At 57.7% G+C, this 57,671-nt stretch carries 50 protein-coding genes and 2 pseudogenes (2 of these 52 cut by a window edge); 20 read left to right on the forward strand and 32 right to left on the reverse strand.

Going from position 1 to position 57,671, the window contains the following annotated elements; genetic code table 11:
- The 3 genes from gabT to AC1Z32_RS41645 all read right to left on the reverse strand — a co-directional run.
- Nucleotides 1–679 carry the 5' portion of a 4-aminobutyrate--2-oxoglutarate transaminase gene (gene gabT / locus AC1Z32_RS41635; protein ID WP_483484704.1) on the reverse strand. The gene continues 620 nt to the left of window position 1, outside the view, so only the first 679 of its 1,299 coding nucleotides appear in the window; its start codon is at nucleotides 677–679; its stop codon lies off the left edge, out of view.
- A gap of 806 nt (nucleotides 680–1,485) precedes the next feature.
- A complete protein-coding gene (locus tag AC1Z32_RS41640) occupies nucleotides 1,486–1,869 on the reverse strand; it encodes a hypothetical protein (RefSeq protein ID WP_483484705.1) in 384 nt (127 codons plus the stop codon).
- A 69-nt stretch (nucleotides 1,870–1,938) separates the two neighbouring features.
- A complete protein-coding gene (locus AC1Z32_RS41645) occupies nucleotides 1,939–2,208 on the reverse strand; it encodes a hypothetical protein (protein ID WP_483484706.1) in 270 nt (89 codons plus the stop codon).
- Between the two features lie 989 nt (nucleotides 2,209–3,197).
- On the opposite strand from AC1Z32_RS41645, the gene AC1Z32_RS41650 reads away from it, so the two are divergent.
- Entirely contained in the window at nucleotides 3,198–3,677 is a 480-nt protein-coding gene (locus AC1Z32_RS41650; protein WP_483484707.1) for a GNAT family N-acetyltransferase, read from the forward strand.
- Between the two features lie 363 nt (nucleotides 3,678–4,040).
- On the opposite strand, the gene AC1Z32_RS41655 is transcribed toward AC1Z32_RS41650, so the two are convergent.
- A complete protein-coding gene (locus AC1Z32_RS41655; RefSeq protein WP_483484708.1) occupies nucleotides 4,041–4,838 on the reverse strand; it encodes a hypothetical protein in 798 nt (265 codons plus the stop codon).
- 356 nt (nucleotides 4,839–5,194) lie between these two features.
- Nucleotides 5,195–5,674: a hypothetical protein gene (locus AC1Z32_RS41660; RefSeq protein ID WP_483484709.1), complete on the reverse strand. Its 480-nt coding sequence runs from the start codon at nucleotides 5,672–5,674 to the stop codon at nucleotides 5,195–5,197.
- Between the two features lie 267 nt (nucleotides 5,675–5,941).
- Between AC1Z32_RS41660 and AC1Z32_RS41665 the strand changes: the two genes are divergently transcribed.
- The gene (locus AC1Z32_RS41665) at nucleotides 5,942–6,187 is read left to right on the forward strand and encodes a hypothetical protein (RefSeq protein ID WP_483484710.1); all 246 of its coding nucleotides are present in this window, start codon (nucleotides 5,942–5,944) and stop codon (nucleotides 6,185–6,187) included.
- A 723-nt stretch (nucleotides 6,188–6,910) separates the two neighbouring features.
- Nucleotides 6,911–7,810 carry an eCIS core domain-containing protein gene (locus AC1Z32_RS41670; protein WP_483484711.1) on the forward strand — a complete coding sequence of 300 codons (900 nt, stop codon included), beginning with the start codon at nucleotides 6,911–6,913 and terminating at the stop codon, nucleotides 7,808–7,810.
- A 1,129-nt stretch (nucleotides 7,811–8,939) separates the two neighbouring features.
- Here the strand turns inward: AC1Z32_RS41670 and AC1Z32_RS41675 are convergent.
- A pseudogene (locus AC1Z32_RS41675) lies at nucleotides 8,940–9,164 on the reverse strand (DUF444 family protein); the annotation flags it as partial.
- A 1,189-nt stretch (nucleotides 9,165–10,353) separates the two neighbouring features.
- Here AC1Z32_RS41675 and AC1Z32_RS41680 point away from each other — a divergent pair.
- The gene (locus AC1Z32_RS41680; protein WP_483484712.1) at nucleotides 10,354–10,686 is read left to right on the forward strand and encodes a hypothetical protein; all 333 of its coding nucleotides are present in this window, start codon (nucleotides 10,354–10,356) and stop codon (nucleotides 10,684–10,686) included.
- Nucleotides 10,687–10,775: 89 nt separating this feature from the next.
- Here the strand turns inward: AC1Z32_RS41680 and AC1Z32_RS41685 are convergent, their stop codons facing one another.
- Complete coding sequence (locus tag AC1Z32_RS41685) at nucleotides 10,776–11,225, reverse strand: hypothetical protein (RefSeq protein WP_483484714.1); 450 nt, start codon at nucleotides 11,223–11,225, stop codon at nucleotides 10,776–10,778.
- Between the two features lie 641 nt (nucleotides 11,226–11,866).
- On the opposite strand from AC1Z32_RS41685, the gene AC1Z32_RS41690 reads away from it, so the two are divergent.
- A complete protein-coding gene (locus AC1Z32_RS41690; RefSeq protein WP_483484715.1) occupies nucleotides 11,867–12,466 on the forward strand; it encodes a hypothetical protein in 600 nt (199 codons plus the stop codon).
- 194 nt (nucleotides 12,467–12,660) lie between these two features.
- Here AC1Z32_RS41690 and AC1Z32_RS41695 read toward each other — a convergent pair whose 3' ends face one another.
- Nucleotides 12,661–12,843, reverse strand: a complete 183-nt coding sequence (locus AC1Z32_RS41695; protein ID WP_483484716.1) for a hypothetical protein — start codon at nucleotides 12,841–12,843, stop codon at nucleotides 12,661–12,663.
- Here AC1Z32_RS41695 and AC1Z32_RS41700 point away from each other — a divergent pair.
- On the forward strand, nucleotides 12,842–13,558 hold the full coding sequence (locus AC1Z32_RS41700; RefSeq protein ID WP_483484717.1) for a DUF6088 family protein: 717 nt from the start codon (nucleotides 12,842–12,844) through the stop codon (nucleotides 13,556–13,558). The two genes, AC1Z32_RS41695 and AC1Z32_RS41700, sit on opposite strands and share 2 nt — an antisense overlap.
- On the forward strand, nucleotides 13,555–14,589 hold the full coding sequence (locus AC1Z32_RS41705) for a nucleotidyl transferase AbiEii/AbiGii toxin family protein (protein WP_483484719.1): 1,035 nt from the start codon (nucleotides 13,555–13,557) through the stop codon (nucleotides 14,587–14,589). Before AC1Z32_RS41700 ends, AC1Z32_RS41705 begins: the two co-directional genes overlap by 4 nt.
- Before the next feature lie 535 nt (nucleotides 14,590–15,124).
- Here the strand turns inward: AC1Z32_RS41705 and AC1Z32_RS41710 are convergent.
- The 16 genes from AC1Z32_RS41710 to AC1Z32_RS41785 all read right to left on the reverse strand — a co-directional run bounded on the left by AC1Z32_RS41710 (nucleotide 15,125) and on the right by AC1Z32_RS41785 (nucleotide 32,482).
- Nucleotides 15,125–16,426, reverse strand: coding sequence for a hypothetical protein (locus AC1Z32_RS41710; RefSeq protein ID WP_483484720.1), 1,302 nt, complete (start codon nucleotides 16,424–16,426; stop codon nucleotides 15,125–15,127).
- A gap of 268 nt (nucleotides 16,427–16,694) precedes the next feature.
- The gene (locus AC1Z32_RS41715; RefSeq protein WP_483484721.1) at nucleotides 16,695–17,987 is read right to left on the reverse strand and encodes a hypothetical protein; all 1,293 of its coding nucleotides are present in this window, start codon (nucleotides 17,985–17,987) and stop codon (nucleotides 16,695–16,697) included.
- 110 nt (nucleotides 17,988–18,097) lie between these two features.
- Nucleotides 18,098–18,238, reverse strand: coding sequence for a hypothetical protein (locus AC1Z32_RS41720; RefSeq protein WP_483484722.1), 141 nt, complete (start codon nucleotides 18,236–18,238; stop codon nucleotides 18,098–18,100).
- Nucleotides 18,239–18,980: 742 nt separating this feature from the next.
- Nucleotides 18,981–19,262, reverse strand: a complete 282-nt coding sequence (locus AC1Z32_RS41725; protein ID WP_483484723.1) for an XRE family transcriptional regulator — start codon at nucleotides 19,260–19,262, stop codon at nucleotides 18,981–18,983.
- 38 nt (nucleotides 19,263–19,300) lie between these two features.
- On the reverse strand, nucleotides 19,301–19,639 hold the full coding sequence (locus tag AC1Z32_RS41730) for a type II toxin-antitoxin system RelE/ParE family toxin (protein WP_483484724.1): 339 nt from the start codon (nucleotides 19,637–19,639) through the stop codon (nucleotides 19,301–19,303).
- Between the two features lie 408 nt (nucleotides 19,640–20,047).
- Entirely contained in the window at nucleotides 20,048–20,995 is a 948-nt protein-coding gene (locus AC1Z32_RS41735) for an HNH endonuclease (RefSeq protein WP_483484725.1), read from the reverse strand.
- A 417-nt stretch (nucleotides 20,996–21,412) separates the two neighbouring features.
- Entirely contained in the window at nucleotides 21,413–21,562 is a 150-nt protein-coding gene (locus tag AC1Z32_RS41740; protein ID WP_483484726.1) for a hypothetical protein, read from the reverse strand.
- Between the two features lie 349 nt (nucleotides 21,563–21,911).
- Nucleotides 21,912–22,556, reverse strand: a complete 645-nt coding sequence (locus AC1Z32_RS41745) for a hypothetical protein (RefSeq protein WP_483484727.1) — start codon at nucleotides 22,554–22,556, stop codon at nucleotides 21,912–21,914.
- 277 nt (nucleotides 22,557–22,833) lie between these two features.
- Nucleotides 22,834–23,316 (reverse strand): hypothetical protein, encoded by a 483-nt coding sequence (locus AC1Z32_RS41750; RefSeq protein ID WP_483484728.1) that lies wholly within the window; start codon nucleotides 23,314–23,316, stop codon nucleotides 22,834–22,836.
- Between the two features lie 338 nt (nucleotides 23,317–23,654).
- Nucleotides 23,655–25,718, reverse strand: coding sequence for a phage integrase family protein (locus AC1Z32_RS41755; RefSeq protein ID WP_483484729.1), 2,064 nt, complete (start codon nucleotides 25,716–25,718; stop codon nucleotides 23,655–23,657).
- Nucleotides 25,719–25,818: 100 nt separating this feature from the next.
- Nucleotides 25,819–26,295 (reverse strand): RES family NAD+ phosphorylase, encoded by a 477-nt coding sequence (locus AC1Z32_RS41760; RefSeq protein ID WP_483484730.1) that lies wholly within the window; start codon nucleotides 26,293–26,295, stop codon nucleotides 25,819–25,821.
- A gap of 70 nt (nucleotides 26,296–26,365) precedes the next feature.
- Nucleotides 26,366–26,794 carry an antitoxin Xre/MbcA/ParS toxin-binding domain-containing protein gene (locus AC1Z32_RS41765; RefSeq protein ID WP_483484731.1) on the reverse strand — a complete coding sequence of 143 codons (429 nt, stop codon included), beginning with the start codon at nucleotides 26,792–26,794 and terminating at the stop codon, nucleotides 26,366–26,368.
- Between the two features lie 273 nt (nucleotides 26,795–27,067).
- Nucleotides 27,068–27,271: a cold-shock protein gene (locus tag AC1Z32_RS41770; RefSeq protein WP_483484762.1), complete on the reverse strand. Its 204-nt coding sequence runs from the start codon at nucleotides 27,269–27,271 to the stop codon at nucleotides 27,068–27,070.
- Nucleotides 27,272–29,766: 2,495 nt separating this feature from the next.
- On the reverse strand, nucleotides 29,767–30,810 hold the full coding sequence (locus tag AC1Z32_RS41775; RefSeq protein ID WP_483484732.1) for a ParB/RepB/Spo0J family partition protein: 1,044 nt from the start codon (nucleotides 30,808–30,810) through the stop codon (nucleotides 29,767–29,769).
- Nucleotides 30,811–32,004: a ParA family protein gene (locus tag AC1Z32_RS41780; protein ID WP_483484733.1), complete on the reverse strand. Its 1,194-nt coding sequence runs from the start codon at nucleotides 32,002–32,004 to the stop codon at nucleotides 30,811–30,813.
- A gap of 172 nt (nucleotides 32,005–32,176) precedes the next feature.
- Nucleotides 32,177–32,482, reverse strand: a complete 306-nt coding sequence (locus AC1Z32_RS41785; RefSeq protein WP_483484734.1) for a hypothetical protein — start codon at nucleotides 32,480–32,482, stop codon at nucleotides 32,177–32,179.
- Nucleotides 32,483–33,289: 807 nt separating this feature from the next.
- On the opposite strand from AC1Z32_RS41785, the gene AC1Z32_RS41790 reads away from it, so the two are divergent.
- Nucleotides 33,290–34,147 (forward strand): RepB family plasmid replication initiator protein, encoded by an 858-nt coding sequence (locus AC1Z32_RS41790; protein WP_483484736.1) that lies wholly within the window; start codon nucleotides 33,290–33,292, stop codon nucleotides 34,145–34,147.
- Nucleotides 34,148–34,856: 709 nt separating this feature from the next.
- Here AC1Z32_RS41790 and AC1Z32_RS41795 read toward each other — a convergent pair.
- Nucleotides 34,857–35,150: a helix-turn-helix domain-containing protein gene (locus AC1Z32_RS41795; RefSeq protein WP_483484737.1), complete on the reverse strand. Its 294-nt coding sequence runs from the start codon at nucleotides 35,148–35,150 to the stop codon at nucleotides 34,857–34,859.
- A 201-nt stretch (nucleotides 35,151–35,351) separates the two neighbouring features.
- Here AC1Z32_RS41795 and AC1Z32_RS41800 point away from each other — a divergent pair, with 201 nt between their 5' ends.
- Entirely contained in the window at nucleotides 35,352–35,807 is a 456-nt protein-coding gene (locus AC1Z32_RS41800) for a hypothetical protein (protein WP_483484738.1), read from the forward strand.
- 97 nt (nucleotides 35,808–35,904) lie between these two features.
- Complete coding sequence (locus tag AC1Z32_RS41805) at nucleotides 35,905–36,207, forward strand: hypothetical protein (RefSeq protein WP_483484739.1); 303 nt, start codon at nucleotides 35,905–35,907, stop codon at nucleotides 36,205–36,207.
- A gap of 706 nt (nucleotides 36,208–36,913) precedes the next feature.
- On the opposite strand, the gene AC1Z32_RS41810 is transcribed toward AC1Z32_RS41805, so the two are convergent.
- Nucleotides 36,914–37,837, reverse strand: coding sequence for a hypothetical protein (locus tag AC1Z32_RS41810; RefSeq protein ID WP_483484740.1), 924 nt, complete (start codon nucleotides 37,835–37,837; stop codon nucleotides 36,914–36,916).
- Nucleotides 37,838–38,231: 394 nt separating this feature from the next.
- On the opposite strand from AC1Z32_RS41810, the gene AC1Z32_RS41815 reads away from it, so the two are divergent.
- The 6 genes and pseudogenes from AC1Z32_RS41815 to AC1Z32_RS41840 all read left to right on the forward strand — a co-directional run bounded on the left by AC1Z32_RS41815 (nucleotide 38,232) and on the right by AC1Z32_RS41840 (nucleotide 42,997).
- Nucleotides 38,232–38,567, forward strand: coding sequence for a plasmid mobilization protein (locus AC1Z32_RS41815; RefSeq protein WP_483484741.1), 336 nt, complete (start codon nucleotides 38,232–38,234; stop codon nucleotides 38,565–38,567).
- Entirely contained in the window at nucleotides 38,564–40,735 is a 2,172-nt protein-coding gene (gene traI / locus AC1Z32_RS41820; protein ID WP_483484742.1) for a TraI/MobA(P) family conjugative relaxase, read from the forward strand. The genes AC1Z32_RS41815 and traI overlap by 4 nt, the downstream gene beginning before the upstream one ends.
- Before the next feature lie 12 nt (nucleotides 40,736–40,747).
- Nucleotides 40,748–41,257 (forward strand): hypothetical protein, encoded by a 510-nt coding sequence (locus AC1Z32_RS41825; RefSeq protein WP_483484743.1) that lies wholly within the window; start codon nucleotides 40,748–40,750, stop codon nucleotides 41,255–41,257.
- 405 nt (nucleotides 41,258–41,662) lie between these two features.
- Nucleotides 41,663–42,162: pseudogene (locus tag AC1Z32_RS41830) on the forward strand (EAL domain-containing protein); the annotation flags it as partial.
- Nucleotides 42,163–42,318: 156 nt separating this feature from the next.
- Nucleotides 42,319–42,534, forward strand: a complete 216-nt coding sequence (locus tag AC1Z32_RS41835; protein ID WP_483484744.1) for an HVO_A0114 family putative DNA-binding protein — start codon at nucleotides 42,319–42,321, stop codon at nucleotides 42,532–42,534.
- Between the two features lie 88 nt (nucleotides 42,535–42,622).
- A complete protein-coding gene (locus AC1Z32_RS41840; protein WP_483484745.1) occupies nucleotides 42,623–42,997 on the forward strand; it encodes a nucleotidyltransferase domain-containing protein in 375 nt (124 codons plus the stop codon).
- Nucleotides 42,998–43,979: 982 nt separating this feature from the next.
- Here AC1Z32_RS41840 and AC1Z32_RS41845 read toward each other — a convergent pair.
- Together AC1Z32_RS41845 and AC1Z32_RS41850 are read right to left on the reverse strand one after the other, a co-directional pair.
- Nucleotides 43,980–47,789: a TIR domain-containing protein gene (locus AC1Z32_RS41845; RefSeq protein WP_483484746.1), complete on the reverse strand. Its 3,810-nt coding sequence runs from the start codon at nucleotides 47,787–47,789 to the stop codon at nucleotides 43,980–43,982.
- A gap of 16 nt (nucleotides 47,790–47,805) precedes the next feature.
- On the reverse strand, nucleotides 47,806–49,530 hold the full coding sequence (locus tag AC1Z32_RS41850) for a hypothetical protein (RefSeq protein WP_483484747.1): 1,725 nt from the start codon (nucleotides 49,528–49,530) through the stop codon (nucleotides 47,806–47,808).
- A 151-nt stretch (nucleotides 49,531–49,681) separates the two neighbouring features.
- Here AC1Z32_RS41850 and AC1Z32_RS41855 point away from each other — a divergent pair, with 151 nt between their 5' ends.
- Entirely contained in the window at nucleotides 49,682–50,629 is a 948-nt protein-coding gene (locus tag AC1Z32_RS41855; protein WP_483484748.1) for a TIR domain-containing protein, read from the forward strand.
- Complete coding sequence (locus AC1Z32_RS41860; protein ID WP_483484749.1) at nucleotides 50,626–51,582, forward strand: tyrosine-type recombinase/integrase; 957 nt, start codon at nucleotides 50,626–50,628, stop codon at nucleotides 51,580–51,582. The genes AC1Z32_RS41855 and AC1Z32_RS41860 overlap by 4 nt, the downstream gene beginning before the upstream one ends.
- A gap of 90 nt (nucleotides 51,583–51,672) precedes the next feature.
- Here AC1Z32_RS41860 and AC1Z32_RS41865 read toward each other — a convergent pair whose 3' ends face one another.
- The 3 genes from AC1Z32_RS41865 to AC1Z32_RS41875 all read right to left on the reverse strand — a co-directional run bounded on the left by AC1Z32_RS41865 (nucleotide 51,673) and on the right by AC1Z32_RS41875 (nucleotide 52,879).
- A complete protein-coding gene (locus tag AC1Z32_RS41865) occupies nucleotides 51,673–51,966 on the reverse strand; it encodes a hypothetical protein (protein ID WP_483484750.1) in 294 nt (97 codons plus the stop codon).
- A 216-nt stretch (nucleotides 51,967–52,182) separates the two neighbouring features.
- Entirely contained in the window at nucleotides 52,183–52,551 is a 369-nt protein-coding gene (locus tag AC1Z32_RS41870; RefSeq protein ID WP_483484751.1) for an HVO_A0114 family putative DNA-binding protein, read from the reverse strand.
- A 1-nt stretch (nucleotide 52,552) separates the two neighbouring features.
- Nucleotides 52,553–52,879 carry a toxin-antitoxin system TumE family protein gene (locus AC1Z32_RS41875; protein ID WP_483484763.1) on the reverse strand — a complete coding sequence of 109 codons (327 nt, stop codon included), beginning with the start codon at nucleotides 52,877–52,879 and terminating at the stop codon, nucleotides 52,553–52,555.
- Between the two features lie 972 nt (nucleotides 52,880–53,851).
- On the opposite strand from AC1Z32_RS41875, the gene AC1Z32_RS41880 reads away from it, so the two are divergent.
- Nucleotides 53,852–54,538 (forward strand): response regulator, encoded by a 687-nt coding sequence (locus tag AC1Z32_RS41880; protein ID WP_483484752.1) that lies wholly within the window; start codon nucleotides 53,852–53,854, stop codon nucleotides 54,536–54,538.
- Here the strand turns inward: AC1Z32_RS41880 and AC1Z32_RS41885 are convergent.
- Nucleotides 54,510–56,519 carry an ATP-binding protein gene (locus tag AC1Z32_RS41885; RefSeq protein WP_483484753.1) on the reverse strand — a complete coding sequence of 670 codons (2,010 nt, stop codon included), beginning with the start codon at nucleotides 56,517–56,519 and terminating at the stop codon, nucleotides 54,510–54,512. The two genes, AC1Z32_RS41880 and AC1Z32_RS41885, sit on opposite strands and share 29 nt — an antisense overlap.
- A 543-nt stretch (nucleotides 56,520–57,062) precedes the next feature.
- Here AC1Z32_RS41885 and AC1Z32_RS41890 point away from each other — a divergent pair.
- Nucleotides 57,063–57,671, forward strand: the beginning of a protein-coding gene (locus AC1Z32_RS41890; protein WP_483484754.1) for a hypothetical protein. 978 nt of this gene lie beyond the right edge of the window; the window shows 609 of its 1,587 coding nt (coding positions 1–609); it begins with the start codon at nucleotides 57,063–57,065; its stop codon lies beyond the right edge, outside the window.

The raw sequence follows: 57,671 nt of genomic DNA on the forward strand, positions 1-57,671 counted from the left end.
GTACGAACGTCGGCGGCGCTTGGTAAAACCCCCCCTCCCCCTGAACAGGTTCAAAGATGATGGCCGCAACTCTTTTCGGTTCGATATCGCATTTGAATAGCTGCTCGATCGCGCGCAGCGAATCCTCGACGGTTACGCCATGCAGGTCATTCGGAAACGGTGCGTGAAAGATATCGGACGGGAATGGTCCGAAGCCAATCTTGTAGGGCGCAACCTTACCGGTAAGCGCCATTCCCATCAGTGTGCGCCCGTGAAAACCGCCTGAAAAAGCAATCACGCCTGGCCGGCCTGTCGCAGCCCGCGCAACCTTAATCGCGTTCTCTACAGCTTCCGCCCCCGTTGTGAAAAACGCGGTTTTCTTCGGGTGAACGCCCGGCGCCCGCTCGCTGATTTTTTCCGCAAGGGAGACATACGACTCATAGGGCACAATTTGATAGGCCGTATGGGTGAACCTGTCTAATTGCCCCCGGATCGCCTCAACAATCTTCGGATGCAGATGCCCCGTATTGCAGACCGCGATGCCGGCAGCGAAATCAATGAATCGTCTTCCCTCAACATCCCAGAGCTCGGCGTTTTCCGCTCGGGCCGCATAGAAGTCACACATGACGCCGACGCCTCGCGGTGTTGCTGCGTCCTTGCGTGCTTGAAGAGTTGCGTTAGTAACGTCGCTGGAAAACATGTTCACTTCTACTCCTAGGAAGAGGTCGCTTTAGGGCTGCATCCGAAGACTATACGGACCTTTGGCTCCATTCATCAGAGCCATTTCGTCCTTTCCATAGGAGCCAGCTGCCGAAGTTGGCGCTAGATATACCGTTGACTGCCCGATCATCAGCGCATCAATCGTCGGCGATCGCGGCGGTCCTTCTGCGGCGCTGAGCCTGGGTTTGCAACGCACCCGCATTGAGTGTGGATGCGACGGATTGCACGGCAACGCAGTTGTAATACGTCGCGCTACAGCGGACGGTTTGCGACGCGTGCGCGAGAAAGCGCTGCCGTTTCCAGAATGACAACGTTGAGCGAGCGCCACTTGCGCACGCCGCGCGATTGGATACAGCCGCGTGAGTCGCTGCCGGTACGTGCTGGACGAACGCAGCGCCGTAAAGGCACGGTTCATTCAGGACGCGATCGACAGCCGCCACCGGAGACCGAGTTGAGCTAAACGCAGAGACTTCAGCGGACAGACGAACGGCCCGACGTCATTTCAATCCATATAATTCGTCTATCAGGATTAGTTTTAATGATGGGCAACCTCTACGCTCCCGATTAGCGTCTCCATCCGAAGAACAGCGACTCGACGGGACTTGACGTCGTACTCGTCCACCCACGTGCACAACACAACAACAATGTCCTGCTGAGCGCCCCACGACCACATTTGATTGCGCAGCGGCATCCATAAATCAATGAAGAATTGGGTGATTGACTTGTCCATCTCCGCCCCAAGTGGCCGCGTTACTGCAACCTTTTTTGCTCTTGGTATTCCTGACGCTATCGACGCGGGTGCAATTTTGGGATCGTTGCGACGTCAAGAACGTCGACGCCGCCAGAGTCGTCATGAATAGCGATGAACTCGAATAGTTCGTCCGTTATACGCGACGCATCGCCGTCATCGAGATAAGCCAAGAACGCTTGTCCGAATTCAGGCTTAGCAGCGAAGAAACGGCGAATTCGATCGACCACCATGTCATCTGTGACGGAAGAAAGCCCGGTCTCATTGAATCGGTAGTCTTCCTGCGGTGATTCAAGATAGAAGCGCTCCAGGAACGACAAATTCATAGCGCGGTCGAGTACTGAGTCGCGAAACACGCTCTCCTTCGAATAGACCTGCCGAAGATAAGCATTTCGGGCCTCTACCTCGGTCGATGCTTCCACGAGGTACCCGTAAGAACGAGAGATCGACTCGTCGGACGAACAAACCAAAAATTGTTTCACAGAGATTTCCTATGGGTTGCGCACGTCTGGTATGACCCTGAAGCTTCCGTTGCTGGCTTCAAATTCAATGCGCGGAATTTTGCCCTGCGCGATCAGTGGCCGGACCTCGTCCTGAATTTGATGATGCAGTTCGCCTCGTTCAGCGCGACCGTTTGCTGCCGTGCCGATCTCAAATTTGCCGCCGCAGTTGTGGCAGGCATAGCAGTATCCATTCAGCGACTTCAACATATCGCGTGTCGCAGTGCTTCGGCAAAGTGGGCACGTCGTCTCTTCTTGCATGGTCCCTCCTCGCTGGTTGTCGTGCAGGTCGCTCCCGGCGTGCGCTTCGAGTTGTACACCCGTGAGAAAGACGATCGCTGCAAAGATAAAAGGCTTGATGATAGATCCCTTTGCTGCAACGGGATAACAAGCAATCTCACAGGATTATCGACAATAAGGCCGCAAACGAGAGTGGTTTTTGAGTGGCAGATCGCGCTGCCTAACTGAATTTCGGATGCAGCGCGACAATTTGCGATTGAGAGGTGAATGACGACGATGCGGAAAATTCGTGCATGCGGGATGGAGCGGGCGTCTCGAAGGACCGATTTTCACTGGTGAAAACAGGCCACGCGAAGAGTGTCTCGCCTGCGCGACGCACCTGTGCCTCGTTGCGACGCATCAGCGTATCGGGGGTCGCCTTGCCGCGTCTTGCCGTAGCAAAAGTCAACCCCGCAGCCGCATCAGCCAAGCAAATAAAACTTTTTGAGACCGTGCCAGCGCTTGGTATTCTCTCTTCGTCCACGCAAAAAGAAACAACCCCGCAGGGCTTTCGCAGAGCCTTGCGGGGTTGGTATCAACCAGCCTTGGACCGCCTTTAATGGGAGCGAACCATATGGGCGAATTCGCAGCAACACTGCTAGTGAAAGTAGCAGTCGCGGTGATTGAGAGTGACGAATTTGGGGTGCTGGCACACCACTTATTCGACGCGGTCGTATCACTATTTTTACGCTAACTCACGTGGGGACCCGGCGAAAGCCGGGTTTTTTCGTCTTAACCTCTAGCCAGCGAGTCAAGGCCGAAACCACAGGTTGAAGAGTAAGCGGACGGAATAGCGAACGCAAACAAAATCTTATTTTTCTATCGGTGGAGCATCACATGTTCGACCGTAACCCCTTGTTCTTTATCGACAAATTACGGCCAGAGCAGGTAGACGCTCAACAACGGAACCCTTGACAAGCCGCGAAGGCGACGAACGGGCACCTTCATCCCACCCGAATCCTATGGCTAGCATGACTGATCCGAGCGACTCGTTGAAGTCGTTCCAAGAAGAACTGAAACATGGCCGGATTGGCGTACAGGCCGGGGCGCTCGACTCGCAGCTTTACGTCCACTTCGATAAGCCAGACGGTGTAGGCAGGTTCACGTACGTCCGACTGCAGGGCAAGACGGTCACAGCTCTGGCAATGCTCGTCGTGGTCGAACCTATCGACGATCTGCCGTGCTTCCAGCTCGGATACGCCGTTCCGCAGGCGTTCCGCGGCCAAGGACGTGCGAAAGACGTGGTGACTGCCGCGATTGCGGAGCTTCGCTATGGCTTTGGTCATAACGGCGTCCACAAGTTTTGCGTTGAAGCCGTCATCGGGGCAGACAACGTGGCATCGCAGAAGGTCGCCGCGCATGCCTTGCGATGTGATCCTAAACCGATGACGGACGAGTTCTCGGGACTGTCGGCGCTGCAATACGTCCTTCCGATCACCTACACGCCGTAACACGCGTAACGCATTGGAAAACGGACCCGCGCCGTCGCAAAAACCTGTGTATGGCGCCGCCAAGGAAGACGCTTTCGGGGCGCTACGGCGCTAGGAAAATCGAAACGCGTCATGCGAAAAACGTGGGGGAAGATGGATTCACGCCGCGCAAGACAGGCGGCTGACTTCACCAAGGAAAAATATGGAAATCCATCTCTGGGTTGACCCCTCCGTTGTCTCGATGCTGCTCCCGTTCGTGCTGAACTTCATTGCTGACCGCGCGCGGAAGAAGTAAGGCCTCCCTTCTCCGTCGGCTCCGAGCGCTCGCGCGACGCTCGGGAGCATCACTTCTTACGCTTGCCGAGTCCGTGCACCTTCGCGCTACTACTTCGGCAAAATGATCTTCGGCCCGTCGTCCGTCTTTTTGTCCTCCGCCTTCTTTTCTCCGCGCTTCCACCACCATCCGGCGACCGGGACAAGCAAGGTCGTCCACAGCCACTGCCAATTCTCTTTGATGAAATGCTCGACACGTTGCGGACCGGTGATGTTGACCGCTATAGTCGCGTCAAACACTCCGATCTGACGTGGGGTGCGCTCGCCGTCTACTTTCACCTCCGCCTCCAGCGCAACGTGAACCGGATATTGCCCCTCTTTGCGAGGCTTCACTGACCATGCCCACGTGGTCGGCGCCTCTCCACTGACGGCTTGCAAATTCGGCGACAGCGGTGTGATAGACACGCCATCCGAGTCGGAAGATAGCGTAGCCTTCATTCGATTCGAGATCAGTACTTCGTGGACCTGCACGGTGCCCGGTGCGGTAATGGATTTCACGAGTTCAGCAGGGGTTTGCCGTGGGCCGACGCGCAATTCGACCTTGGCAGCCCTGTCGTCGATGTTCATCGGCGGGGGCGTGTTAAACGCCATTGGGGCCTTGGGAAGTGCAGCAAGCGCCTCGTCGGCCGCATCGAAGACCGCGCGAGACGCAACTTCGCACGATGGGCAGCTGCTGGCGATGTTGATATTCTGAGGGCGCGAGGGAACGTTCGCTTCGCTCTTCGGGCGAGACGAGAATGCGGTCAAGATTGCGATCGCAGCAAGCAACGCCACCACAACACAAAAGACAGCGAGCATCCACCATCTTTCCCACGGTTCACGACGTTCCTCCGGCTCTAGCTCGGCCATTGTCGCCCCTCCTACCGTCTCGCAGCGTTATCTCCAAGATAGGCGAGACCGCGCCATTTTCACCAGTGAAAATGCCCCTCTCCGCTCTTCCCAAAAACCGCACCGTTGATAACGAGAGTTATCACGGGTGCTGTTGTTAGCGAGTCAAGTCTGAGCCGGCGGGGATGGCAAGACACGACGGTACTGATGGATGAGGTCCGAAGATTGGCAGATAACTTAGGCACGGACAACGAATTGCCAGTTTCTCACGTGCCTCGACCGATCGATTAGGGGCAGTCGGAATGTAGGGACGGCGCCGACCTCGCGTACAGCGTTTAGACACCGCGAAAGACCGGCACCGGAGCAAGGTAGCGACGTTACACGATCTGCATTACGGCGTTGGATGCAAGACGCGCGAGTTCGTTGACCACCTGTTGCTGCGTAGCCGATCCGTCAAGCGAGTAGTTTTCCTTCATGTAGCGCAAACGGCGGCACACGAGTTCATTTGTGCTTAGGCTGTTCTTTCGGTAGAACTGCCGGCCTGTTAGATAGACGATGTAACCGTCGAGCGCCACCACCTTGGTCGTGCGCGGGTTCACGTAGATCGAAGGGAACAAGTGCGCCCCTCCAAGGCTTTTCAGCCAGATACACAGCTCGCGTGCTTCTCCGGGGGTCGGCAGATTACCGTTGAACGCGAGCATGCCGGCGTTATGCAGATCATCGAGGATGACTCGTGCCACATACGCAGGGAACGAAATCTCCAAATTCTGGGCTCGTTGCGCTGCGATCATCAGCTCCGCCTCGCTCAGGGGAATGCGCGGGCGATTCTGAGCAGTGATCTGCGTGTTTGATGTCATGGTTGGGCTCCTTTCTTTGAGTTTGGTTTATCAAGGCCACTGCATAGAAAGGATTATTCCACATCTGGACCATACATGGAATGAAAGTTGGACCGTTTGTGGTTTTTATTTTGTCCGGATTTGGCATGCACAAGAACAGCCCAATATCCGAGGGCGATCTGGCCTTTGCCTTGGCCGTTTTTTATGTGCGGCAACAAACAAAGATCACTTGGCTTTCCAGCGTCCGGTTGGGACTCTAAGGCCTCCACAAACAACCGGGGAACCGGCATGAAGAAGTTGTCCTACACGGTGAAGCGCGGCAAGGCAGTTGGTACGGTACTCACGCCGCATCGACATGACGACGGTCTTTTCGTCGTCAGCATGACGCGGTTCGAAGAGGATTACATCCGGGTGAAAGACGAAGGTGATCTAATCGACTGGATTAGGAAGGGATTTAGCGTCCGTATGAGCAATCTGGGCTGCGCGCCGAGCCTGATCTGCCCCGCGTCGCTTACCGTTGCCGAATGCCACTAAGCAAGAGCAGGGAACGCACGCACTTACTTCGCGCGCGTTCCCTTATGGCCAGTGCCTAGCTAGATTTGGGGATTTCGAACTCCAGCGCCGACCGCTGACAGTAGACCGTCGCTGCTTCTCACCCCCCGAGCTTTCTTGCGTGATGGCGGATCCTCCAACGCCTTACGATGCGTCGGGTTCTGGCGGATCTGTGCGCATGGCATCGTCGCGAAAAGGCGTCGCGCGCCAAGCCGGCGAGGTGGCTCGGCGGCTAGACGCAGATCGAGTTATGGCTTCACTAAAATCCTCTGCTTTATCACGGGTGATATTTGTCGCCGCTCGGTGATTGTCGCTCGACGAGCTGTATCACGACTGAACCAATCGCCAAGACTTCGAAGCTGAGCAAGACCAGTTGCGGATATCACGCGCCAAACTCATCATGCATTTAAGGGTAACCACTGATTGTATTTCTAAGTATCTGGTGATCCGCATTTCTTACAAAATGTAACTGAAACACGGTTTTTTGGGAATGGTTCCAAGCGGTCCAGACTTGCTGCTATAGGGTTCGTTGCCCTTAGATTTTTGTATTAGATTCTTACAAATGTGCGGATGCAACAATCGACGGGACCATGCGGAATGTAGTTAAAGTACATCCAATCGCTTCGTTGCAGGCCTTCCAACAAGTGAGGATTCCTTAATAATAAGGGGTCGCGATTGAGAGGCCCTTCACACCTGGAGTCCCTCATGAAACGCACGAGTATCCAAACTCAACGCATCACACCGATCATTCCCAAGCGTCGTCTCGCAGTTGCCGCAATCGCAGCAATTATGCTCGTGACACAAAGCGCGCATGCTGGCGGCGGCATTCTTGGTAATGGCGTCCGCGCGATTGGTAGTGTGATCCCCGGCCCCGTCGGCCAGGCCATCAATAACACGGCGAATGCTGGCGACGACGTGTCACGTCAGTTGCAACGTGGCAATATTCCGGGCGCGATGCAAAGCACAGGCAACGCCGCCATCAGCATGGGGCAGATCTCCACCGGCACGATCACCACTCTGGGGAGCATGACCGGAAGTCCGGACATTGCACGAGCAGCTAATGCATACGCTTCTGTAGTATCGCTTAATAGCGACGCGCTTGGCACCGCGGTGATCGTATCGGGCAATGTGCTTGCTGGACAGGATCCACGGCAGGTTTTCTCAGCGCCCCTTGCCACGGCGCTTCGCCAAGCACACAACGCACATATTAACGGCTCGCGCCCGATTCCGACGGAGATTCAACAGGCGTTGCGTGGAACGATTCCCGACATCATTCTTACAACAGCCCGTTACACCGAAGGACAGTTAGAGATCTCAATCTCTAACATCATCAATCGTGGCCATAAAGCATTTGGCAGCGACTACGCAGTGACCACCGACGACCTCATCGTTTTCTCGGATATTCCGTCGTCCGATCCCAACGATCAGGACGCGCTTCATTGGTGGGCGCACGAGCTGACTCACGTTTGGCAATATCGACTTTGGGGAGTAGACCGTTTCGCGCTTAACTACATAAGCAACTATGCTGCAGTGGAAAACAACGCGGACTCGATCGCTGACGCAGCGGTGAACTCGTACCGCTACTCCATGCTAGCTTCAAACTGATAAACGTCCGTTTGGGAAGTTGTGTTAATCGATGCGCCGGACCTCCGAGTGCGGCGCATCGCAAGGCCACGAATCAGCCCCCCACGCAACAACGCTGCCCGACGTAGCCCTTTCACGCGATCGACCCGAGCCTTACGCCAACTGTGCCTCGATTGGTCAAAGCGACCGCTCGCGCGCGTACCTCGATCAGTTCTGGGCGAGGCCTTTATAGACCTTTCCAGATAGCATCAACGCTCAATGTTCTTCAAGGTTCTTGTCTTTCGATCTCCGTTTGGCGGTGAGCCTTTACGCTGAGACCCGAGGTCTTCGCGGGGGCTGCTGCCGAAGAACGTTTGATTCCAGCTTGCACCCGACAGTGCTGATCGTAATCGACGAGTCTCGTTCCCCGTCCACTGATTCAGCGTTTCACCGAGCGAAAAGAGTGGCCGTCGTCGGCAAGCCGACAACGGCTTTCATCGCTGCATGCGAGTCGTCCGAGACGGGTTCAGTTCCGGAACCGTCGGTTCCGGAACCGTTCGGCGTTATGCGCCAACACTCACGTCATGATGCTTATGGCATCGATCCAGGTCGCGTAGCACCGTCACGAGACGACGACTTGAACGTGTTGTGATATCTCGACCAAAAGCAAGATGCAATTACATGCGTAGAGAGTGCACATTTCCCGATGATGTTCTTCGTCTTCCTTGTTGGAACGAATCCTTGTCCGTGGCTTCAACGTGCGCAGGTACGCATAGGCCAAACTTGCTGAGACGCCGAAATGTGCGAGGGTGGAGGAAAGCTCAAAATGTGTTGTCATGATATCCACGCTAACTTTTTTGGTCAGCATCAGGCAGGCGCCCGTTCTTAACGGTGCCGTTTGAACAGGCGAACGCGTTCACATGCGATGCACGTTCGCTAGTGCCTAACTCAGGGATTTTTTGGCGTCAGATAACGCCCAGTCGGCATCCGAGATGCACGACCTCTATTTTCAGAGCCGTAGGGCTTTGAATTGGCGGGCGCAGAGCTTCGAGTGGTGACGCGATCGCGCTCGACGGCGCGTCCGGCGATGCTTCGTCCGGAATAGCTCGTCAGTAATCAGGCGCTCAATTCTGGTGGCAAATGCTGCGAGGAGAAATTGGAGCAGTCTGCTAGGTTCGTGGCGGAACGCGGGCTCAGGGCCTTTCTTGGGTAGGACGAGTGGCGAGGTGCTTCGCTTGCTTCCAATGCCGTTGAGAATGTCCTCGATGTTGCGAGCTTTGACGGCGTCGCGCACGGCGCGGCGAATGTAGCTCTTGACACGCTTCAGGAAGCGTTCGCGGTTGACGGTTCGCCGGTTTTTGCCTTCTAACCTGCGGTCGATGATTTGGTGCAGCACATCCGATCTCCCTCGTGGTTGGCGATCTTTGTACAGCGGTGGCACTACTGGTGAACCCTTAAAGTCCTCCTCTCGAATCTTCGATTTGGTTACGGCAAGGGGGTATATCCATGCTACTTCCTCGCAGCTTTTAGAAAAACTGTAGTGCGAACGTTCATCGCGTTTTCGTTAAAACTACTCCCCTAGTTTCATGGTACCTACTTTTTCATTCTTGATCACGCGTAAAGTGTGGTGTGCGATACAAAAAGGAAGATCTTTCTTTTGCCCGGACCGGATATAAATTCGCATTGCGAATCATTCGTACCGACATGATGACCGGGCGGCCTTGCGCTCGCAGCGCAGCCGCTTCTCATCAGACAAAACAGGATATATCGGCGAGCTGGCTCGCTGTGGGGATTCGAGCTGATGCGCAATCACAGGTAGTCTGTCTTGAGGAACGAGCTGCGTCCGCGCTTTTTTCGTTGGAGACCGGCTAGTTCGCTGGACTACTCGGCATGGCAAATAGGGTCGACGTATTCATGCCCGTTACGCGGGTAGAACATTGAGCGCGTCGAACGACCGACGCTGTGTTGCACGTGAATCACCCCCGTCGCATCCGTGGCTTCGACGGTCACTCTGTACATGCAAGGCGGCTGCGTTCCAACCGTGGAGCCTGGAAACAGCTTTCGAGATGCATCCGGGCGGCAGACGATGACCTGCGCCCGACAACGGGCGCACACATACAGGCGGCCCGTGGGCGGCTGCATTGGCGGCTCCTCCAGAACGCCAAAGATGAGGAGGAGTCGAACCGAGTCGACGGCCGCATGAGCAATGCGATACTGACGGCTCACACGGCTCTCCGGCCGGCCGACAGGCCCGCCATATGGATACCTGTGGAGGCGCAGCGCCGGACTGGACTTGGCGGTTGAGGCCGGCGCTGCGCCTGTTGTTGTTCTTTGGAAAACGCCTTTCTATCATGCGGACGGCCCGCCCCGATTCAGGCCACGTCTCCGGTCGCCCTACGGACTCCCTACGCTCAACGTCCCGTTCAGCGCGGGTTGAATGCTTCCCTCATGCCTGTCTTCATCCTCGCGTGTGGCGCCGCCGCACTAAGACGCCGCCGTTTATTGTCGGGTTTCAACCGCCGTTCACACGTGACGGTCACAGGGAGAATATTAAAGATCCGCTGAAATCTGCCGATAACGCAAAGATGACTACCGAAATCAACGAACACGCCGAGACGATGCACGCAGCATCGTGTTTCTTTGGCCACACCCCCGAAACCGTCGCCGGCAAGGCGGCGCAGATCAACCTGGCGCTCAGCGCGGACGATCCGATCACTGCTGCTGCAGTCGTATTCGATCAGGCGCGCGACTGCGGCATTCCCGTCACGCAGCACGACGGGCAGGCTGATGAGGTGATGCCATACCCGGACCTGGCGCCGTTCGGGAACCAGGGTCTTCAGCAGCTGATGGAGGCGTTGAACCACCTTGGAATGCGCCTAGTGGTGGTGCCGGCCGACGAGACCTCAAAGGCTTCGTAACGGGTTACCCCTCGCCGGCCGCACCATGAGGCGCCTGGATAGCCGCCTCATGTTTGGGTCCGCGGATCTGCTCTTGTGGGAGCAGGATCCTAGCCGGCTACAAATTTACAGCTCTTCGAGCGGATCGCGTCTGCCGTGTCGTGACGATAAACGATGTGTCCGTTGAGCTTTCCGCCGTCGGACCCAACCTTCAATGCGGCTGTTCCAACGCTCACCCGCTCGGCGTCAGCAGCATGAAACTGGAATATCACCGTATCAAAATGCAGAGATCCTCTGACGATATATTCGCGGGTCGGGCGACCCTTTTCCGTCGAGGTCATCACACCTTTGAAGCCTCGCCAGGCTTTCTTTATCCGCAGGTCGAGATGAACCTCTGATTTGTCCGAAAATGTCAGCATCACTGAATATCGTGGACGAAGCTTCATTGGCCTTCCAAGGGCACACACCGGATCAAGAAATCGTTGGACCAAGGCCGTGCCGATTGCACTGACAACACCCGATAACGGACGGCCTACCCAGTCAATCACATGTTCCATCATGGCGCTCACCCTTGCGCAATTGAATGACTATAGAGTCTCGTTGCTTTCACAGAAAATCAGTACGGTCGGTCACATATTTCGTAATGCAAAATAGGTGACATATCGCGCGCTGCGGTAAAGCTACTTGGTGCTTTTCGGTTAAGCAGGCGCTGCGCTCCCTCGGGTCATGGTCGCGCCGCAGGCGGTTTTGGCTCCCCCGCTCCGCGGTCCCCCAAAAATGTTGCCCGCAACATCGCATCTCCTGACCCAATTCCCCGCTCATAGCCACTCCGGCATAGTCCCACCCGGTTGCATCACGCAACCGGTATCTACAAAGGAGAAGGGCAGTGACCCAAAGCAATCCTGCGGACTCCCGCCATCTCGGCGAGATCGTACGGGAAGTCAACGAGGCGCAAGCCCGGATGATGCAGGGCGACCACCCTGTCTCGAACGTGTTTCAGCCCCCGGGGAAGGCCGATATTGTGCGACTGGCCGACAAGGCCAAAGCCTTCACACGGATGCATGGGTGGATGTCCCCCGGAAGCTGCAGCCGAAGAGATCGGCAGATGGAAAGAACTCGTCGCGGCGCAAGGTCGCTCGAATGAATCGTGGCGGGTCAACCGAAACAAGATTGTTCTCTCCCTGTTCGATCTGACCGGCAAATGATCCCAGCCATGGGAGGAAGCCGGATACACAACGTCTATCGCTTCGACATTCAGGACGACATCGAAGTCGGGGACGTCAATAACTTCTCAACCAAATTTTCCGGCGACTGGTTCGGCGACTTCTATGGTCAGGACGTTTATGCGGTCCTCGCCGCGTGCCCCTTACCGACTTTGCCGTGTCGGGTGCGAGACACTTTGCAGCCAAAGACGAGGACGGCCGACAGCGTCAGGCTGGTCCACCAGACTTTGGCCGCCATCGAGTTTTTCAAGCCGTCAGTCTGGGCGATCGAGAACCCGGTCGGGCGCATCGAGGAACTCGGCGGGCTGCCGCCATGGAGGCTCTCGTTCGACCCGAACCCATCTGGGCGACCCGTACACCAAGAAGACCCTTCTCTGGGGGCGTTTCAACGCGAACCTGCCGATCTCACCTATGGTGCCGACGGAAGGATCCAAGATGCATCGCAAATACGGCGGGAAGTCTCAGGCAACCAAGAACGCCCGCATCGCCACCCCGGACGGCTTTTCCTATGGTTTTTATGGCTAACAACGCCATCGACCACCCTGCCATGGCCACTGCCGGGAAATATGATCGTCTGAGCAGCCGGCTTCTCGCTGCAGCTCTCAAAGCCGGAGCCACTTCGGACGAAATCGATGCCGCCGTCGAGGATTTCTACTATCAGGAGCTCGATGATGGGGCAGCAGAAGCTGCTATCCGCCAGCTGGTGCCCACGGGACTGGAGGACGTACCGGCAGACTCTTGTGGCTTTTCTCCCTCTGTGGAGCAATACAACCTATTCTAACCAATGGGCGGAAAAGCAGCCGTTTGAGAAAAACCCACCAATCCCTTGACTGTCAAGGGCTTTCCAAGGTTTGACACCGCTTTTTTGTCCGAAAAACAGATAAGTTTTTCGGACAAAGCCAATTTGCCGGTTGTCCGAAAAAAAGGTATATTTTTCGGACAAGACCGGAATCATGACAGACCTCGCATCCAAAATTCTTTCGCGCATCAAACGCAGCCGGCCGGGCGCTGTCTGGGTGCCGGTCGATTTCGTGCATTGGGCGTCCCGCGACGCGGTCGACAAGACGCTGCAGCGCCTGGTGCTCGCCAGCGAGCTGCGCCGGATCGACCGCGGCCTTTACGACCGACCAACGCTCAACAGCCTCACGAAAAGGCCGTCTCCGCCCGACTATCGCGCTGTGATCGACGCGATCGCCCGGCGCGATCAGCTGCGGGTGCTGGTCGACGGAATGACGGCGGCAAACGCTCTCGGCCTCACCGACGCCGTGCCGGCCCGGGTGACGCTCCACACGGAAGCCGTCCGGCAGCCGATCCGGCTTGAAAACCTGCAGATCGAATTCAAGAAAACTGCTCCAAGCCGCCTGTACTGGGCCGGCCGGCCGGCCATGCGCGTCGTCCAGGCCCTTCACTGGCTGAAAGATACCCTTCCGGGAGATAGCGAGCGGATCCTCACCCGGCTGGAGGCGATCCTCGCCGATCGCGCGCATGGCGAAGAGATCGCGCAGGATCTGATCAAGGGTTATGCTCACCTGCCGGCCTGGATGCAGGAGTTCCTGCGTCCCCTGCCCGGCCTTGACCTCACCAAATCACCGAATCCGAATCCTCGCGGCACTGCCGACCGGACGCAAAAGCGTTCGCGCCAGGACGCAGATGCCGGAGGGAATGGATGAACGAACAATTCAAAGACATTATCAAAGCCCCGGATCGCGATCGTCTCGGTGTGTTTCTCGAGAGCTCGAAGAAGCTCGGCACCGCGGTTGAGAACGTCGAAAAGGATTTCTGGGTCTGCTGGACCCTCGACGCACTCTTTAACGGCCTTGAGACCGGCGGGCCGCGCCTGCTCTTCAAGGGCGGCACTTCCCTGTCCAAGGCGTTCGGGCTGATCACGCGGTTTTCCGAGGACATCGACATCACCGTGTTCCGCGGAGATATCGGCCAACCTCTGGAACCGGACGATCTCAAGGGCCTGAGCCGGAAAAAGCGCGACCGTAAGCTCGACGACATTCTCGCGGCAAGCCAGAAATATATTCAGGGCGACCTGATGGCGCAGCTGCGGGCTATCGCTGGCGAGTATATTCCTCAGGCGTTTTCCCTTGAGCTCGACCCCGACGCCCGTGACGGTCAAACCCTGCTTCTGACTTACCCGGTCGTCACGGAACGCGCCAATGAGTACATCCGCTCTGCGGTCAAGATCGAGGCCGGCGCCAAATCCGCCCTCGATCCGCACACGCCGGCGATCGTCAAACCCTACATCGCGGACGTCTTGCCGGATCTGAACCTCAATGTTGCGAACGTCACGACCGTCCAGCCGGAGCGCACTTTCTGGGACAAGATCGCGATCCTGCACGGCCTGCGGCAATGGTTCGCGCGGCGGAACGAAATCCGGCAGGGCGGGCAGCGGGTCTCCCGGCACTATTACGACGTCCACCTGCTGGCGCGCGACGGTAAATCGGTTGACTGGATCGCCGATCGCGAACTCGCTGCCGATTGCGTCCGGCATGCGCAGCTGTTTTTCGGTAGTCCGGATCTCGGGCTCGATCTGGCCCAACCCGGCACCTTCACGCTGATGCCGCCTGCAAACATGATCGCCGGCTTACGGCAGGACTACGGCGCCATGGCCGGCATGATCTTTCACGACATCCCGCCCTTCGATGAGGTGCTGGAAACCGTCCGCAGGGTCGAAGGCCAGATCAACGCCTAACTCCCGGCCTTAAGCCGTCACCGCCTGCATCTCAATTCTTCGCTCAGCTCCTTCTTCGAGTTTTCTCACGAAGTGCGAGTGCAAGCTTGCACTCGCGGTGATGGTTCCGCGGCCGTCGCGATAAAGGTTGAGCGCGTAGAAACCGATATTAATGGTTAGGCCCTTTTCTGCCCCGATTGCGGAGGCGGATCAAACATGACACCAGCCTCAATCGATCGGCCGTTCCACGATTTTCTTCAATTCGTCGCCAAGATGCGTCATTGATCGCCCTTTCGTTGGCGGCTTCGTAGATCCGTCACTACACGGTGGCGCAAGGTCGAGTAAATCGCTCAATAATGAACGGCAGGCGATGTCGGCTGCCGGTTAGAGTCGATTCAGATTGGTTCGAGTACGAGAGGTAGGCTGCGCGGTAGATTCGTAGAGTGATGGCCTTGTCCGTGTCGTGTTCCATTCAAACCCCTAGAAAAAAGTGGTGGGAGCTGAATCCATCGAACCGGCCGCTGGCACCGGCAACACCCAAGTGCCGCCACCGTCACTAAGCTTCCGTTGCGACAGATTCCTCCTTCTTGTCGGCCTTCCGTTTTTCTTTCGCTGCTTTGACCTTGTCCCTCGCCTGTTGCGTGAATTGGCCGGCGAGTTCGGGTGCAATTCGCAGTGCCTCTTTGACGATGTCGGAAGACAGGAGCTCGTGCCACGGGCTCCCATGGGTTTCCGTTTCGACAAATCGGAGCGGTTGCTCGTCCAGTCGTGTCAAGGCAGTGGAGAACAATCGCTTCTGGAACTCCTCGTCGAGGTGCAGAGCTTCGCGACGATACCCCTCATATGCCTTCGATACGGATGCCTTGTAAGCGTAGTCCTCCGCTAGCTTGAAGCGTTGACCAATCTGCTTGGTTGCCAGCCAGGCGAACCAAATCGGACCGCCAACGGAAAGCAGTGAGATGGCCAGACGCGTCCACACAATTGACGGAGATGTCGATCCCTGGATGGCGTCGGCCAGCTGATGCAACTGCGAACCGCCGAGCCATGCTCCCCCGACAAGTGCTACGACCAAGCCAGCGACCCAAATGTAGATCGAAAAGTTCAACTTCTCTGCTCGGTCATGAAAAGCACCCGCGAGACCAACCGCTGTCGAGGTTCGCATGGCAGTTTCCGACCACTCAACCACCTGCTTGGCGCTGTCAGCGCTGCGCTGCAGTTCATCAGAAAAACGCTGGGAGCTTCCTTTAATTTGAGAGATTGACTCACTGTTCTCTTTGGCCATCGAGCGCAAATCGTTCAGTTCCTGCTGGACTTCACGCAGCGTCTGCAAGTCGGTGGGAAGTCGCTCCGCCGCGCTATGCGCGTCCAGGATTTCTTGTACTGCCACGTCAAGGTTTTCGACTTTTGGTTTGAGGGAGTCGTACCGGGATTGCAACGAACGGAGCGAGCTTTGAAGGTGACGAACCTTTTTCTGAGCTTCAATCAACTCGGCTTCGCGCAGGGAAAACACTGGCAGAAGGGCTCTCTCCAGAGCATCCAAGGTGGTCAGGTAAGCAACCACGGACGCCCCGGCGTTTCCACCGTTCCAGAATTGTGGCGTTGTGTTTGTCTTTATGAGTTGAAGGCGGGTGACATAATCCGCGAGCAGCTGCTGTCTCGTTTCGGGTAAAACGTCGGGACCTTCATTAGCTATGCGGTCTGCCAACGTCTGAGCTCGGTCGGCAAGCTCCTCTCGATTAATCCCGACAGCATTAAATTGCCCAGTGGCGGTGCTCGTTGCGCGAACTTCTGCCATCGAGCGAATTTGCTGCGCTAAGCCCTCAAGCTCGGTCTTCAGCTGAACCAATGTAGTGTGCAAGTTTAAGTACCTTTCTTATCGTATGCAGGTGCGTTCGTTATGATCGGGGTGCAATGTTGCCATCGCGTGGGACCGAAGGCGACCTGAACAGAGCAGAGACGCGTGTTGCCCCTGTCGCCCGTTTGGTTGTCGTCAGAACAAGCGAAGCGAGTGGCGCCTGTCTATAACTTCCTTTTTTACTTCTATTGAGGTCATTGAGCTCGATTGAGGGTATTGAAAAGTATTGAAGGGTACGTCGATCCTTCGAAGCCGGCTTATCCACAGATGCCTAGATTTCCCCAGCCGTTGATGCGACCGGCTCGGCATCGATTTCAGCTGCCTCACGCTCTGACCGCCGAGGCGGCGTTAGACGCTCGAGATGATTCGCCTGCCTGACACGTTGGATGCGCTCAAAAGCGGCGCGATTGTTTTCCCCGATTCTTGCCCACGCATCCTTGACGCCGACATTCTTCGGATTTGCCACTCGAAAGCGTAGTCTGAACACACCAGCAATCATGGCGCCGTAACCGCGCGGAACGATGGCTGCATAGGTTCCGTTAAGTCGTCCATCTTCCATTGCTACCGAGAAACCGCAGTCGCCGGCCGTGCGTGCCGTGGCACCACCGATTCCCTCTTCGCCTTGTGGCTTGTAGCCGTGCAGGCTGCGGCAATCAAGTTCGTAATAAGGCTCCGCCTCCGCGGGAATCGCGCCGTACTCATCTCCTCCGGAGAATTTCTCCTTCTTCGCATCGCGATTAAGGACCATTACCATTTCGTAAATCAAGCCACCTGATTCCAAAGCTTCGAGCGCGCGCCAACAAGGCCCACCCGCTTCTTCATGCTTTTCCCACCAGTTCTCGTGATCCTCACCCCAGGCACGCCCGAAGACACTTTTGCGTCCACCACTTGCGACCGCTCCGGCGGCCTTGGCTCGGATCAGTCGTGCATTGCCGACAAGGGACACGTCGTCCGACACAGGCTCATATCTCCTGCATGGGCCCTTATGAGGATCGATGCCGCCCCACCCCTCCATGTCGTTAGCCTCGTATAGCAACAAGAGCATGCGAGCGGCGATGTCTCCAGCGTTCTTGAGCTCTTTGAGCGGCAAGAATCCCCCTATACCACTAACCAAGCTCGCCCCGAACCACACTCGATCTTCCAGCGGCTCCTCAAAATCAGGCAATACGTAGCGGATTTTCGCGCGCTCGACAGGACCGTCTGCCAGAACCTCGCCGGTTTCATTTGTCCATGCGTCCCTCGACCATACGATTGGCCCGCAGTCGATTATCGAAGGCTGCTTCTTGCCGATTTGTGGTGCCGCTCGTCGGACACGGATAGTTTGAAGTCGTGCGATCGCGCGCTCGATAGTAGCCTTGTTGCCGCCCGTGGCCGTATTGACGGCTTTCACGGAGGCTGGCGAGAGACGACCAGTTGCGTCAGTGAATCGCGCGAACGTCAGATACGCGCAGATCTCATATGCAGTGGCCTTGTTTTCGATCAACGCAGCTAACGCGGCCTTGGGGATACAAAACGAGCTCGTGCCGCGCAATCCCGTGGCGCCCTTCGAAGCGACATCTTCCATTTTCTCGGTCTCAACGGTAAAAGGGACGTCTGAGCGCCCCCCTTTTTGATACCTCGACAACGCCCGCTTTACGTTCGCTTGACCAAATCACGGGCCTGTGTTCGGGCTTGTTACTTCTTCTTTTGCTTGCTAGAAGCTGCCCCCTTGCGCTGCGCGAGATCAGATGCAGCCACCGCTTTTTCTTTCTTCGTGGATTTCGGGTCGCGCAGGATTTTCGCCGCATCGGATGCAGCCTTTTTCCCCGTTGTCATGTGATCACCTCATCTATTTGTTTAACGGCCCGCTTCGAGCGGGTCCGATTCACTGCGATTAGAAGTGAGGCTGAGGCAGTCTTCCTGCCTCAGCTCGCTGAAACAACTCCGCGTTTAGGCGGATGGCCACGACCGGCAATGCTCGCACACCGTCTCAAGACGACCTTGACGGAAGCGCACATACGCTCGGACGTGGACAGGCTTCGGAAAATGGCAAGTTTTAGCCATCATCTGCTCCTATCACAAAAGCTCGGCACGATAGGAGTACGACACAACGTGCCGACCTGAGATGAAGTAGCAGCTTTTAAAAACCCACACGCCAGCTATGGTCTTGGACCAAGTGCTACACTGGCTGCTCGCTAAAGCAGTGCAAGTCGGCGGGAGGCCACTACTACCCCTCGTCGGCCGCGGCCGGGTCCCCACCCGGCCGTTTTTCTCTTTACGCACGAACCACAAGATCTTGTGGATTCGCGTAGATCTGACACCAAGTATAGTGGAAATCACCTACCGACGGAATGTTTTTCCGCAGGTTGATGATTTATTGTGTTGGGCCCATCGTCGAAAAAGTTTGATGCAGTACAGGCGGTTCCAGCTTCAAACTCGGACGACCACCAAGTCCGCGCTGAAACAAAGCTTCTGTGCTTCCATTTCGCAGACGCGCGCTGCGGATCCGCCGTCATTCAGTCGGGCTCGCGCTGCAACGCGATTGTCTCCGAGACGTCGACGAAAGGTGTTGTCGATGTTATTGCAGACTGATAGTCAGACGCTTCCCAAGCGCGTCTGCCGCGCTCACGAGGGTCGTAAGGGTGAGACTGGTATCAGTCTCGTCAAGTAGTCGGTTAAGCGCCGAACGACTGGTTCGCATTCTCGCAGCCATCTCGGTTTTCGAGAGGTGCTGCTCTTTCATCTCATGCCCGATCTGCCAGGCGATCACTTGCTTGATCGCCTTCGCAGTCACTTCCTCGAGAATGCCTTCCTCGCGAAGGAAGTCGTCGAAATCGCTTCCGACGTGTTTTTTAGCCATTTGAACTCCGTTTTAGCTAAATGCACATCTGTCGATAGTTAGCCGTATTTTTTCATTCGCGCCTCTGCAACTGTCAGTTCTTCTTTTGGCAAAGCCTGCGACTTTTTGATGAAACCATGCAGCAGGACCATTTCATCACCTTTTACGGTAAACAGAATCCGGGCGATGCGGTTTGGTAGTTGGATTCTGATTTCCCAAAGGCCCTTCTTTATTTTTTTAACAATTGGCATGCCGGCAACAGCTGGCCAGCCGATTGCGACCGTTTTGATCGCGCTGCCAATGGTTTTCTTGTCATACGCGTTGAACGTCTTCAGCCATTCGCGTACGGGCTCATGCGATGCTACGGTTTGATAAAAGTAGACCTGCAGGTTGAACATAATAATCCTTCAAAAAAGGTACTTCGGTTATGACGGTCCATTTTCAGCTCCTTGTTTTCTTACGATTAATTTACGATTACTTTAAACGCACTACATAAGGGAACAACTACCGTACCGTTTTAGGTACGGCGTTCAATGTATCAATTTTGGTACGGCGTGTCAAGCGGGCAGAGCGTAGCCGGTGCACGCCGCCGTTTCGTGAAATGGCAGGGCTGACCAGATTCGATTAGGCTAGCGTCCCAGCGATCGCCGTCGGACCCTCCCAACTGGCAGGAGGCGCGAGCGAGCGTCAGATAAGCGACATAGCGCAGGCACTTCAAGCAGTCGAGGTTTGCTTGCCGCCCCTTGCCGTCTCGCAGATTGCGAACAAAAAAAAAGCCACCCGAAGGTGGCTTATCTAGGTACTTTTCATGCGGCGCCCGCCACGGTTTTGTCCCGGAGCTTGCGATGAACGAGCCTGTGGCAGTTAGCGCAAAGACACCGAAGATCTTCAAGCTTCGTTTTATGCCCGTCGGTCATATTGGAGACCTGCGTCGCCGCATGATGAACCTCGATGCATGCTTCTCCGAGATCGGTCCCGTACACCTCTACGGGATCCATTTTGCATTCTTCGCATTCGAGCTTTCCATGCAACCTGCGGTACTGTGATTTTTTTGCTTTGGCGAGACCACGCGCCCGCTCGCGCCTGATGTGCGAAGCAAGTTTTGCCATGCCTTCGTTCCATCCTTCAGTGGCATCTACCTCTTCACCCTCTTCGGGGTCCGGCACGGAATCTTTCGGAACGACTTGGTAGCCGGCCATCCTGAGCAATCGAAAGCAGGGCGACGACTCTCCTCCAGAGAAGTGTTTGGGCACAACGGCGGCTCCAGCGAGCGCCAGCGACAAGGCGACACCGAACACTGCTTTGGGCGGCAAACGCTGACCGTCGTCGGCGATCAGATCATAGTCTGTCGATGGCGCGAAGGAATGTGTGGCGCCTTTACCGCCATTAACGTCGAGACTCTGAACCGCCGTCCAGATATGTTCTGGTGTGACTCTGTTAAGAGTCGCCACTGGTAAGCGCTGATTGTTCACGTCGTTGTATTCAACGATGGCGCTCTCACCATCCAGGATAAGCAGCAGATCCGCCAGATTTCCGGCAAAGGGTGTGATGATCTCCCGATCCAGTGCGAGCGAGCTTGCAGCGCGTTTGACCTCAAAGTGGCCGACCTTCGCCGTCGATGTTAATCGAATGACACGCTTCCCCGACTCCACCCAACATGAAAATCCGGTGACTTGTCCTCCCGAAGTTCTGTCGGTCATCCGCAATAGCGGACGCACTTCGTGGAGTTGTTCTCTTAACTCATTCAGTGTCATTGTTCGAGCGTTGTAAAGCGATCATTGGTATTGACTCGGGGCCCGCCCTGCTGCCATCAGACTAGCAGGAAGTCGCCCCGCCCTCGGTTACGGAAGGTGGCGATGTCACGTGTAGTCGGCATAGTAGCGTGCGGCGGCCTCGCGTTTTACACGCAGTGGACGCCTCAGAACGGTGAGGATTTCATCACCTTCGCGGAATTTACGCGTGCGTCGAAGAGAGACGAACGATCACCGATTCTGGTATCCAAAGCACGAAGTGGGCGCTGATCGATCCGTAAGCGACGATCAGTGCTCTTCAGGGCGATCGCCGGGTAAGAGGCCTCGAAAGAAATATCAGGCGTGACCTTCGTCGAAGAGGGATGAGGTCGACGCCCCGGCGAGATCACTCACCAGGGGTCTTCCTTGCTACGACCTGGATCAACGTCGCAGAAGAACCACGACAACGGCCGGCAGCAAAAATGCCACCACCGGGGGCAGTCCAGCATGCATCAGAACGCCAAAAGCGCCGATGATTGCCGTCATTCCCTGACCCAGGATGTCCGGAGCCGTTGATTTCGGTTGAGCCATAAGCCCTCCTATATCAACTTGCCACCTGTCTCTTGATGAGCCGGGAGGTAGCGTCCAGACTTTGCCGTCCTTTTCCCTTCAACGCAGTTGAGATGGCGACGGCAACCCGACTGCCCGGGTGCCGGGCCTCGTCAAGATGACGTGGCCGGGTCATTTGATGAAGCAAATCGTTAGACGGATTCTATGGCGAGGCGCTGCGGATCGCAACGGAACCCGATGCGGCGTCGCACGGCAGCGACACAATGCACAGAAAGCACCTGTAGATGGTGGTCATCCTGACCGACGCGGCCCCGAGATCGGCAGGTGTCCGTTAAGTCGACCATGCGAAAACAGCACCGCCAAGATCCGCTCAAGTTTGACGATTTTCCTCACAATCGGTCCAGTACCGCAGTGGGTCGCGATGGTCTGGATAACGTAAGTCAAGCCACGTTGCGAGCTTCGTCCAATCGAGATGGTGGGTTCCTGTTCGTGCCGACCAGTTAGACGATCGCTCGAGAATTCGACCAGTCGCGCGATCGCGAACCAGCACGCTGCCGAGACCGTTCGAAGTGTTTGCCTGTGCCTCGATAAGGTAACGTGGCAGGAGCCTGAGTTCAGCATCCTTGGCCCATCCGTATAACCCGCGAACTACGCCAGAAGCATCTCGCAATTCGGTGGGGCCGGTTTGCGGGCGAACCGCTGTCCACGCTTCAGGAAACTCCGCGACAACCTCGTCTTTGCCTTCTCTCACCCACTTCACGCGTAAAGCCCGCGTCATCGCTTCGCGCATGCGAGGCACCGATAGGTACCCCGGCGGCAGCTCGATCGACACCGGCAACGTGATCAGGTTGTCTTTCCAGAGGGCGGATTCGTCCTCAACGCGTTTGACGACATCAGACACGTCTGGCCCGAACGGATTCTCGGGGCGGCTCGACACGCTCGCTTTCGCCGGCGGCAGCCCCTCGAAAAGACGCTCCGCTTCCTGACGGGTCAGTTTCGACTTTCCTTTATTCATACTCTCTCAGTGCCAAGTTTGGATCGGCTCGAGCGCGCATGTGCGCTTCACTGCAAAGCGGTCTAGTCGAGCGACGACGCTAGCGCATATGATCTCACGCGCTCAACGTCGCGTTCATCGCCGCAACTAACCTGTTGACCGAGGGCGAAGTCGCGCGTCGCTAAGCAAACGACAGTCACGGTGTGGCGCTGCCCCTCTTGCAGATTTTGTCGCCAACCGGAACGGGCGCGCAACGTTGCCAGCAACGGTGACGATCACGATGCGTCACCGCGACGGATCATTCGCGTAGCTCCTCGGCTGTTACCTTGTGCATCGCTTTAACATCGGGGAAGCGTCCTGCTTTCAATATCTGATCCAACCGTCCCTTAGCGACCTCGATTCGGTGAAGCGGCGTGGAAGCGAGCTGGGTGTCGTGCGCGCATAGGACCGCCTCGATTGCCTCGCACTGGTCATCGGCAATCGCCCACGGGTGATCCGTCTCCGAATCGTGAATGCACGCTCTCAAGACCGTTTCGGCCTTGAGATAGGTTGCGATGGGTGGATCAAGCCGATCCCTCTCGCAGACGAAGTAGGTCAGGTAGAGGGTTTTGACGAGTTCGCTCGCGAGGTCAGCGTTGCCACGTCCGTTCCGCATCGCAACCAGCGCCAGGTGGTATTTCAGAGAGAAAACCCGCGCCGGCGCCGGCGCGATCGGCAACAGCTGCGCCCGGGTCAGCGGTGCGCGGCGCTTCATCTTCGCGTTCTTCGATTTGTTCGACATGTTGGCGATCGTCAGCGACCGTCCCCCACGTCAACGACTTGGGATGCCAGGGCGTCACGTATGGGAGAGTCGATGAAGTGAGCTCAGATCAGCACTTTTGTTGCAGACTACGCCTTTTCGGGAGAGGACTCTGTGCGCCGAGCACAGTAGCAAACGATTTGGATCCAACGCCCCGATATCGATCGGTTCTTCGCCCACACCCTAAACGAAGTGCGGGATCTGCGGATGCCGATTCCTCGTGGCAACAAGCCGGCGCCCTCGCCGAGTTCGCACGCTTTATGAATAAGCGGACCCTCACGCGTCGAACTCCCCTTGCGCACTCGAGCGAGAGTGCTCCCCTATGCCTCATCGTCGGCGTAGTAAAGCGCCGCGGCGTCGAGCATGCGGCGTCGCTCAGCCCGCACGTAGATCGAGGTCGTCTGCAACGACGCGTGTCCCAGGATCGACTGCACGACGTCAGTCGGCATCTCACGCGCGACAGCCCGCGTCCCGAATGTGTGCCTAAAAGCGTGGGACGAGGTGTTGGCCAGCTGCACCAAGTCCTCCGTGCTGAAGTCGGCCAACGCCGCGGTCTGCACACTCAGTCGCTGCATCGCCATGCGAACGATCCGGCCCAAGGCGTCGACTGTATAGGGCATCGCTTGTGCCCTACCCTGTTCGTTGGATCGGTCAGAACGCGCATCGTGCCGTTCGATAGCCGCAGGCGTGCCCGGAATCCAGGTCGGCGCGATCAAGGGCCCCTGCGCGCCAGCGGCGTCGAAGTCGTGACCCCGGTCCCGCCAGTGCGCGCGTAGCGCGGCGACGGTCGCGCGACTGACCGGCACCGTGCGTTGCTTGCGACGCTTACCCACGATGGTCAGGGTCCAAACAGCGCGGGTGACCCGAGCGGCGCCGGAGTTTGAATCCGGTAACGCTTTTTGTGCCGGCGCCGAAGTGTCAGTCGACGCATTGGTCGTCGATGCATCATTGACCGATGCGCTGCTCGTCGGTGCACGGACTGCAGATTTCCTGCGTTCCGCTGTTGGGCGGTCGTCCGGATCTTCGGCTGGACGCAAATCCTCTCGTCGCGCCGCGGCGGCTTCCGCACGGCGCAGACCTGAGTCACCCATCAACAAAATCGCCGCGCGTGCGGCGCGCCATTGACGCACGTCCTCATCGGCGGAAGCGTTGGAGTCGGACAACAGGTGGCGGTCACATCGTTCATCCAGCGCTGCACGCACCTGCGCCCATAGTTTGGCCGGCAGTGCCCGGTGCACCTGCACCGCCAACTCACGCGTAATCGTCGCTGGTTCGTGGACGGCGCTCCATGGATTGCCCGCCAGATAGCGCACCTCGACCAGCCAGGCAAAGGCGGCCCGTAGCACCCGCACCGCATACGCCTGACTGTCCGCGGATAAGCACTCTGGTGAAAACGGCCGCCACCTTCCACTCGTGCGTGGCCGCTTCGGTCCCGTGAACGACGGCAAGGGATTCTTCAAAAAATCCTTATAGGCCTCACAGTCTTCGACCGCGAGCGACGACAACGCCTTGCGTCGCACCACCACGCTCCATAGGATCAGACGTTCGAGCTCGCGCGTGTAGGCGCGCAAGGTCGTCGGTCGATCACGATAACGGTGCAGGTACGCGTGGACCGCCGCGAGATCGTGCTCGGCGCGAATGAACGCAAAGTTGTTTGCTCGATTGAAACCCGTCGTACCCGATAATTCGGCCGGCACGGCCAAGTGCTCGAAGGGCGCAAGGCGCGGTTCGCTGGGATCTCCGCCGACCACGACAACGTGATCGCCGCCCTGCACTTCACCCTTCGTACCGCGCGTTTCAGTGGGCACCAACGACGCCGTGTCGACATCGGCGGCGACCTTCATGCCGAGCGTCGTCTCATGCCGCCGCAGCCACGCGACGAGAGTCCGCGCGCGCAACGCGCCGATGCGCGGCACCGACCGCCACCAGCTGCCACCGCGCGCATTGCAGTACTCGATCAGCGCGCCGAGCGTGCCGATCCCCTCTCCGCTCAGACGTTGCGCGATCAGTGGCCGGAACCACAGGTGAACCGGGTGCGTGGTGAGCGGCACGGCCGCCGCGAGCGTCGACGCCTGCTCGACCATGCGCAGGGTTACCGCGGTGAGCTTCGCGCTGCCGTGCTGCTTGATCGACGCCTTCAGGTGGTCGGCCAGCACCGACGAGCCATGCAGCAACGCGAGATGGACCAGGTCATCGCGCATGGTGCACAGAAACCGTTCCATCGCATCGGCACTGGTCGCATGCGGCGAACGCTCGGGATCGTAATAGAGGCGCGCGATCGTCGCCGGCGGCAAGCGCTGCACGAACGCGCGCAGCGCGGTGAAGTCGGTGCGCGTGTAGGTGCGCGGCGGCGGCAGGGTCAGCTGTTGCGGTTGATTGGCCATCTTATTCGCTCTCTCAAGCGCCCTTGTTAAACAATCAACAGAAGGAGCGGCTCCAACGCGTTCTGATTAAGGTGAGTCTTTCCAGGGAAGGACGGTGAGGCTATGCAGGAGGCCCGTCGCGTCCGCCCGTAAACAACCGTTGATCCCAAACGACTGGTTGCGGCGCCGACACCACCAGGCGCGCGGCATCCGGATGCGCGGGATTCACCACGGCATTGCATTCCGCCCGGGCCACCACCGACGGCACCACCAGCACGGCCGACCTCGCCTCCTCGATCCACTGGTCACCAAAGCGGCGCGCGACCTGGGCATCGGGCGCCTCCCAGCCCACCGGCAACGCCTCGGCGTTCACCCGCTCAATCAGGATGTCCTCGGGCACCTGCGCTTCGACCCACACATGGTGCTTCGGCACCTTGCCAATGCGCGCGTGGACCAGCACTTCGAGCATCGCGCCGGCAAAGTTCAGTGCGCCGTAGATCACCGGCCGACCCGGACTGTTGAAACGGCCGCCGACCAGCATCGCGCCGGTGCCGCTCCACACCGGATGGCGCCGGTCCGCAATTCGAAAAATCCGCATCAGGCCGGAACCTCGACCGCTGGCTCGCCCTCTGCCTCGAACTCCTCCTCGATGCCTTCTATATAGAGCGTCATGCGGGCAACCCGTAAAACAGCTTCCACAGCAGCTCCTCGACGCGACGCGCCCCGAGTTCGCTCAAGGCCACGTCGACCGGCGTCCGTCCCTCGAGCAACGGATGCGCGGTGTTCAAGAATTCTCGCGCGTCCGCCTCGTCGTCCCACACGTAACGGGCGGTCGCGACGATGCGCGCGAGCCGTTCGGTCTTTTCCGACTCGTCGGGGCTGAGCTTGTCGCGCCGGCGCTTGAAGGTGGCCTCCGGCACGATGCGCGCGAGCAGCGCGCGCCGTTCCTCGGCGCTGCGCGTCGCGTGTTCCACGCCTTCCTTCAAGGCCGACTTCGGCAGGCCCTCGCGGACTTGTTCATCGAGTTCGGCCACCGAGTGCGGGATGCGCGTGAGCGCCATCACCGCGGCGATCTGTTCGGGCGATACCAGCAGCATGGGACCTCCGGGACGGCTAAGAGTTGATTTGGGTTCATTTGAACCTTTATTATAGTCCAAATGATACCAACAGCGCACCCAGAAGAGACGCAAAGCGCCCTACCGTCCATTTTAGCCATTAAATGGTTCACTGCTAATAAGAATTAGCAGACAAGGCGAGTTTTGTTATTCGGTGAATTTCCCGCCTCCGAGGACCGCCTTCCGGCCTCCGCCCTGCCCTACTATTGCCCCGACCATCGCTCGATCGCCGGGACGCCTTTACGCCAAACGCGCTTACGCCGGCTTGATGTTGGCCGCTTGCTTGCCCTTCGGCCCCAGCTTCTCGTCGAACGTCACCTTCTGCCCTTCCTTGAGGGTTTTAAATCCCTCGGCGCGGATTTCCGAGAAGTGCGCGAACAGGTCCTCACCGCCGCCATCGGGCGTGATGAAGCCGAACCCCTTGTCGTCCTTGAACCACTTGACCGTACCCGTTGCCATGTTTTGTTGTGCCTTGATGGTTAAAAAAGGCGTCGCCCTCGCGATCGCCGGCGGTATCTTGACCCGCCCGTTGCCGGAAGGCAACCGAGAAGGCAAGAACGCCATTCATCCCGATAAGCTCAGCCTTTAGACGTTATCGGCTTTACGCTAACCATGACTTGACGGCAGAACGAGCCCCAGAAGGCCCGAACGCGTCGGTACCCCGGCCCAGCCTCGCGTCGTCATGGCTCCCGTCCTACACTCAGACAAACAGAGATCATGGAACGCGATTACCCATTCGAACCGATGGGAAGGCAGGAGCCGTTCATCGCCGAGTGTGATCTGCGCACGCCGCAGGTACGCTCCGCCCTGCAGCGCAGACGAGAGCCTATAGCTTACTCGGCGCTGGAGCAGACGTTGTCAGCCGGGGTGACGACGCTGTCTCTCGAAACGCCGTCTCACGTTGGCCGAGTTCGAGACCGTGACAGGAGTCGCATGGCGTATTTGACGTTGTGGTTTTTTGGTAGAGATCGGTAGTTGCGTTTTGCGCGACATATTGGTGGATACTGCGACCGTCGCTTGAACGACTCCATACTGGCGCCGGGCCGCCTGGCGCCGGGCCGCCGCGACACGAGGGGCGTGCATGTGTTAGAGGTTGTTAGGGGTAGCCCGGCCACGCTCTGCGCGCACGGGCGGCGAATCGTCTCGGTCGATGGCATCGGCGTAAAAGCCCCGAGGTGCTGCGCGGCATGCAGAAGCTCGATATAGAACTGACGCACGTTGAGCAAGCCGGATGACCGTGCGGCGGCGCATGCTGGTCTGCACCTGCGCCGCCTCTCACGCAGCTTCGCTTCATTTTCTATTGCCGCTCTCCCTCCCCTGCACACCCCGTATCTTGTTCGTGCATCGCGGCGATTACGTCCGCCAGGCGGATCGCAGCGCAGCCGCATCGCGCAGCAAGAACTCGTCCCTCGATGCGGCCACTACTGCATCGATGCGCCGCTGCCAGTACTCTCGCCGCATGACGGCATGCCGCATCGGGCCCACTGCGCGCGTTCGTCTCGACGCGCTCAAGTTCTGAGATCTCTGCCCGATGTGGGCCAGTTCTGCCTGAGCATGTTGATCGGTTCTCACAGACCTCCCCTCCGCTTGCCCGTCTCGATTCCCCCACAGGCTCATGCAATGCTACACGACCGGCTGAAAAGTTTATTCCAGCGGCAAAAGTGAACGCTGGCGGTGCGCGCTGGATCCGCTTTGCGGCGACCAGAAGCGCGTCGAGACGTCGGTTAGCCAGGCGCCCGGCTGACCTCGCGAACACCACCACCGACCCATTGGGCTGATCATGCAACGATCACCGCGGCTGCAACAGTCGGCGGAGTCGATCTATGGGCTCGCGAACCTTGCGGATGACGCGAGGCTTCTTGCATTCGAACGAAACGTCTGTGCTTTGTGCCGTGGTCAATCCTATCCCCGCGCACTTTCGGAGAGCGAGTTTTTCGATGTCGCGCGCGTCGGATGGCTCGAGATCAAGCGCGGTGGCCGGACGAATGGTGACAGCGGCTAAGGCGCGGACAAACGGCTGCCTCCAGCCGGCGGCCTAGCAACCGACGCTCTCTGCCACGCTGATGATCGCCCTCGATTCCGCCATCGGAGTCGATCTCGAACCGACGCTGGCCCTCTCTGTCGATGAAAGTCTCACCGGCGTACTCAGGCGCTACGCGCTTTGCTTGAACTCCTGATAGAAGCCGATGACTTTCTGCCGCTTGAACATCCCGACGGCGACGTACACCTTGCTGAAGACCAGAGAGTTGCGCAGAAGGGCGCGCAGATAGTTAATCTATGCCGGATGGCAAACGCCTCTTCGATGTCGTCGGAACCACCTTGGATTACCTGAGGCTGGCCACTCGCGTGCTTCGCGCATGAGATGAAAGTCAAGAAAAATCGAGAAAATCCCGACCGCGCCGACGTTGAAGATCCGCTGGCACCTACCTCCGCTCGCACCTGCGCCGCTTGTCTCTTCTGAAAAACGAGAGGGCTAAGATCCCTTATACATTCCGCTGTTTGCCAAAATGGCAGACGGATGCTGGAATGAAAACTCCAATCCAAATAAACGCCCACGAGAGGCACGCTACAGTGATCTCGCGAGCGTGCACGCCCACGCCGTTCGCAGATCGTGCACGCGTGGGCTCAACGAGGCCGAGTAGGGCGGTTACGTGTTCCGTGAAATATGCATGACCGAAGAGCCCAGCTTCAGCTAGTGAGACTTCGGTCGGCGGTCGATGAGCCCGGCGGCTTCCACATCGTCGAGACACCGTAGAGGGTCCGCATGGTAGGGCAAGGGCGCGACCACCGCGTCAGCACACAGCGGAATATCTTGTATGACCCGAAAGCATCCGGATCCAAACCAGTTTTTCGGTAAGCCATTGTTTGAGAAGAACATTCTAAAAGAATGTCCTTCTCAACGGCAAACAGCGCCTCTTTAATATACTGATTAATAAGGACATTCAAAAAGAATGTTACTCACCAACCAGCAGATGGGTCCGGATGTATTCAGCGATCTTCTCACTCCATTCGCTGGCTACCGCCTCCCCTTGTTTGCCACTGAAGCGTAGCGCTATTACGCCGCTGCGCACTGACATATCGCAGATCTTGCGCCTACCTCGATTGAACGTCTGAACTTGAGGAGCCGGCGGCTTCTGCGCCTTCGGCGATGCAAGCGCCACCGCCTTCTCCTGCGTGAGCGTTGAGTCCTCGATCAGTTTTTTGACGGCATCGATGACCAGCGTCACGTGCCCCTGTTCCGATAGCATCGCTAGCTTTTGGGCAGCGTTGCCGCCCAGACGATGTGGGTTCTTCGAGATCAGTTCCTTTGCTTCCATCGGAAGATTTGCGAACGAGAAGATCCGGGCCACGTGGCCTTGTGTCAGACCAGACAATCGGATGATGTCCGTTTGTGACAGTCCTGAAAACTCAACCATGCGAACAAATTGCCGGTACTTTTCGAAGTCGGGAAGTGAGGGTGCTAAGAGATTTGAAAACGCCGCACCCATTTCGGCTTCGGCTTTCGAGCCAGTAAACGGTACGGCCTTAATTCGACTGCGGCCTAGCTCACGATAGATAGATACACGGTTATGGCCAGAAATGAGTTCGTTCCGACCATCGCCCAAAGGGCGGAACACGATCGGATGTATTAGCTCGCTCGCCGCGAGGTTCGCGCGCAGCTCCGTGTACTCATCTGCCGAAAGCGTCCGACGACGTCCCTCCACTTCTATGAGTGTATTGATATCAAGGTCCTTCGCCGCACTCGATGAGGACGTCGCAAGCGCTTCAAGTTGTTTCCGTGCGTCAGCAAGGGACTGTTCGACTGCTTGCCGAGCAGCCTCAGCATTTGCAGCTTTTGCTTCGGCACCCTCGGCGCGATCGATTGCTTCATTCACTCGCAGCTGGACGTCGAGTAGACGACCTGTCGAGGTTCTGGGAACATCGGCTACGGGTGCCCGTTTGGTCGATTCTGCTTGAATGTTGTTCGTCCTTTCGGCCATGCGTTTTGCCATGCTCATTTACGCCACCTCCTTCGTCCACGCTCTCACGAGCTGGCTGTCAAGATATTCAGTCAGTTGGTCAAAGGGCTGGCGTATACGAGCGTACGATGAACTGTTCACTTCCGACTTGGATACGTCATAGATCGTCGAGAGCATTGCTGCCGCGCTCACTTGGATGCCTGATTCCGGCAAAAGGATGGGCAGAACACGCGCCCCGTATGCTTTGTGCAACCACCCTTGGACGACACGAGAAAGCTCAGTGCTCTTCACCTTCGTCATGATGACCTTGACGAAGTCGTAGCGCTTCTCGTCCTTGACGTTCGGCAATCGACGGGCGACCTCGGAGAAGAGACGCCAGAACTGGGTAGAACTGGCGAAGTCCATGCCTTCAGGAGGGCATGGCAGAAGGATCGCATCGGCAGCCACCAGAGCGTTCGTTGTCAACTGGCTCAGCGCCGGTGGCGTGTCGACGATAACCACGTCATAGTCCTGCAGGACCGGCCCGAGTCCCTTGTTGAGAATGTTCCAGAACTCGAACTTCCGGTCTGACAGTAGCTTGGCAGGCACCTCAAATTCAGCGTCCGACAACGCAATTCGGGCTGGGATGAGATCGAGGTTATGCCAATACGTCTCGCGGATTGCGAACCGTACGTCGGACTCCTCGCCGTAGAACAGAGGCAGGAGAGTCGATTCATCGGTGACTTCGGTCTCTGGCGCATAACCGCACAGTTGAGTCGTCGAGCCTTGCGGATCGCAGTCAATCAGCAAAACTTTGCGTCCTAGCAAGGTTAACCCTTGCGCAACTGAAACCGCCGTGGTTGTCTTGGTTACGCCACCTTTGAAGTTGGCGATCGAGATTACGCGCGCACGTGCGCCTTTGGGGCGAGTCGCGCGCTTCGACGTAGCCTTGATCCAAGTTATGGTTTCTTCCAAAGTGAAGACCTTGGCACGGCCGGCACCCGTGGACGTGCCCACCGGCAAATCGCCTTTGCCACTGAGATACTTCACACGCGGCTTATCGATACCGCATAGATTGGCCAGAGTTGCGCTAGTGAAGGCAGGCGCCTTCTTGCGAGGATAGGGCTCAAGCATTGCATCGCGGATTTTGTCGAGTACGTCGCCAGCTTGGCTCGAGAGTTCGACGAGATCATCGACGGAGACCTCCTCCTCGGCCTCCGGCATTCTCGTCAGCGAGAGGTCGGGTGCGTTCACGGATCGTCCTTATCCAGGTTGTTGGGATGTATCCCGGTTTCATTGAAAAGTTCTGGTAACCGGGAGAATATCCATGCGCCTGGTTTACTTCAAGTAAACTATGAACAACGCGGCGCTAACGCAACGCTGAAGCGACTATCAGAGGGAGGGCGGAAGAGAAAAACCGCAAACATCAACCAAAAATCGGCAGAACAAAGATCGCTGAAAAGGCTGCGACATAAGGGCTAATTCTCTTGGGCCGCATTCCGTCACCTTTGAGCTTCAGAGCACAACAGTGACTTCCCGCGCGGGGCAGTGCCACGATGAAGTGCTTAGGCGGCTTGTATGGCGCGCCACCCTTACCCAGATGGATGATGACCATGTGATTCGATTGCCACGCGACCGCCGCCGACCGTAAGGACATTTCAGGCGACACAGCCGAGCGCGAGTGCTCATCCAAGACCGTGCCGGGTATGCTTTCCCGCGCCGTGAACTGCATGCAAGGCCTCGCCCCACGACCCGATCTGCGCGAACCCGATCTGCGCGATCACATAGAAGAGGATGAACGCCGACGCGCGTAAGGGCTGTGCGTGTTCGTTAGCACCGCTCTGGACAATTGCTGCTAAGAACGCGGACCGCGAACTTACCGAACGATCGAAAGGTGACGCGATACGGCCCGTCATCAACACAGGGAGGTTGCTTGTCGCGAAAACACCGAAAGGTGACAGATTCCGGCCTGGCGCAAATGCGAAACCTGGTACTCCGAAAATCAAAAGGTGACATATTGCGGTCTCACCGCATCTAGGCGGCCTACGCACGAGTCCCTTTACTGCGAGACTATTAAAAGAAAAGTGACAGATTCCGGCCCAACGAATTTTTGGTCACGTCAAGTTAGGAGTTGTCTTATGCCCGGAACGTTTGATCAAAGGGCGAGAAGTAGTGGCCGAAGGCTTTGTCGAAGCTAATTTTTCTTAAGCCTTTTTGTAAAACAGTTCGTGAGACAGTTCGTAAACCTCTTTGTAGAACCTTTTGTAAACGCGGACCCGGTTCCCGCAACCCGTTGTCAGGAAAGGGTTTCCGCGATACGGACGATGTTAAAAGGTGACATCTAACGGCCTAGCGGTGACGTCAAGCGGTCCAAAGTGGACTTTTTCTGGCCTCGAATGGACATCATCCGGCCTACGTGTGACGTTTTCCGACCGTTATCCACAACGGTGACTTGCAAAAGTCGTGTCACCTTTTAAAATGCGTGACGAGCACCCCGCGTACAAAAATGAAGTCACCAAGGGCTGAAATGGAAAAGAGCGTGGAAATTCCCGAAAAGGCGAACGCAGCATCAGCGCTCGTTCCTTCTCAGACCGCCGCGGAAGTCATCGAGTCAATGGCCATTGAGCTCGGTGCTGCACCCGATGATATTCTCGAGATCGATGGCCGAGTTCGAGGTACGGTGGCGATGAGTCGTGCATTAGTCAATGCTCAGCATGGTTTATCGCTGAACGAAAAACGGCTGATGATGACCGCGCTGCGCAGCATTGATAGCCGTAAGTCCCCGTATCAACACGGCAAAGCCGATGGCTATGTGTCGGTCAGAATTAAAGCAGACGAGTTTGCCGCAGTGGCTGCACTCGCACCCCGTAGCGGCGAGAAGCAAGCCGCCGCTGCGTATCAGGGCATGAAAGACGCTTGTACGAGCTTGCTAGAGCGAAAGCTGACATATGTCGACGGCAAGAAAAGGGTCCAACTCAGATGGGTCTGGAAAGCCACGTATCACGATGGCGAGGGGTGGGCGGAGATTTGTTTTTCTCCGGACTTGACCCCTCACATCTTTCTTCTACAGCGCCGATTCGTCAGCTACCAGCTTGAATTTGCACGGGGACTACAGTCAATCTACTCGTGGCGCCTGCTTGAGCTTTTGATGCGGGAAAAGGATCGAGGCACGCTTCTCATCACGGTCGACGACCTCCGTGCTGTACTGGAGATCCCAGAGACTTATCGGTTCGCCGACATTAAACGCCGTGTGATTGAGATGGCTGTCAGCGAACTGAACGAGAAAGCTGATCTGGTTATCGACTGGAGGGGCATTAAACGAGGTCGTGCGGTGTACTCGTTAGAGTTCAGCTTCATCGAAAATCCGCAACGCCGTCTAAAATTGGCGGATGCCTGACGCCATGTATCAGGCCGTAATCTGTCACCTTTACCAGGAATGAAATGCCCGGTGCTCAGCGTTGGGCGCGAATGTGTGGGCCGGAAAATGTCACTTTTGTTCTAACGCACGGATTTTTCCACTCAGCTTCATTCGATTTACAGTCGTGCGGACAGTGCCATACAGGACCGTTGGGGTTCTCAACGCTGGCATGCGTTGGGCCGGAATTTGTCACATTTTGAAGACAAGCGTAATCCGCTTGGTTCACGTTCGCCTCACAGCCCGCGAGATAGGACGTTATGAACGAACTAGATCGCGACATGACGCGGAGCGCGCGTGAACCCATTCGGCTTCTTTCGGTTAGCCGGCTAGCGCAGTCATCAACTGGTGAAACTCCGCGGCTGTAGCAGCCGGTAGAGTTTGCCCGTTCAGCTAGCTCTGCAGCCCAGCCATGATGCGCTGTGGGCGTTCGGCGAGAATTAGCGCGATCAGTTCGGCCGGGTGATTTTGTGGCGCGCCTCGTGCGGGACGCCCGACTTGCGCCGCTCGATATCGATCATGATCACATTGCGGCGATCGGCGCTTGCTTCCTTGCTTCCAGACCCACGCGCCGCAGGAAAGAGTTGTGGGCATTGGATTCGGCCAGCAGCTGGAGCGCGCCCTGCATGCTACGCGTCGTGGTGTCTTGTCCGTTTTTCCCACATCACAGTCTGACGGTTAGCCCGGTCAATCAGGCGCGTACTGTCGATGAGAGGTCGTGAAGTTCACGGTCCAAGACGGCAAGCAGGCTGTCAACACTCGACCTGTTCAATGCAGGAAGCATCGAGACGGCGACCAGCGTCGCCGGGTGGATGTCAAGAACGGCGGCCAATTGCGCCAGCTTTTCCAGTGTTGGCGATTTCAGATTCCGTTCGAGGCTGCTTAGGTAAGTACGACTCGAAATATCTGAGAAGTCCTCTTGGGTTAGACCCCGTGCTCTACGCACAAGACGGATCGCTTTGCCAATGCCCATCGGATGCACCATCTCAACTCCATGAAAAAGAGTTGATCACCCCATATTGAATCCTTTAGAGCTACAACCTATAGTGTTCATTTTTCAATGAGCCTCGCGACTGCGACGCCCACATGCCGCTTTCACTTCGGCGGTTAAAGGGATGGTGCTGCGCGCGAACGGCAAGCTAGCGTCTGAGAACGGACATGCCCGTGCCAGCCGGCGCGCGATTACTTGTTGCCAATTATGGAAACTGAACTTCTTGAGCTTACAAGCGGGACCGCGCGGTCTGCCGCGTTCGACTTGCCGCCCACCGATGTGATGGCGATATTGCGCGAGTTGACCGCACGCGGACCTGAGGCGGCGCTCCCGCAGAACCTAGGTGATGTGCGATTGCGCGCGCTAGTTCGCGATATCGTCGTCAAGAACGGGCTTCACGATCAGATAGCCGTGAAAATTCTGGCTTTAAGTTTGGCCGCCGCCCAAAAGCCGGATCTGAAGCGGGAAGAGACGTGGGACGGCAACCACCTTTTCGAATCAGAGCCCTTGTCGTCTTACCTTCGAAGCTATCAGCTCGCTCTCATATCCGAACTGGTTGATCGGCAGGTTGGTGTGCATGCCTCTGAATACGCCGTCGAGAATTTTTTCGATCAAGTGACGGCTAGCCGCCGACACACGAATAAGGTTTGAAGTCCGGCGGGTGAGGTCCTGCGGCCAGAAGAAGGGCAGGGCCGCCTTATCGACCAGTAGTCCAGCAATCACGAAAGGCACATGGAGAACAAAAGTCATGCTTGAAGACAATCCACCGCCGCTGGCGATCGCGTCGCGGGTTCTTGCGCCCGAAACGCTCGCCGCGCTTCGTCGCCATCCCTATCACTTTGCGGCGTGGCGTATCGCCGATCGATGGGCGCTTGAGCAGCCAGAGCGTTTGCGCGCGCTCGAGAGCCAGGGCGAGATCTTCGTGCTCATTCGGCTACTGGAACAGCAGCAGCTTGAGCACGAGGCGCTGCTCGACTCATCCGAGGCGCTGCAGGCGGGCTTGTCGCCGGCGGAAGTCTTCCAGCAGCATGGAATCGAACTTCGCTTGTGATGCGCATGCAGGATGGGAGGGCTCGACAAGGCCTACACGCCGGCCTTGTCGGGGCTAGCGACTATGTCGTCAGTAGAGGTGAAGTTGAAATGCTGTCCGGGCTCGGGAGTTCCATGGCAGCGCTCTTTTCCCCGGCGACGGCGGGCGCTTCCATCCGCTCTCTAAGTAAGGACCGCACCGCCCTTGGAGCGCAGGCGGAGAGGGCGGTGCAGCCGGCGAAGTCGGCCGACAGTTGCATATGCGAACCGTACCCAAGGCGGTATGGCTTCATTGCAGTTCTCTCTTACGTGGAAAGAACGCCTGCGAGGAATTCCGACGAAGGTGTTCATCGCGGTACAAGAGGACGGCGTTCAGCTGGAAGACGTGGCGCACGAGCGGTCGCCTTCGGTCGGCATTTTATTGGAGGTTCAACGGGATGGAAGGAGGCCACCGCAGCCGCATGAGGTTCGTTGGCCCGCCGTCGCAATTGCCACCTTCATGTAGGACGACGTCAATACGGTGCGCCGGATTAATATTTGTGCTGCCGCAGGCGCCAACAGCATCGACGGTACGAGCGTCAGCCGCTATGCGAAGACCTTGCCGAAGCTCGACGCGGCCTCGCGTCAGGACGATTTCTTCTCGACTGCCGACGAGAGCCTACGGGATGCGCAGTACGCCAGCCGCGATCTCGATCTTTGCTGATTGGTTCGTTACGCGGCCTGATCCATCACAGTTTGCTCGGCATCGAAACAAAGTCTTTGCTCGACCGCAAGTCCGTGGGCGCGATGATGCGCCCCACTCTCCTTAGCAGGTAGATCTGTCGTTCCGTCAGCAGCCCCTGGAAAGGCTGTCCGGACACGTAATAGACGAAGTCCCCTGCCCTCAACTCCAAATCTCCCAGCAATGGCGTCCGTTCTTCGGTCGCCAGACTCGCCTGCTCGATGTCGGCGAGCGTCATCGCTCCTTCACTTTGAACATCGGGCGTAGCCCGATTAGCTTTTTCTGACGTTGGAAGCGTTGACACGGGTTTGATATTCGCGACGGGTTCTGGCACCGCCCCTTCACTTTCAAACCGCGCCGGTTCCTCCGCCGCAGGCGGAGGAACCGGCGCGGTCGGCGAAGCCGGTCGCGCGATTTCGGCTTTCGAAATCGGCTTCTCCTTGACGGTGTCTGGTGCGCGTCTTTCGGTCTGCGTGCTTTGAGGCTGTCCATCCGGAAGTCCGACATCGACATCATCGCCAACCGTAAAGACCTCGGGGGAAGCCTGCCTGAGTCGTGCCCGCCTTTCCCCGACTGCGTCACCATGCTTCTGATGGATGGCTTCTACCTGTTTCTGTATAGCCTCTCGCGTCGCAGCGAGCTTCTGCGCATGGCGAGCGCTTTCGGCTGCGAGCTCAGCCTGCGTTTTGACGTCGAAGAAATAGTTACGGAGCGTATCGACCTCGATCGCGATCCCCCCTTTCTTGAAAATCTCCGCGATTTTCTCGAATGCCATCCCGCGCTCCCGGCAAGCGATGAGCGTGCTGAGCAACTGCTTGATTGCATCTCGCTTCCAGTAGCGGTCTTCAGGCAGCTGGCTATATAGCGCCTCTACAAGCAACTGACGAGTCACCTCGATGTCTTTCTTTTCTAGATTCTTTGGGCTTGGCATGTCGATATCTTTTGCGGCTACTCGATCCGGTGCGGAATGATCATACAATATCACCGTAATGGATGACGGAATAAATGGTTGCGGACGACATCACGAGATCCTCCAGGTGCTTGCGGAAAAGTTGATCTTCGCGAGTTGCGATGAACCACCCGCGGAGGTGTGCGCGATCCTATGCCAAATGCTTTGCGGAACGATTGGCTAAACGGTTGACGGTGACCCCCAACACCTTGAGGACAGGATATGGAATGTATCCACGCGACAAGTCGCGCGGATACACCGGATCGAAGCGCTCGGTGGCCTGCGGCCCCCGTCGCACTTCGATCCTTTCCGTTGAACTCAGGGCGTCGCCCCGAGACCCGTACCGCAAGTGAGATTCGAAGAACAGAAAACAGCTATGAAAAAAGACAGTGAAGCGGGGAAAAGTGAGTCGGTCCGGCTGCGCCTGACAGCGGAAGACAAAGCCGCCATTGAAGGCAAGGCGCGGGACCGGAAGTTGACAGTGACGGAGTACCTCACGCGCGCCGGGCTAGGGCGTCCGATGCGTCAGCGTTCCGACGTCGATGCGATCAATCTGCTGCGCGAGTGCGTGGACGAGCTCAAAGGCATGCACGCGAGCCTGCAGGGCGTGCCGGAGGCGGAGCGTGCGCTGTCGCCGGCCTGCATGGAGCACACGATGGAGGCCGTATGCGCCGCCATCCAGCGCGTCTGGCAGAGCGGGGATGAGCGATGATCCCCAAAGTCGTGCCAAACCGCCGGGACGGCAAATCGTCGTTCCGGCAGTTGGCCGCCTATGTCACGCACGGCATCACGCAGTCGGGCGATCCACCAGAGAAATACAGCTGGTCGACCCTCACGCAGTACATCACGAAAGAAAGCGTGCTGGACGCGCTGGGCGAGCAGGTCGAAAAGACGATCGGTGTGGAGATCAGTCAGGTGTCGTCGCTCGCGAACGCGCCAGCGGAGATGTACGCCGTCGCGCAGCAGGCACCGCGCGTGAAGGAGCCGGTTTATCACTACATCCTGTCGTGGCCGGAACACGAGCGGCCGGCAACGCAGGACATTTTCGCAGCGGCGCGCCACACGCTGGCGGCGCTCGGTATGCAGGATCACCAGTACATCATCGCGATCCATGCGAACACCGACAATTTGCACGCGCATATCGAGGTCAATCGCATTCACCCCAAGACTTTCCGGGCCTTCGATCCTTATTACGATTACCTGACGCTCCATCGTGCAGCGCGTGAGGCCGAAATCCAGTTTGGCTGGCACCACGACAACGGCGCCTTCAATGTCGTGGTCACCGACGGCCAGAAACGCATTGTGCGTAATCTCGACTACCGTGATCCGGACCTGGCGCCCAGCCGTGCCGGCGCACAACGCGCCGAGGTCTGGTCAGGTGAGCAGTCGCTGGAGACCTGGTGCAAGGGCGAGCCGGCCGCGGACCTGAAACGCGTGCTGAACGACGCAGCGACCGGAAGCTGGCAAGACGTGCATCGGGTGTTGGCGCTGCATGGGTTGGCGTTGCGCGACGCCGGTGGAGGAGGGCTGCGCGTCGCGGATGTGAGCGAGGACGCGCTGGCCAAGCACGGCAAGCCGCTGGCTGTCAGCGCCTCTGCGGCGTTCCGCTTTCTCCGGCGAAAAGAGTTGGAGGCGCGTTTCGGACCCTTTGAGGCGCCATCGGCTGAGACGAGCGTCGCGCCCAAGCAGACCTACCGTCGCGACCCGAATAAGCGCCTTGAGTCCCGGCTCGAACGCCGGGCGTTGCGCGATGCGCTCCATGCCCGCTTTAAAACCGAGGAGAAAGCCGCCCGCGCGTGGCAGGCCGAAGCACGCCAGCAACTGGCGCCTTTTGTCGCCGAGGATCGCGAGCGACATCAGGCGCTTCTTGAGCACCATAAGCAAGTGCGATCCGCGATCCGCCGCGATCCATTGCTGAGCCCTGTCCAAAAACAGCAGGCGTATATGGTCGCGAAAGTCTCGATGGCGCGCCTGCGCGCACAGCTTGTCGAGCAGATCCGTCAGGAGCGCAACGCGCGGCGCGAACTGTTGCCGCCCATTCCGACCTGGCGGGAATGGGTCGAGCAGCAGGCACAGCTCGGTGACGAGGCGGCGATCAGCGCGCTACGGGGGATGGTCTACCAGGACGGCCGGAATCGTAAAAAGAAGGAAGCCCTCGATGAGATCGAGGCCGAGGTGAACGCGATCATGCCGGCTCAACCTCAATACACCGATCCTCAGGTGCGACGCCTTGAGAATCTCGTCTGGCGTGTCGCGAAGAATGGCCGGGTCACGTACCAGTTCCCGAGCGGCGAAGATGCCTTCCGGGACGAGGGCGAGCGCATTACCTACAGAAGGGCCGAGGTATCTGATGAAGCGTTAGCCTTGAGCCTGCGGTATAGCGACCAGAAGTGGCCGGACGGCATTCGGGTGTATGGAGGCGATTTCGCGTTCAAGGCGCGCGTCGTACGCATGGCGGTCGAACACGGCATTGCCATCCGCAATCTCGAGCTGCGTGGGCTGGAGCGTCAGTTTCAGCTTGAAAAAGAGGCGATCTGGTCGACGACGCGCGAGGCGCATCTGAGCCAGCAGCCAACTCCGGTGCCGTCGCTCGACGCAGGGGTGAGTGATTCGGACATCAAGCAGGCGATCCGCCAATCAGATCCGAACGCGACCATTTCGCACGCGAACACGCAGAACAATCGTTACCCCGGACCTATCCTTTGGGAGGACGCTCACTTCGTCGCGCAGGCGGTCGGCAAGCACGAGTATGTGCTGCACGAGCGCAGTCGATTCGATCGTCAACCGATAAAAGATGAGCATGTCACCATTCGATATCAAAGCGGCAGGGCGCTCGTCCAGGCACGGAAGGGGCGTGACGCCGGTCGAGACGATCGCTAGGAGCGCCGACGCATGCTGCTTTTTCTAGATACGGAATACACGGGGGAAGGGCAGGCCGATCCGGGGCTGATCAGCCTGGGATTGGTCGCAGAAGACGGGCGCCGCGAGTTCTACGTTGAACTGGCCGACACGTGGCAGCTTGCAGACTGCAATGGGTTTGTCCTGCGCGAGGTGTTACCGAGACTGGACGGCTTACCGCTGGCGCTCGCGCAAGCGCGCCTCGAGCTTCGGCACTGGTTCGCCGCGGCACCGCGCTATGTGCAGGCGGCATGCGATTCGGCGACCGATTTTCGCTTTCTGCTGCAACTGCTTGGCGAGCCTCGCCCCGCCAACCTCGACGGGCGGTATTTTGACCTGCGGCCGCTGATCGATACGACAGTCTACGACCGTGCCGTGGCAGCCTATTACCAGACCGGGGACTCGCGTATCCATCACGCCCTCGCGGATGCGCGGGCGTATCGTCGCGGCTGGCTTGCATGGATGGACTCACGAAAGGGCACTGCTGGTAGGCCCGCGGATTAAAAGCAGTGCCGATAGCGGGCATGCGACATGCGCGACGCGAACACCACCGTCTTTGCGTCGTAACGCAACTAATGGTCTATCCCTCCCACCACCTGCGACAAAAGCTAAAAGCCGCGAGTAATCAGCACGAAACGGAGCCGACGAAAGAGGCCGCCAACGCATGCGGAACCCCTTCACGGTCAGGGACGCATCAACCTGCCTTCCATACAGTTCGATGCAGTTGTTCGACTATCAGGCCCTTATCGACTCGTGCCGATACGATCAAAGTCAAAGCATGAGCGATGTGCCAATTGGAAATTTCATGAACGACAAAACCGCGGCCATCCCGTTCGCCATGAACGATGCATCACGCAAGTGCACCGGCTGCCAAGTCTCCAACAGGCCGCGTCGATGAACACGAGTGGATACCTGTCGATCAATTTCATGCCGAACGCGGTTTACCAGCCGGAGGCCTGTATCCGTAGCACGCTCGACGCGGCCGAGAAACACCAATTCGCGACTGACCGCATCATCTTCGAGACCGTGGAAGGCGAGAACATCATCAGCCGCTCGCACCTGGTCGAGATTTTTCGCGCGTATCGACGCTTCGGCTTTCGGACGGCCATCGACGACTTCGGGGGTACTCCGGGCTCACGCTGCTCGCCGAGTTTCAGCCGGATCTGATTAAACTCGACATGGAACTGGTGCGCGGAATCGATACGAGTTCCGCGCGGCAGAGCATCGCGCGAGGCGTGCTGTCCATGTGCCGCGATCTTGGCATTTGCGTGATCGCCGAAGGGATCGAAACCCGTGGCGAGCGCGATTTTTTTGCCGCTCATGGTGTCTCGCTGATGCAGGGCTACCTCTTCGCCAAGCCCTCGTTTCGCTCGATACCCGCGCCCACAGATGACTGGCTGGCGAGATGATGAGGCGGGGCCGCGTAACGATGTCACAATCGGAAGCAGCGCATGCAATGCCGGATCGCTGGCGCGGATGCTTGACGGGTGAGGACGAGGCGGAGGTAACGATGATGAACACCGTGAGGCCTGGCGTCGCCTCCCACGAGGGCATCGCGCGAAGTTTTGAAGCGACAATGCGTTGGCGAACAGCACGGCGCGTTCAATCGCTTTGCGACGCCCGAGTCGCCGTTCAAGACGCTCGAGCACCAGCGCTGGAAGATCCTGTTAAAAATGACGGGTGCTGACGCGATGTCAATTCGCGAGCTGGCTCGCCGCGTCGAGCGAGACGTTCGGCACGTGCATGACAATGTGCTCGCGCTGCTCAATGTCGGTCCCTGAAGCGGGCGGAAAACGGGAACATCGTTTTTCCCTACGACGCCGACCACGTCGATTTCATACTGCAAGCGGAGGCCGCTTGAGGTCCGCAATGGATGTCGCCATCAGGCTCTTTCTCGATCGGGCGGCCAAGAGCTTTCCGATCACGGGCGCAATCTTGTTCGGCAGTCGAGCACGAGGCGACAACGCAACCCACAGTGATGCCGACCTGGCCGTTTTGCTTCGCGGACCCATTGGCGACCACTCGCTGGTGACGTACCGTCTCGGCGGGCTCGTGTTCGACGTCATAATGGAAACAGGCATTGAGATTCAACCCGTGCCGATCTGGGAAGAGGAGTGGGCGCATCCCGAAAGCTATTCCAATCCCTCCCTCCTTCACAACATTGCCCGTGATGGTGTGCAGGTCTACCCTTTGCCCTCCGATTGCGCGTCGCCTTCGTCCGAGTCCGGCAGCAGCCCGAGCTGACGGGCCGTGCGTTGGGCAGGCGTAGCAGCACCGTGCCGGCCTTAGCCCATGCACTGTCATTCATCACGACGTCGGCCTGCACGCCTTCGAGTTCGAGATAGACCACGTCGTCCTTCTCGAACGCCTCTTCATAGAGATGCCAGGATGGCTCCGTCGCTTCACCGTGGTGATACCTGATCGATGTCTTGGTGCTCATGGGACCGTCCGAAGGGTCGATGGATTCAGCAGGCAGTGTAGCGAGTCAGACGGGCTGTCGTCTGGAAACAGATCACCAGTTCGAGGCCAAAGAGAAAGAGGCCTTTATCTTCCAAGGCCACGGCCGATTCGATTACTCGACTTCGCATCATTACCCGAATAATGGTGCGTTTTGTGCGACTTTTATGTATCACAGTCGCGAGATACTAGTAGGGAAGCAATCGGACGCGAGTCAGGACGTTGCAATGCGCAGCGGGGACCTCGCCTCGGCGCACCGCTGTCGAGATTCACCTAACTTTGAACTCTCGACGGTCGAGCCAGTGCGATGAAGGCGAAAGTACAACGATCGGTAGATTTCCGGCGAAGCTCGTGACGATCGTCGGCGAAAGTAAAAGGCGGTTCAATCCGCTCGACGAATCGGCCGGTTGACGAGGTTCGACACAGCATCCAAGGACGGCGTAGCCATGCCGACGCTCTCAGAATAATCTACATAGTCAGGCGGAGAGTCATACCCTGCTGCATTGGAAATTTTGTGATTCAAAACCTCAATCGTGTAGCCATACGTCGGCGATAGTGTTTGTCTTCAAAGTGTGGAAGAACACGGGACTGTGTTGAATTCGAATTCGGGGCTCGAAATATCGCGAGTCTCTTATTGCTCGTCAGCAAGCATCGACGCGTCGTCGCCAGACCAAGACGGGCTCGGCGGTATTAGCGAAATTTGCGTACCGATTAGCCTACTCAACATACCTCAACAGCAGAAGCACGCCGTCGGTGTCAATCGACCTCGCTAAGTCCGCTTGGACAATATACTGTGCCAGCAAGTAAGCAGCCATCCTGATCGTTTTGGCTCGCTCGCAGACAACCTGACGAGTTGTTGGTTAAACCAGTCGGTCCGGTCCTCGTTCGCCATCAGCCGCCCGGTCGACTTGAGCTTTAGCAAGATCTCGCTCCCGTGGAGCAGATAAGCGCGCTGTACGTCCATACTCTGCCCATCATCGAGCACGCCAAGTTTCGCGCACGACGCGGCTATATCGGTTTGCCATTGCACATTGGCCGGATCGCAGGCGGCTAGCCCGTCGCGAATGGCGAGGCTCGTGCGGTAGGCGGCCACCGCGCCCGGCTGGTCGCTCTGGGCGCGCAGCGCGTCGCCGATGCTGTTGTGGCTGAACGACAGGTCGTGCTGCCAGCGGGTGTTGGTCGGATCCCGGGCGACGAGCCCCTCGCGAATGGTGAGGCTCGTGCGATAGGCGGCCAGCGCGCCCGACGCGTCGCCTTGAGCGATCAGCACGTCGCCAATTCTGTCGTGAGCGATCGACAGGTCGCGCTGCCAGTCGGTGTTGGCCGGATCGCGGGCCGCCAGCGACTTGGCAATACCGAGGTCCGCGTGGTAGGCGGCCAGCGCGCCCGGTCCATCGCCCTGGGCAAGCAGCATGTCGCCGATCTTGGTGTGGCTGATCGCCAGGTCGCACTGCCAGACGGTGTTGGCCGGGTCACGGGCGGCCAGCGCCTCGACAATGGTGTGAGACCTGCGATAGGCGACCAGCGCGCCCGGCCCGTCGCCTTGGGCGTGCAGCATGTTGCCGATCCTGCTGTGACTGACTGCCAAGTGGCGCTGCCAGCCAGTATTGGTCGGATCGCAGACGGCCAGTTCCTCGCCAATGGCGAGGCTCGCGCGATAGGCGGCCAGCGCGCCCGGTACGTCGCCTTGGGCGCGCAACACGTCGCCGATGCTGTTGTGGCTGGTCGCCAGGTCGCACTGCCAGTCGGTGTTGGCCGGATCGCGGGCCGCCAGCACCTCGACCATGGTGTGACACGTGCGGTAGGCGACCAGCGCGCTCGGCCCGTCGCCTTGGGCGCGCAGCATGTTGCCGATCCTGCTGTGACTGACCGCCAGATCGCGCTGCCAGCCAGTATTGGTCGGATCGCAGACGGCCAGCTCCTCGCAAATGGCGAGGCTCAAGCGATAGGCGGCCAGCGCCCCCGGCACGTCGCCTTGGGCGACGAGCACGTCGCCGATGCAAGTGTGGCTGCTCGCCAAGTCGCGTTGCCAGCCGGTGTTGGCAGGGTCGCTGGCAGCCAGCGTCTCGCGAATGGCTCGGGCCGTGCGATAGGCGGCCAGTGCGCTCGGTCCGTCGCCCTGGGCAAGCAGCATGTCGCCGATGCTGCTGTGGCTGAACGACAGGTCGTTCTGCCAGCGGGTGTTGGCCGGATCGCGGGCAACCAATTCCTCGGCGATGCCGAGGCACGTGTGGTCGGCGGTGCGCGCGCCAGGCCCGTCGCCACAAGCGAGCAGCACGGCGCCGATCTTGGTGTGAATGGCCCACAGGTCGCGCTGCCAGGCGGTGTTGGCCGGCTCGCGAGCGACCAGCGTCTCGGCAATGCCGAGGCCCGCGCGGTAGGCGGTCAGCGCGCCCGCCCCGTCTCCCTGGGTGACCAGCACATCGCCGATCTTGGTGTGACCGACGAACAGGTCGCGCTGCCAGCCGATGTTGGCCGGATCGCGGGCGACCAGCGTCTCCTCAATGCCGAGGCCCGCGCGGTAGGCGGTCAGCGCGCCCGCCCCGTCTCCCTGGGCGACCAACACGTCGCCGATCTTGATGTGACTGTTCGCCAGATCGAGCTGCCAATCTGGACGACTTGAGTCGCTGGTCGCTGACTGCTGAATGACCCTGTAGGAACATTCAAGCAAAACCGAGGCCGCGGCGAGATTGCGATAGGAAAGCACCTGATCAGTCAGATGTGTAGCGCTCACCGCCAGAACGTGGATTGCTCTTTCCCCGAGAAGTTCGGGCAAGGTAGCCAGTAGGGCGTCGAGCTCCCAGTCATCCGGCGCAGTCTGCGACCTGGACACACGGTCAGCACATTGTCCGATAAAAGTGGTGAGCGCCTCGATCTGCGATGTTCTGGCAGTTCGACGGATGTGCGCAGCGACGAGCCGGTGAATACGCATTGTCTGTAAATGGGCACCGGGAGTCAGCAGCCGAAGGCCGACCAGCTGGCGCTGGATGCGCAACCACGGGTCGCCGCCATATTCCCCCGGTGTCTCCAGTTCGGCATGGACCTGCGCCGTTAATGCACGCAGCCACGGCCAAGGTACGATGTCCGGCGCCAATAATGCAGCGAACCGAAGCGCCGTCCGAAGGGCTGGGCTTGTCGGTCCGAGTGTAACGTCCAGGATCGCGCCAAGCTGCTTGCTCTGGGTCATCATCTGTGTTGAGATGTCCGGCTCCTGGTCGACCAAGGCGTCTACGCTTGGCAATCCCTTCGCTCGCAAGTCGCGCAGAAAGCCTGCAGGCGATTGCTCAGGCGCCAGTCCCAGGAAGACGGCCACCTGCTCCACAGCCAGCGTGAAGCTGCCGAGGGCTCGGACAATTTCGCGTGCGGCGTCGTCGTCTGCTGGTGTTGCGAAGCCGGGGATGCCGCGCGTCGGGTCGCCGACAATAGTGCCTAACGCATCACGAAGTGGTTGGTGTTCGCGCATCAGGGCTAGCGCGCTGGCCTCGTCCAGCGACTCCACCGGCTCGACGACCAGCGTGCCCCTCACCTCGTTGACCGGTTCGCGCGTTGTTGCAATCACGCGAAGCCACTCGGCCTGCGGCAGCTGGACCAACTGCGACGCCGAGAGGAGTTCGGCGTGCGTTACGTTGTCGAGCAACAGCAGCGCTGGCGCGTGTCTGTCGGGGTCCCGCTCCCTGGCGGCAATGGCTCGTGTTTCCAGCACCCTGAGCACGCCGCGGCCAAGCAATGTTGGATCGTTTTTCTCGGCCTCGGTCGGCGAGAAACCCAGCGCCCGCTCCCAAGCCAGTTGTCCAATCAGCGGCAGAAGCTCCTCCGCACCCGCAGCTGGCAGCACCCATAGCCCGGCAGGGTACCAGTCCCGCCAGCCTCGGGCGTAGGCAATGGCAAGTTCGGATTTGCCCTGACCGCCAAGCCCTTGCAGGACCGTGACCCTACCGCTGATCAGGTGTCCATGCAGCTGGCGCAGTTCATCCTTGCGTCCAACAAAATGCGGGTTCTGTTGACGCATGTTGCCAGGTACGTCGTCCGCCCGCCGTGCGCGCTGCAGGCGTTCCCACAGGTTTTCGCCCAACCTGGCCATGCGCTGGCGCACTTCCTCATACTCGAGAGCGCGGGAGCCCTCCGGAAACCACGGGCGGATGTCGGTGCACGTGCTGCGCCTGATATCGGCAAGCCAGGCAGTGTTGACATGTGCATCGCTGCCTGGCAGGTCGATAAAGTACACACCAGCAACACTGTCACTACCCATCAGCCTGTGTATTTGACGCGTCACGTATTCGTCCCACTCCCAGCGGCAGTAGTCGCTGGCGAAGTAGTTGGGCGACAGGCAGACGAGCAGAATCTTCGACGCGCGAAGTGCACCGAGAATGCGGTGCCGCCAGTCGCTCATGTCAGTGATCTCTTTCGTGTCGAAGAAGATCCGCAGTGGCTCAGTGGAAAAGCGCCGGTGGTCGGTGTCGATGTAGTCGCGAATTGCCGTCACCCAGCCGGTCGTCTCCATCGCAGGCGCAGTGAAATTGTCCTTGCGCGCGTACGAGATGAAAAGTTCGTAGCGCGTCTGATCGCTCGGTGCGCTCATGATAGGTACTCCGTCTTCAAGTCACGCTGGTGAACGAGCGTCGCCAGAACCAGTTGAGGTTCTCGCTCTGCAGACGCGACTCGGTTTCCCGAACGAGCTGGCTGAACTCGCGCTCGGAGTCCGCGGCATTTAATCGTCCGAGCTGCCTCTCCAAGAAGGCATGCATCTCCGCGAACGTCTGCGCGCGCGCCTCCAGGTCGCTCGCAGCGGCCCACGACAGGAAGCCGACGGCCGCTACCGGCAGGAAGACGGCAAGCGCATTTCCCCAGTTCTCGGCCGGGTCCACAAGTACAGCAGGTAGCCACTTGAAGTGCAGCAGTAGCTCGGCCCCCGCCGCGACGATCGCCAGGGAGGAAAAGATCAGAAACAGACACGTCGCGACCCTCAGTCGGCATTCGGCCTTGTTGGCAGACGCCTTGTAGTACACCAGTTGCCCCCCCTCCGGAGCGCTCATACGACGCTGGATATATGCGTCGCGATTTTCCTTCCAAGTTGGGGCCTCGGCCGACGGAGGGTTGCGTAGATGCAGCACGGCGCTGGTGCGCAGCAGTGGCAGGAGATTCTCCGGCACGGGCAGTTCCTGCGGATAAGCAACGTCGTCACGAAGCCGCTCAACCTCCGCAAGCGAGCGCATGGTCTCAGCGACAAGCCGGTTGACGGCCCAGACGCGCGCATGCGCACCACGATGCAAGCGGAAGTGTGCGGTCAGTCCAGCAACCAGCAACAGCAACTCAGCGCTGATGAGTATCGGGATGATCGCTTCGTGGAGCTTGCCCATCAAGGTCGCCAGCATGGTCGCGCCAAGGTGACACCCGATGATGGTGATCGCGGACCGCTTGAACCAGCCGCTATGCCGACTCGACAGTCCGCTTGCGTATGCTTTGATCTGCGCGATGAAGCATTCTGCCGTCGGCCAGTCGCTTGCATTGCGAGGAGCGGTCATGACCAGTCCCGCCAACTCTGAAGGAGCCGAAGGCAACGCGTATTCACTACCGTTTAACCATACCTTTAGGGGCCCCAGTGGTGACAGCCGGACCTTGCCGTTTTCTATTGCAACGGTGATCCTTGCCACGGGCTTGCCAAGGGTTTCCGCGCGGCCGATCAGATCTTCAGTACCGCCGCGCCTGCTCACGGTCATTTCCCCCACGAGGCAGACGACGACATCACTGAGCCGAAGAATGGCCCTGTTGGTGTCCTCGAACCGGGAGGTGCGGTCCCTCGAATGACTGGCGACGCACTCTTCGATGATGTGCTGGCTGCCTAGCAGACCACGCGTCACCTGCTGCTGTTCGGGTGTGAAATCAGGTGTTCCATCTGAACTGACAGCAGCGAGGTAGTCATCCCGATGCTGAGGCAGCAGCACCCTTTGCGGAATACCGAGCGTCTGACATGCGCGCGTGAACACCGTATCGGCGCCAACGGCGACCTGGGACACCGAACAGAGGAGGTGGTGTGACGACAAACCCAGCGTGGCCGGCAGTTGCCGCAGGCGGACCAGCAGAGCCTCGAACACCTGTGCCTCGAGATCGTCGGGCTCAAGATCCGGATGCTGCGAGAGATCGAACAGCTCTCGGGAGCCCGCGAATCCGACCTGAATGGCGAGCGGGATGCTAAGCGGAATGGCGGATGATGAGTGGTGAACGGATTTGAACAATGACAGGAAGGACGGCTTCCTGCCGGGTGCGGAGGTCGGGTCAGGGACCAAAAGCGGAACCGTCTCAGCCGGCATATTCACCCCCATTTTTTATTCTTTTATAGGCGAAGTGAATCCATGAGTCAGCCGAAATTGGCGCCCGCTGCGTGGCACGTGCGCGGTTGGACGGTCGCGGGTGAAAACTGACCTGGAAAGGGTACCGTCGCAAACTGTCGCAGACCGGTGCTGCATCGCGACGATGACCAGTTCGCCGACGCCATTCATCATGCGCAGCTTTATATATGATAATGTCCTTTATCACATGTTTGAGGGGGCGGCCGTGAGTCCAATAACGCCATCCAGATCCGGTGCGCCGAAAGTACATTCCGCCGAGGAAACTGAACGCTGGATCACCCGGCTCGACAAACACATCTTCAGCTTGAGCACCTTCGACGTCCAGACAATTCACGACGGACCTTCTCCGGAATTGACGGCACTGGCAACGGCCATTCAGGACACGTTGGAGCGGTGTTTCGGCGCGGACACTCCGGCGTTCAAACGCTTTTGTCTTGCCACGCAACTCCAACTGATTGAGATCGGGGGATTTCGCTCCCCATATGAATATCGGGACATCGCGACGAGCAGCATCGCTCGATCAATTGCTTTGCTTGAAGCAGCGCAGGAAAGGTTGCGCGAGGACTTGGTCGATGCCCGTCTTGAGGCAACAGTCGATGGATCAGTCGAGATGCCCCTACCTGCGCTCACGCGGCGAGTATTCGTGGTTCATGGGCACGACGACGGCACGCGGGAGACCGTCGCTCGCTTTCTGGAAAAGATCGGCTTCGAGCCGGTCATCCTTCATGAGCAGGCCAACCGGGGACGCACGGTCATCGAAAAGATCGAGGCCCACGGCGATGTGCCTTTCGCCGTGGTGCTATTGACGCCCGACGATACAGGGTGCGCGAAGGGTGGCGAACCTGAGCCACGAGCTCGGCAGAATGTCCTGCTCGAGCTGGGCTACTTCATAGGGCGTCTCGGGAGGGACAGGGTATGCGCACTCAAGCGCGGCACGCTTGAGATTCCGAGTGACTTTGCCGGCGCGGTGTGGGAGAAGATGGATGATAGCGGTGGCTGGAAACAAGCCTTAGGGCGTGAACTCCAAGCGGCCGGCCACGATGTTGACTGGAACAAGGTCATGCGGCCATGAACCAGCTCGTTAGGTTCAACGCTACCACTTTGCCGGTACTAGTTGCTGCCGCCGGCGATCATGCCGCTGTGCGGTTCTTGGAGTTCTTTGCGTCAGCGATCCGCAACCCGCATACACGGCGTGCGTATGCGCGGGCAACGGGGGATTTTCTTGCGTGGTGCGCCGGCGCCGAGGTGACCTCCGTCACGGCCGTGCAGCCGCTGCATGTCGCCGCCTGGATCGAACTGCAGACCCAGGCGCACGCGGCGCCGACGGTCAAGCAGCGGCTCGCGGCAATTCGCCACTTGTTCGACTGGCTCGTGACCGGCCAAGTGGTGCCACACAACCCGGCCGCGTCGGTGCGCGGGCCGAGTCACACTACGAAGAAAGGCAAGACACCGGTGTTGGATGCCAGCGAAGCGCGGCAGTTGCTCGACAGCATCGATGTGTCGACGCCGATCGGATTGCGGGACCGGGCGCTGATTGCGCTGATGGTGTTTTCGTTCGCCCGCGTGGGCGCCGCGCTGGCGATGCGGGTCGAGGATGTCTATCTGGAGCAGCGACGACTGTGGGTGCGGCTACGAGAGAAAGGCGGCAAGGCGCACGCGATGCCCTGTCATCACACGCTCGAAGCGTTTTTGCACGACTATCTGGAACAGACCAGACTGCGCGATGAGCCGAAGGGGCCGCTGTTCCGCACGATCGCGCGTGGCACCGGGCAGCTGAGCACCATACCGCTGCCGCAGGCGAACGCCTATGCGATGGTGCGGCGCCGGGCACTGGCGGCCGGGATCGGCACGAAAATCGGCAACCACACATTTCGCGCGACCGGCATCACCGCCTATCTGAAAAACGGTGGCACACTGGAGAACGCTGCGGCGATGGCGAACCACGCGTCTACGCGCACCACGCAGCTCTATGACCGGCGCCACGACGAGATCAGCCTCGAAGAGGTTGAGCGCATCCGCGTGTAGATCGGATTTTTGATTGTGCAAAGCTTGCGCGTGTATCCCGCGACAAGAAAAAGCCCGCCTCTTGAAAGCGGGCCAAATTGAGAGGGCGTATTAACGCCAAGAAAGAGTTTGTTCCGCCAGCGCTCGGCGCGCAAGCGTTGCAGTGAAACGCAGAGTTTCACGCTTTGAACCGCACGATGAGCTTGGACGAATATGCGCGCGGCGCACGCGCTGTGTTTTCATTATCATACCGTCGGCATTGCGCTCGGCGCGTACCGCGTTACGCAGTTGATTGTTTATATCTTCTGTCCGACAAGCTCGGGCGCAAGCCGTCATTGTTGGCGTGCTGGTGCTCGTGATCGGTAGCTTCGTCTCGACGATCGTGCATTCGATGGCGTGAATCATCGCCGACAGCTGTGGCCCCTGATCCCATGAACCACGCTAATCAGGAAAACGAACAAAAGAGCGCTAATCTTCATTATGTCAATCCGAGGTTCGACGAGTACGGCACGGAGGAAACCGGCGTACTCTGCATCGGCCCGGCTGGCGAGAATGGTGTGCGATGTCGGGCTGACGTCGTGGTTGCGTGAAAAGGTGCTTTGAGACCCCTTTTCCCCGGTCCTAAAACGAGACAGCCAGCTCGACGCCTGAATAGTCGACGCGGGGCGCAAGTCTGCGATGTGGACCCGGCTCGAAATGCACCAGGCCGTAACCCTCCATGGTCCGGAGGGTACGCGAGAGGTTCGACACCGCGCGACCGGTCTTCGCGGCCAGCTCGTCGAGGGAGCCCGGGTTTGTCTGAGCGATTGTCGCGAGCAATTCCCGGTTGCTTTCGGACAGCACCTTGGCCAGCGTTTCGAGCGACTGGAACCAGACTTTCAGCTCATCGGGCGCGGGCTTGTATTGACCTTTCGCGATGGCGATGGTCCGGGCCTTGTATTCCTCGCGCGAGGCAATACCAACTTTCAGGATCTTGGTGCCTGCAGTCATATCAGTTACTCCTTTCCTGCAAGATCGTTTCAACTTCCGCCCAGAAATCCTCCATCAGCTTGCCGGCGTCCTCATAGTCGTAGAATCGGACTCTTTCGCGCTTGTGCTTGTGATCGTATTCGATCCGCGTTCGGGCTCCCGGTCCGGAGCCTTCGGTGATCCCGTGCGCGTTGTCGAAGCCCAGCAAGCGGGTGCCGTCCTCGGCATGGAGCGTCAGCGAATATTTAAGCCCATGCGGGCGCTCGGGCGTCACGTCGCATTCCTTGACCTCAAACTTAACCCAGCATTTTCGCTGCCATCGACTGCAAAGCGCTCCCCGTCCACGGATAGAAGCGCGTCCAAGCTGTGGTCACGATCGATCATGCTTTATCTTATCACAAATTGATAAGATAGGTCAAATCGATGGGATACTGCGGTCTGGTATCGCTGCCCACTCGTGTTCAAGAGAATCGAGCGCTAGGCAACGCTCGCAACCGCGCGAGCGCCACAGTGGCTGGGGATACGGGTTTAAGGGCGCAAGCGAAAACGTGACGACATCTGCACGCCGCTCTCCGCGGTTTGATCTGTTTAAATACGATGAATAGCCGCGTAGTCAGTGCCTTCTTCTCCAGTGAAGGTCTCCAGCGACTCTTCTCTAGCATGACGGCCGAGTTCCGCGTTACTTTGGTCTGCTCAATTTTCTTCCACTGCGAACGAAGGCAACGATCAGTTATTCACGGAGAGGCAGTCAGTCGCTTGAACTGGCCTTGGAACCGTCTATCCTTGATCTTAATTCGCTCAGATCTTCGTAGCTTGAGTACCAACACGCTAATTCAACTATGGGAACAGTGGTTCCACTCCGAGTCGATACGCGAGGCGCACCCCAGGAGCGCCTTCTCCGGATTGCGCGACTAAATCGTAATCGTGCCCAATTTTTTCGCGAAACGGCTGTGATCTTGGGGCATGGTCCTTCTGCATGGTCCTCTGACGAATACATATGTAATCTGTTTGCAACCACGATTCGCCGCTTTCGCGAAGAATGCGCGAAGAACGCTCGCTCAATGCCAAATCGTTGGAAGATGAACTACATCGTCCTCAAATTACTTGAGGTTAGTGAAGTAGTTGGTCCTGAGATAGCGGAGATGCTTGTTGAGTGTGAGGTAAAATGGTACATCGAGCATGGCTTACGCTCTCTCTACGAGTATGAACTTCGTGCACGTCACTAAACAGGTGCGTGACATAGTTTTCATGACATATGTCGGGCTAGCGGCTGAGCAGAAGAACGTTAGACTAACGAAAAAAGCCCGAACGCGAGCCTTCGATGAATCATGACCTGAGCTTGAGTATCCTGCTCGTCGAGGACGAAGGAATCCAGCGCGCGGGAACGAAACTTCTTATAGAGAAGGCCGCGCATAATGCACGGATTCAAGACGTCGGTTCATACGACGAGGCTATAAAGAAGCTTACAGAAGAGCATTTCGACATTGCTTTCCTCGACTACAATCTCCGCGACCAAAGGAATGGCCTTGATTTGCTAAAGGAGATAAGGGCGCTTGAGCTTGATACCCGCGCGATAATGCTTTCCTCGTTTCAGGACCGAGAGCTCATTCTGGCTTGCATCGAGGCCGGTGCATGCGGCTACATATCAAAAGACATGGAAGCAGAAGGAATTTTTGATAAGGCCTTTTGTACGGTATGCACGGGAGGCATATTTTTGCCGAAAGCCATGCACGAATGTCGCCCAAATTCGCTGAATATTGCGCGGGCACGTTTGTCTGAATCAATTGCCACATTAGGCTTGAAGGGCAGGAAACTCGAAGCGTTGTATTACATCTGCCAAGGCTATCCAAATAAGCTGATCGCCCGAAAGATGGGAGTATCTGAGGACACCGTCAGAAAAGACTACAACCCGTCGCTTTTCCGATTATTTGGCGTGGTTCGGCGAACGGAACTAATATTAGAAGTATCGCGTAGGGGGATCATTGTGCCGAAGCCTGAGCATCAATGAGCACGCGTCTTGCTCTACTAATGTGATCAAGGAGTTCTTGCGACAAGAACGGCTTGCAAATAGTATGCCGTGTATTATCGATCCATGCCGGTCTTGCACGGCCCTCGATAAACAGAACCGGGATCTCAACACCGAAAAAGCTTGCCTTTTCTCGGATGAGGTCCAAGTCGGAATCCGAAGCTAGCAAATTCACATCCAACAAGACGATATCAGGTGGAGTCTCCAGGCCACGTACCATTGCCTGCAGTCCTTCGAGGGAAGATGAAGACTCTACGTGTATATTATAGCACTGCAAACACTCGACCATCGACTCTCTAGTCATTTCGTTTTCTTCCATTAACAGAATATATAGCCTCGGCGATTCCGTCATCTGCAAGTGATTGAAAGCGTCGCTCAATCTCTCAGGCAAACCGCGTGCGGCCAAGGGAATATGTATTGAAAATCGGCTGCCTCGGTGTGCGACTGATCTGACTCTGATTCGATGGCCTTTCAAACGTGAAATCATTCCATTAACAAGCGATAGGCCTAGTCCTAGTCCTTTGGCAATATCACCCTGGCTTGTTCTGATTTGGAAGAACGGCCTAAATATGTCTTCCCAATATTTTTCGTCAATGCCAACGCCGTTGTCAATCACGTCAATACGAAATGAGTGTTTGAGGTAAACGGCGGCCACCACTACCTTAGGGGATTTATGCGTATCGCAGTATTTGATGCCATTACCCATCAGATTGCACAGTATGCGAAGTAAGAAAGAATAATCACTGCGCACCAATGGCATCTCATGACGACTTGGAATTAGCTTTATCCAAACGCCATTGCTTTCGGCAGCAAGACGCATTGACTCGATGGCGGATGTCATTAGCTCACTCACTTTGAAATTTTCATAATTTGGAGCAGTAAGTCCTGACTCAATGCGAGAGAGATCAAGTACGTTGCTAAACGACGTGTTCATGATTGTGCCGGCGCGGGCCATCTTCGACAAATATAACGATGCTTTCTCCCATTCCCTATCCAAAAGAGCTTTCTGAATAGGAGGTATGAGCGTAAGCATAGCCGTAGCTGGTTGCCGAACGTCGTGTATCGCGCAAGATATAAAATAGGATTTCTCCTTATTACCCTCTTCTGCCAGACGCCTTCGTTCGTCCATGCTTCGGATCAAAGCATCGGCTTTGTTCTCTAATTCGGATTGCGCCTTCAACAATTCTTGGTTGAGTGCCTCCAGCTGAAGATTTTTAAGATGCTCTTCCGCCTTCGACTTGTCTAATTCCTTTTCGCGCATGAAGACCGATCGCGATGTTTTTTCTAACTCTGTCACAATCGCCGTGCCGCAAAGTATCACAATGCTAAGATAACATACCGCCATCCATAGATAATACCCCGTCAAAGAAAGGAGATCGTTATCTCCAGAGATAAGGTTTCGCACGCTCATGACGCAAAAGGTCGACGCTCCGCAGGTAAGACTCATTAATATCGCGGGGCGTGACAAAATCCGTGAGAGTCCATATACGAAGACAAGGGTTAAACAGAGACCCGAGTAGAAGTGAATAAAAGCGTATGGAGGCGGTACAATCGAAAACATCCCGAGCATCAGACCGTAAAGGGCACCGGCGTGACTAATGATCTCGCGGGTGGCGTGGCGTTCATCTTGAAACGAACGTTCACGTGATTTCAGCATAAAATGCAGGAAAACGACGATGCCCAAGATTCGTAACAAGAATACGCCAACGGCCGAATGTCGATAGTTCTCGTCAGTATATGAATAAAAAATGTCCCACCCGATGAAAACGAGCCAGCTCAAGAATGAAAAGACTACGGCGTTCCGACGATAACCGGCATAGTGCTCGCCGTGATAAGCAAGATACTGCTCTTCGGTCAGGTCATCGAACCGCGCCGGGGGGCTGAAGAGCTTTGGACGAGCGAATCCAGCTCGTCTTAGCTCGACAACGGGCTTGGAGACATTGGCGCGCGAGAAGATATGCATAAGGTCACCGCATCACGCCTTTCAAAACTAGCCACGACCAACGTGCATTGACTGTAAGCAATGGTAGGTAATTTGAATCGTATAGGGAAGCGGCCGCCGTCAATCGTTGCTTTGTCGAAACGTAATCGTCCCTCCAGCTTTATTCATATGAAGTGAAGCCCGCGGTGCACTACCGTGTCGGCACGTCCCCAATGCTTCCTAGTTTTCAAATACGCGACAAATGTCAGCCACGGTCAATGACGTTTATCCTCGCTAATTCATGACAAAAGCGGGATTTGATCATAAGCCAAGCTAATCGATAATTTTGCCGTCGGAAACAGAATTGCTGATCGAAGGGTGCGATTAACCCCGATAAAAGTTTTTGCTTTCCGACAATCGACTAGCGAGCGCCGGCGGGTCACTCGTTTGTCCGCAGAGCGTACGACTGCTATTTAGGTATGCATATGGTCTATCTATGATTGACCTGGCGATCTAATTGAGGTTTCTTGGTAAGTCGCTGCTCGGCATGTCCCCGCCGCTCACTTTCGTTGTTGGAGGTTCATCATGAAGTTGGTTCCCACACGTCGAGAATTCCTCAAGGTCATGGGGGTGGCATTCAGCGCGCCGGCGCTTTACGCTTGCGGAGGTGGCGGCGATGGCGAAACCCCACAAGCCGGAAGCGCACAGCCAATTTCGACCAATACACCCGTCGCTAAGACGGCCTCAAACTTTTGGATCTATTCAGATCCCCGAGATCCTCGCATCGTTGGCGGCCAGACGACGCCCGGCGAGAACTTCACGCTTCTTGGAATCAAAGGTTCTGACGGAAAGGTACAGGACGTGAGCGGCCTGCTCTTCCTGAACAATGCGGGTGCAGAATCATTTGCCGAACTGAACCCAAAGCAGAACCAGATTACCGGTATCAGTGACAACATTTCGATGACGTTGTTGAATCTTGTCGCCGACGGCATCAACGTTCAGCTGCTTGCTGGGAACCAGCAGCTCTTACTGAAGTTGCCTACAGCGACGGTGCCCGCTTCCGCTGTTAAGAGCGCGATGTCGGTGCCAGCGCTGGCCGCATCATCTTCTATCATGCTCTCTCGATCCAAACGCACGGGGACGCTGGCGATGACTCTTAAGAACAGAGCGTGCCAACCCTGTTCGATATCGAAG

The sequence above is a fragment of the Caballeronia sp. 11_S32 genome, assembly GCF_056930355.1.

Bases quoted from the DNA above. Each gene is read 5' to 3' on its own strand.
- AC1Z32_RS41645 (WP_483484706.1), bottom strand. From the start codon at position 2,208: ATGCAAGAAGAGACGACGTGCCCACTTTGCCGAAGCACTGCGACACGC.
- AC1Z32_RS41650 (WP_483484707.1), top strand. From the start codon at position 3,198: ATGACTGATCCGAGCGACTCGTTGAAGTCGTTCCAAGAAGAACTGAAA.
- AC1Z32_RS41655 (WP_483484708.1), bottom strand. From the start codon at position 4,838: ATGGCCGAGCTAGAGCCGGAGGAACGTCGTGAACCGTGGGAAAGATGG.
- AC1Z32_RS41660 (WP_483484709.1), bottom strand. From the start codon at position 5,674: ATGACATCAAACACGCAGATCACTGCTCAGAATCGCCCGCGCATTCCC.
- AC1Z32_RS41665 (WP_483484710.1), top strand. From the start codon at position 5,942: ATGAAGAAGTTGTCCTACACGGTGAAGCGCGGCAAGGCAGTTGGTACG.
- AC1Z32_RS41670 (WP_483484711.1), top strand. From the start codon at position 6,911: ATGAAACGCACGAGTATCCAAACTCAACGCATCACACCGATCATTCCC.
- AC1Z32_RS41680 (WP_483484712.1), top strand. From the start codon at position 10,354: ATGACTACCGAAATCAACGAACACGCCGAGACGATGCACGCAGCATCG.
- AC1Z32_RS41685 (WP_483484714.1), bottom strand. From the start codon at position 11,225: ATGATGGAACATGTGATTGACTGGGTAGGCCGTCCGTTATCGGGTGTT.
- AC1Z32_RS41690 (WP_483484715.1), top strand. From the start codon at position 11,867: ATGATCCCAGCCATGGGAGGAAGCCGGATACACAACGTCTATCGCTTC.
- AC1Z32_RS41700 (WP_483484717.1), top strand. From the start codon at position 12,842: ATGACAGACCTCGCATCCAAAATTCTTTCGCGCATCAAACGCAGCCGG.
- AC1Z32_RS41695 (WP_483484716.1), bottom strand. From the start codon at position 12,843: ATGATTCCGGTCTTGTCCGAAAAATATACCTTTTTTTCGGACAACCGG.
- AC1Z32_RS41705 (WP_483484719.1), top strand. From the start codon at position 13,555: ATGAACGAACAATTCAAAGACATTATCAAAGCCCCGGATCGCGATCGT.
- AC1Z32_RS41715 (WP_483484721.1), bottom strand. From the start codon at position 17,987: ATGGAAGATGTCGCTTCGAAGGGCGCCACGGGATTGCGCGGCACGAGC.
- AC1Z32_RS41720 (WP_483484722.1), bottom strand. From the start codon at position 18,238: ATGACAACGGGGAAAAAGGCTGCATCCGATGCGGCGAAAATCCTGCGC.
- AC1Z32_RS41725 (WP_483484723.1), bottom strand. From the start codon at position 19,262: ATGGCTAAAAAACACGTCGGAAGCGATTTCGACGACTTCCTTCGCGAG.
- AC1Z32_RS41730 (WP_483484724.1), bottom strand. From the start codon at position 19,639: ATGTTCAACCTGCAGGTCTACTTTTATCAAACCGTAGCATCGCATGAG.
- AC1Z32_RS41735 (WP_483484725.1), bottom strand. From the start codon at position 20,995: ATGACACTGAATGAGTTAAGAGAACAACTCCACGAAGTGCGTCCGCTA.
- AC1Z32_RS41740 (WP_483484726.1), bottom strand. From the start codon at position 21,562: ATGGCTCAACCGAAATCAACGGCTCCGGACATCCTGGGTCAGGGAATG.
- AC1Z32_RS41745 (WP_483484727.1), bottom strand. From the start codon at position 22,556: ATGAATAAAGGAAAGTCGAAACTGACCCGTCAGGAAGCGGAGCGTCTT.
- AC1Z32_RS41750 (WP_483484728.1), bottom strand. From the start codon at position 23,316: ATGTCGAACAAATCGAAGAACGCGAAGATGAAGCGCCGCGCACCGCTG.
- AC1Z32_RS41755 (WP_483484729.1), bottom strand. From the start codon at position 25,718: ATGGCCAATCAACCGCAACAGCTGACCCTGCCGCCGCCGCGCACCTAC.
- AC1Z32_RS41760 (WP_483484730.1), bottom strand. From the start codon at position 26,295: ATGCGGATTTTTCGAATTGCGGACCGGCGCCATCCGGTGTGGAGCGGC.
- AC1Z32_RS41765 (WP_483484731.1), bottom strand. From the start codon at position 26,794: ATGCTGCTGGTATCGCCCGAACAGATCGCCGCGGTGATGGCGCTCACG.
- AC1Z32_RS41770 (WP_483484762.1), bottom strand. From the start codon at position 27,271: ATGGCAACGGGTACGGTCAAGTGGTTCAAGGACGACAAGGGGTTCGGC.
- AC1Z32_RS41775 (WP_483484732.1), bottom strand. From the start codon at position 30,810: ATGAGCATGGCAAAACGCATGGCCGAAAGGACGAACAACATTCAAGCA.
- AC1Z32_RS41785 (WP_483484734.1), bottom strand. From the start codon at position 32,482: ATGCAGTTCACGGCGCGGGAAAGCATACCCGGCACGGTCTTGGATGAG.
- AC1Z32_RS41795 (WP_483484737.1), bottom strand. From the start codon at position 35,150: ATGGTGCATCCGATGGGCATTGGCAAAGCGATCCGTCTTGTGCGTAGA.
- AC1Z32_RS41805 (WP_483484739.1), top strand. From the start codon at position 35,905: ATGCTTGAAGACAATCCACCGCCGCTGGCGATCGCGTCGCGGGTTCTT.
- AC1Z32_RS41810 (WP_483484740.1), bottom strand. From the start codon at position 37,837: ATGCCAAGCCCAAAGAATCTAGAAAAGAAAGACATCGAGGTGACTCGT.
- AC1Z32_RS41815 (WP_483484741.1), top strand. From the start codon at position 38,232: ATGAAAAAAGACAGTGAAGCGGGGAAAAGTGAGTCGGTCCGGCTGCGC.
- traI (WP_483484742.1), top strand. From the start codon at position 38,564: ATGATCCCCAAAGTCGTGCCAAACCGCCGGGACGGCAAATCGTCGTTC.
- AC1Z32_RS41825 (WP_483484743.1), top strand. From the start codon at position 40,748: ATGCTGCTTTTTCTAGATACGGAATACACGGGGGAAGGGCAGGCCGAT.
- AC1Z32_RS41840 (WP_483484745.1), top strand. From the start codon at position 42,623: ATGGATGTCGCCATCAGGCTCTTTCTCGATCGGGCGGCCAAGAGCTTT.
- AC1Z32_RS41845 (WP_483484746.1), bottom strand. From the start codon at position 47,789: ATGAGCGCACCGAGCGATCAGACGCGCTACGAACTTTTCATCTCGTAC.
- AC1Z32_RS41850 (WP_483484747.1), bottom strand. From the start codon at position 49,530: ATGGGGGTGAATATGCCGGCTGAGACGGTTCCGCTTTTGGTCCCTGAC.
- AC1Z32_RS41855 (WP_483484748.1), top strand. From the start codon at position 49,682: ATGACCAGTTCGCCGACGCCATTCATCATGCGCAGCTTTATATATGAT.
- AC1Z32_RS41860 (WP_483484749.1), top strand. From the start codon at position 50,626: ATGAACCAGCTCGTTAGGTTCAACGCTACCACTTTGCCGGTACTAGTT.
- AC1Z32_RS41865 (WP_483484750.1), bottom strand. From the start codon at position 51,966: ATGATTCACGCCATCGAATGCACGATCGTCGAGACGAAGCTACCGATC.
- AC1Z32_RS41870 (WP_483484751.1), bottom strand. From the start codon at position 52,551: ATGACTGCAGGCACCAAGATCCTGAAAGTTGGTATTGCCTCGCGCGAG.
- AC1Z32_RS41880 (WP_483484752.1), top strand. From the start codon at position 53,852: ATGAATCATGACCTGAGCTTGAGTATCCTGCTCGTCGAGGACGAAGGA.
- AC1Z32_RS41885 (WP_483484753.1), bottom strand. From the start codon at position 56,519: ATGCATATCTTCTCGCGCGCCAATGTCTCCAAGCCCGTTGTCGAGCTA.